The following is a 57671-nucleotide window of genomic DNA, read 5'->3' on the forward strand; positions in this document are numbered from 1 at the left end:
ATTTGAAAGCTATTGCGCAATATTTAAAATCAATACCCGCATCTGATAAACCCATTCCCACTCCGCTCTCAAGCGAAAATACAGCCATGATAACCGGGAAAAAAGTGTATGAATCTCAATGTAGCGCATGTCACGTTTCAAATGGCTCGGGTGTGCGGAATATGATCCCTGCATTGGCGGGCAATCCTCAGGTCAATTCCTCTGACGCATCCAGCTTAATCAATGTGGTTCTGAATGGTACGGAAGGACCATTAACACACACAAACTCTACAGCAGCAGGGATGCCTGAGTTTGCCCAGAAACTTTCTGACAGTAATATCGCGGATGTAATGACCTATATTCGCAACAGCTGGGGGAATGCAGCCGAACCCGTGTCTGCAAGTCAGATTGGCGAAGCACGAAAAGAACTTCAGTCTCAACCATGGCTGGGTGATTCCTTGCACGCTGTAAAGTAACGCATTATTTTAATAGCATTAAAATGGCACTTCATTAAGATTTGAAGTGCCATTCTTTCATCCCACCGTCGCTTAAGCTGATCCGCTGATGAAGGTCAGAGCCTTTATTACTTTTTAGAGCAGGCGATGCAGTCAACGTGACTCACTCCAGCGGCAGCGCTGTCTCCTGCAGGTGACGCCAGAGCACGTTCCCCTGCGGGTCTAACATGAAAACGACCGTCGAGAAACGCAACGTTGTATTTTGTCCGGGGACGTGCTGCTGTTCTTTGTAGCATACCGTTGCCCCCTCCTCGCTCTCAGCCACCATCTGCATATCCAGGATGTCCAGGGTAAGCCCTTTACGCGCACCACGCTGTGTGCGGAAGAAAAGGCTCAAAGCCTCAAAATTCAGTACGACACCCGCCGTGCTCACCATCGTGAATTCTGGACTGAAACGGGCTAGCAAGTTATCGCAGACATCCTCTTGAGCTTCTGCCTCACCCAACCAGCAACGAATGAATTCGTGTGCATCTAAAACTTCCTGAAAATAGCGATTCATGACTTCTCCTGATTAAGGGTAAATAGTACGTTTCGGTTCGCGATGCGCAGGCAACATAAAATCGGCACGACACTGCTACAGGCCGCGATGACAAAGCAAAGTTGATAGGCACGATCATCAGATATGCCGCTGTTAGCCAAGAGGTTAAACAGCAGGCTAATAAGCGTGACACCCAGACAGAAACTGAGCTGACGGTTAATATTCCAAATCGCACTGGCATCGGCCAGTTGCTCATCAGGTATGTACAGGAAGGCCGAACTCTGAGCCGTACTGCTACACAAACTGCCACCAAATCCCATCAGGCAGAATGCGATTACACAGATCATCGCTGAAGCGGAATGGCCGGTTGTGGCCAGTAGCCCGATCCCCAACGCCTGAACGACGCCCCCGAGAATAAACAGCGGACGCGGTCCCAACGAATTGAATCGCTTACCCGTAAAGCTAATCGCGATAAAGGAAGCGATCGACCAGGGCAGCATCAAAGCACCGACAAAGGCGGCGTGCATGCCAAGTTCATTCTGTAGGTACAGCATGGTGATCATACTGACTCCGGTAAAAACACCCGGAACAAACTGGTAAATCAGCATAGCCGTCTTGAACAGAGGATCTTTAATCAGATGCAGATTAATTAGAGGCTGGCTTTTACCCAATGCATTCCATACGTATCCGCTAAAGACAATGATCCCACTGATGAGCATCAACACGCCCTGGTGAACATGCTGGGATTCGCCCAGTGACGTCAGTCCTAATAGGATCAAGGTCAAGGCAGCACAACCACTGACTAATCCCACCAGATCAAAACGGCCTGCTGCTTCAGTGGGTTTATCCGCGTTCAGCCAAAACCCCGCCAATACCAGTGTCACGACAGCCAGCGGTAGGCTTGCCAGAAACACCCAACGCCAGTTAAGGCTTTCAATTAATAGCCCCCCGGCGGCTGGCGACAGCGCCGGAGCCAGCAAAGCCACCAGCATTACGACAGAGGAGAGCTTTGCGCGTTCATGACTGCGATACAGCGCGTAAGTCATGGTTTGCCCGATGGGAATGAGTAATCCTCCGCCTACGCCCTGCAAAAAACGCCAGCCGATGAGCTGTAAAATCGAAAGGGAAGCGGCAACGCCAACGCTACCTAGCATGAAAATGATCAGGGAGAGGATAAAAAGACGTTTTGCACCAATGCGTTTCGCCAACCAGCCACTAAGCGGTATCACCAGAGTCAGACCTAAAATATAGGCATTGCTCACCCACGCCAGTTGACTGACAGGAGCATGAAAATGCCGTCCTATCTCCGGATAGGCAACATTGGCGATAAACATGTTCACCAGATCGATGAAGAATCCCAGCAAATACACAGTGGCAACGCGCACGCGATAACTCATGATTTTCTCAGTCAAAACACTAGTCTTGCGCGCAGTATAAGGGCCGGGATAAGTGCGATAAATCCACGCTCAATGGTTATACTGTCAAAATAATTTTGACAATAATCCTTCATCTGCGGAGTCGATGATGATCAATATGCAGCGCCTGGAAATGTTTGTTGCGGTGGTTGAAGCAGGAAGTTTTACCGGTGCCGCTCAGACGCTAGGGCTCACAAAAGCGGTGGTGAGCTTTAATATAAAACAGCTGGAACAGGAACTTGGCGTCTCTTTGCTGACAAGAAGCACACGTCGCGTTGCCACGACGGACACCGGCGAGACGTTTTATCATGCTGCCAGCACCTTCTGCAGGATGCAGTACGCGTATTAGACGATGTTCGCAGCGATCACCTTGGACTCAGCGGTTTGCTGCGTATCACCACCACGCCCGAATATGGCGCGCGCGTCGTCGTCCCCGCGCTGGCGACGTTCGCGGGTAAACACCCCCAGTTGCGCATACAGCATGTTTCCTCATCGAAAAATGATGATCTGATTGCCGGCCGTTTTGATGTGGCAATTCGCCTCGGTCAGTTGGCGGACTCTAATCACCATGCCCGCCTCATCGATCGGTTCGCCATTCTGCCCGTCGTGGCTCCCGAGTATCTCATCACTCAATCGATTGAGAATCTGGAACAACTCGCCGAAGCGAAATGGATTGGACACAGCCGCTTATCTACTCCCTTGAGCTGGCAGGTGACCACACCCGCGGGAGAATCGGTGCTTTTCAGCGCCCGCCATCCCGCGATGATCATGGCCGACAGTGCAGCATCGTTGCTGGCGTTTACACTAGCGGGAGCAGGCGTCGCGATATTACCCGCCTGGTTGGTGCAGGATGAATTGGCTCGGGGAGAGTTAGTAGAATTGCTGCCAAATCATCATTTTCCCCAACAGGGGATCTACGCACTTTATCCGCATACCCGCCATCTGCCGGAGAAAGTGCGCGCATTTATTGATTTTTTGGAATGCCACGTCAGCCAATCCCACCCCGCTTGGCATGCTTAACAATTTCATCTTATTACGGCGGCGGCAATGGCCTTCAATTCAGTCAGGCCTACCCGCCTAATGCGTTGCCAGTCATCAAATATTAACCGCTTCGCACAGATGTCCGCTGCACCACCAATACGCTAGCCAGCACGATCACCAGCCCGACCAGCGCGGTGCCACTCATCACCTGCGACAGCACTATCCAACCCAACCCTACTGCGGCCAGCGGGCTCAGAAGCCCCAGTGATGCCACCGCCACACTGGGCAGGCGGTTTATACCGCGGAACCACAGACCGTAAGCCACTAACGCACCCGCCAAACTCAGCCAGGCATAAGCTGCCCACTGTAGACCGGTTAACGAAGGTAAGGGGGCATCAATGAAGCAGGCTGCGGGAAGCAATATCACCCCACCAAACAGCAACTGCCAGCCGGTTAACGCCATCACAGGTAAATCGATTTTCCAGCGTCGAGTCAGCCATACGCCTGTTGCCATACAGGTCGCCCCCAACAGAGCGGCGGCAATTCCGACGGGTTCAAATACGGTTTGTGGGGATAGCAGCAACATAGCCATGCCGAGAACACCCGCCAGCGCCGCCCACAGCGTTAAAGCCCTGGGAGCACGGCGATCTATCCCCCACACCAGCATCATCACCAGCAACGGCTGAATCGCACCCAAAACCGCCGCTAATCCACCGGGTAATCGATAGGCAGCCACGAATAACAACGCCTGAAAAACGCCAATATTGAGTGCGCTCAAAATGACCAGGCGTCCAAGGTCACGTAATGCCGGCAAGCGACGAGTAAACAGCAACAGCAAAATGCCTGCTGGCAATACGCGAATCAGTGCTGCGGTAAATGGCCGATCCGGAGGGAGCAGCTGCGTTGTCACGATGTACGTCGACCCCCAGATAGCCGGGGCCAAAGCGGTTAATAAGACGTCGCGCCAGTAAGAAATCCTGAGGGTGTTCTGCATAACTTTGCCTTTATCTTCAATTCAAGATAATATCAGTGTGTTGAGCAATTACCTTGAAGTCAAGATAAATGAACGATCAAAATGAGTATCAACAGGATGCTGTGGATCGCATTCTTGCGCAGTGGCAGCGTGAACGGCCCGATCTGGAGTGCAGTCCAATGGGTCCAATCGGGCGGCTTAAGCGCTGCGCTGTACTACTGGAACAGCGCCTCGAATCGGCTTTTGAACCCTTTGACCTGAGCACGTGGGAGTTTGATATGCTCGCCACTTTGCGCCGTGCAGGTGCGCCTTATTGTCTCAGTCCTACCGACTTGTTTTCGACCTTGATGGTGACATCTGGCACCATGACACATCGTCTAAAACGGCTTGAAACACGCGGCTTTATCACCCGCCAGATCAATCCTGTGGATGCACGCAGCATGCTGGTGCAGTTAAGCGGTGAGGGGTTAGAACTTATTGATCGTGCAGTGGAACAGCATGTGGAGAATGAAAGGCATATTCTTGCCGGTCTCCCGGCAGACACGCTGGCGGTATTGGATAACAGCTTAACCGCACTCCTGCGTGCTCTGGAAAAGTAAGACCGGTTGTTGATGAGAGAGGGGCTAGTTATTCCCCCTCGACATACACATAACCAATCCCTAATACCTGATGTGCCCGGTCTAGCTTGCCAAAGTGGACATTGGTCGCCTGGCTTTTTACCGTATCGCGCGGGTCAAAAGGATTGAAATCAATCTGGCGTACAATGGTATCCAGCCATACCTCTCCAAAGCTGCAACTGCGACCGTACAACCAGATCTGGTTGATATTCAGCGTATTAAGGAAATTATATAAACTCATACCGATAGCTTCCGCTGCGCGTTGCGCCCACTCTGCGATCCACGGCTCACCCGCTTCTGCTGCAGCTAACAATTGCTGACTGGTCAGGATGGGAGCATCAGCATAATGACTGCCAGCAGCTTGTTTAAGGGCACTCAGTGACGCGACAGTTTCAAGGCAACCCTGCCGCCCACAACTGCAGCGCCTGCCGTTGGGATCGATGATGGTATGTCCAATCTGACCGCTACCGTTTAGGCTGCCACGGAAGATCTCGCCATTAATCACAAATGATGAGCCAATACCGTAATCAACATTAATGACGCAGAATTCATTCAGCGCATTGCGGTTGAGCCACTTCTCTGCCAGCGCCAACATGACACAGTCATTATCCACACGCACTTCGACTTTCAGCTTCTCCTCCAGCAGGTACTTAAGCTGTAAGGGGCTTTTCCATGCTGCTTGTGGCATATGCTGAGAAATCCCGGTGACCGGGTCAACCTGCCCGTGCACCGCTAAAGCCAGTTTGATGCGCCGCTTTGGCCACTGCTGACACACATTGCGCCATACGTTTTCAATCGCAGCCAACAGCGCGTTTGGCGTTGCGGCATTTATCGCGAGATGTTGATACTCCCCACGCGGCACAAGTTGTGCGTCAGCCAGCTGCAGTTCAATGCGAGTAGGCTTTACACACAGGCAAAGGATCCACTCACCTTCCTCCGGTAACTGGAAACTGCCGTTGCTGTGGCCGCGTACGCTGAGCATCGTTGTTGAATGCTGGAGTTTCCCCTCATCCACCAGCTCCTGCACGATCTTGCTCGCAGCGGGAATGGTCAGGCCGCTGAGCTGTGCAAGCTGCGATTTACTCAGCTGCTTGTGGCGCCACATCAGGTTCATGAACAGGGCCTTGTTATGCTTGCGCACCTGTAAGTTATTCAATCCCACCCGCTGCATCAAAGCCCACCTTCTCTGTAGGTTAGTGAACAGAGTTTACTGACTTATGTGATGGTCGCGCCAGCCTGTTGCTGGGCATTGCTTTACAGTCCCTGCTCATCATTGAGGAACTCATCTGCGCTGACACCCCTTACCTTATAAGAGAAAATGACAATGACAACATCACCTGCAAACCAAGCCTGGCTGATTCGCCTCGGGATCCCTCCTGCCCTCGCATGGGGATATGTGGCTGTACTGCTGTTTATGATCGGCGATGGTGTGGAATCCAACTATCTCGCCCCTTATCTGCACGCCAATGGTTTCTCACTCAATATTGCCGCAGCAGTGATTGCCTTTTATGGCATAACGGTCACGCTCGGTTCCTGGCTCGCTGGTTCACTCTCCACACTCATCGGCCCGCGTAAGGTGATGCTGGCGGGTGGGGTGATTTGGATCCTGTTCGAGATTCTGTTTCTTGCTGTCGCCCTGCCTTCGCACAGCGTGTTGTTGCTGGCATTAACTTACGGGCTTCGTGGTGTGGCCTACCCGATGTTTGCCTACGCATTTCTGGTATGGATTCAGGCTGCTGCTCCCGCGGATATGCGTGGCTCGGCCACCGGTTGGTTCTGGCTAGCCTTTACCGGCGGCCTACCCACGCTGGGATCGCTGGTGGCTATCTTCTCGATACAATTGATTGGTGAATATGCGACGTTCTGGTTATCGCTAGGGATTGTGGCGATGGGCCTACTGGTGATGTTGATCGCGCTGAAGGAGCGCAGCGGCTTTCACTCTTTGCTGGATAAAGAACATCAGCATCAGGGGACCGCACGTACGCTTATGGGCGGCATCGATATCCTGTGGCGTGAACCCCGCATTGCGGCTGCGGCTGTGGTACGCATCATTAATACTACGCCCTACTTCGGATTCTTTATCTTCCTGCCCGGCTTCTTCACAGAACAGATCGGCTTTAGCCAAACTGAGTATCTCAGTCTCATCACCATTATGGGATTGGTCGGCATGAGCTTTAACCCCATTGTTGGCAAGATCAGTGATCGCATTGGCTGGCGTAAAGTGCTCACCGTGTTTGGTGGACTCGGCTCAGGCGTCTCCATGCTGTTGATGTACTTTGTGCCGCAATGGAGCCACGGCAGCTTTTTCCTCAGTGTGGTTTGTGCCTGTCTGTATGGCATCACCTTGTGCGGTTATGTCCCTGCAGCGGCGCTGTTCTCATCGCTATGCCAGCCCAAAGATAAAGGCAACGCCATGGCGATTTACTGCTTTGCGGCTGGCCTCTCCACCTTCTTTGGTCCCGCGTTATATGGCGCCTTTAATGCCCTATTTGGCACCTTGGGTGTGATCTGGGGATACGCCTTCCTTTATCTCATCAGCGCCATTATCTCCTGGTGTTTCCTGCTCAGCCCTCTTGACCCAGGTGAGCAGCGCAACCCTCAGGCCCAGCGATTACGTCGTTTAGATTCCGTTGTTTCAAAATAAAGAGAGAACAATGAAAGAGTTTGATTACATTGTGGTGGGCGGCGGCAGCGCAGGCTGTATCGCCGCTTCTCGCCTGGTGAAAGAAGGCAATGCACGCGTGTTGCTACTTGAAGCCGGCAAAGACGAATATCATCAGGTGTTAAAAATGCCAGCAGGGTATATGAAGTTTCTCGCCAGCGAGAAATACCTCACCCTGCATCAAACCGAACCGCAATCTCAATTGAGTGGACGCGGCGTTATAGTGCCGCAGGCAAAAGTGTTGGGCGGCGGATCTACGGTGAATGCCATGGTATACATGCGCGGTCATCATCAGGATTACGCGGACTGGAACCAGGCTCTTAATCATCAGGGGGTAGACTGGTCTTGGGAATCACTGCTTCCACACTTTACTGCAATAGAAGATAACGATCACCTGGGTGCCCCGCTTCATGGCGTAGGCGGGCCCATGAAGGTGTCACATCTCGGCCACTTCAGCCCACTCAGCCGAGCCTATGTGAAAACCATGCAGGGACTTGGCATTCCCTATACGCCAGATTTCAACACCGGTAATCCCTTCGGTGTGGGGTTTATGCAGCACACCATTGACGGTCAGACTCGCCAGCGCTGCAGTGTGGTCGACGCTTTTATCAATCCCCTGCGTAATGACGATCGCCTGACGATTATTACGGGTGCGCAAGCCGAAGAAATACTATTTGAAGGTGACTGCGCCACTGGCGTCCGCTATCGCAAAGATGGCCATCCGTTTCAGGCATTGGCCCGCAAAGAAGTCATTCTTGCCGCTGGTGCTTATCAGACCCCCAAGCTTCTGATGCTTTCCGGTATCGGTCCTCAGACGCAACTGCAACAGCATAATATTACGCTGCGCCATCATTTACCTGGGGTGGGCCAAAACCTGCAGGATCACTATGAGGTGCCCGTCGTGGCCAGCACCCATGGCGCCTTTGGCTATTACGGTCAGGACCGGGGCTGGCCGATGATAAAAGCCGGATTGCAGTACATGCTGTTTAAAACCGGTCCAGTGACCACGACGGGCGTCGAGACTTGTGCCTTTTTCGATCCTCTCGATTTTGCCGCCACACCAACGATTCAGATGTTTTGCGTACCAACGGTTTATCTCGACCGCGATGTGATGGGCTCCGATCCCGGACAAGGTGTCACCGTGAACTCGCTGTTACTTCGCCCTAAGGCCACCGGCCAGGTGACATTGCGTGATGCTAATGCCAGCAGTTTGCCGAGGGTCGATACGCAAATCTTTGGCCATCCCGATGACTTGGCTCGCACGCTTGCCGGCTTTCGTTTCGCGCGTCGCGTCATTGCTGCCGCTCCGATGGAGAGTATGGTGCAGCAAGAAATCTTCCCCGGCGCTGACGTCTCTTCTGATCAAGCTATCGCTGATCACTGCAAGCGTATGGTCAAAACCGGTTACCACCCAGTGGGGACTTGTCGTATGGGACACGATGAAGACCCCTTGGCGGTACTCACCAGCGATCTACGCGTGCGCGGGGTTAAACAATTACGTGTGGTTGATGCCTCCATGATGCCCAACATCATCAGCGGAAATACCAACGCTATCGTGATGGCCGTGGCGCACAGAGCAACGGAGCTAATTTTGAATAATTTGGTCGCGGTGAAGAAGGAAGCGGTTTATGAGTAATAAACTCCAACGGCTGCAAAGCGCCCTGCTGGATTGGCAGTTGGATGGCCTGTTGCTGACCCGCCGCGACAACATTGCGTGGCTAACTGAGGGGGCAAGCTATTACGTGGTGGACCGTGCTGAGGTCGGTGTTGCCAGCTTATTTGTCACGGCAGATACCGTGCAGCTGCTGGCTCCGGATAATGAACTGCCGCGTATTCTTGCCGAAGAGCCGATGCCATTTGAGTGCGAGCACAAAAGTTATTCCTGGTATCAGTCACTGGATAGCGTTTTGCCACAGGGACGCTTTGGCAGTGATCAGAGATTGCTGGGCTACCAAGACATTCAGCCTGCAATGGTAGCGTTGCGCCAGGGACTGAATACCAATGAGCAACACCGTTTTCGAGCGTTAGGACGGGAAGCCGCAAAGATTGTTGAAGGCGTGGCGCGTCAATTACGTCCCGGTGTTAGTGAATACCAGATTGAAGCATTGATTTCAGCGGCCTGCCTCTCTGTGGGTATCCGCCCAGTGTGCACGCTGGTGGCGGCAGATGAACGTATAACCGCTTTCAAACACCCTGTGCCGACTCGCAAAGCGCTAGAACGCATGGTGCTCATCACTCTCGGCGCTGAGCGTGAAGGCTTGCACGTGAGCCTGTCACGTTTAGTGCATTTTGGTGAACCGGATGTCGCACTGCGTCAGCGAATTCTCTCAGCAGCCAATATTCACGCCGACATTCTCAGCGCCACTCAGTCTGGTCGAACCTGGTCGGCGGTGTTTGCCGATATCACCCAGTCATATCAGCAGTGGGGTTTTGACGGCATGTGGAAAAGCCATCATCAAGGCGGCCCTGCGGGTTACGGCTGCCGCGACTTTATTGTTACATCAGCCACTGAAGGTAATGTGGAAGTCGACACAGCAATAGCCTGGAATCCCACATTGAATGGCGTTAAGTGCGAGGACACCTTTGTGCTGACTCAAGATGGTCTGGAAAACCTGACTCGCAGCAATGATGACTGGCCGATGATCACTCTGCAACGCGGTGCTCTTACCTTCCAGCTGACTGATTGGTTGGTGTTACCACTAGCGAACCAGGAGACCCGATATGAGTGATCGCTTGCGCAACAAAACCGCTGTGATTACCGGGGCGGGAAGCGGCATTGGCAGTGCTGTAGCCCAGCTATTCGCACAACAAGGTGCCAGCCTGGCGCTACTTGATATAAGGACCGATAACATTGAAGTCCTTGCCGCACACCTCGAGCGCCAGTTTGGTCATCGTTGCATTGCAGCGGTTGCCGATGTTACTCAGCAGGAACAAGTCGAATACGCCGTCGCCCAAGCAACGGAAGCCTTCGGGAAAATAGATATATTGATTAATTGCGCTGGCGTGAACGTGTTTCACGACCCTTTAACCCTGGAGCAGAATGAGTGGCAGCGCTGCATGGACGTTAATCTTCACGGCCCTTACAACCTTATACGCAGTGTGTTGCCCGGCATGCTGACGCGGCAATACGGCAACGTTGTGAATATCGCTTCCGTACACGGTCACAAAATAATACCCGGCACCTTCCCCTACCCTGTCGCCAAACATGGCCTTATTGGTATGACGCGCTCATTGGGGATTGAATATGCGGGCCAGGGTATCCGGGTTAACAGCATCTCTCCAGGCCTGATCATGACCCCTGCCGCAGAGCAGTGGTTAGCAAGCTGTCCCGATCCTGATGCCGAACGCGCACGTCAGGCTGCATTGCTACCCTGTAACCGAATTGGTAATCCAGATGAAGTGGCATACACCGCCCTCTTCCTGGCTTCTGACGAAGCCAGGTTTATTAACGCGACCGACATTGTTATTGACGGTGGTCGCAGCCAGGTTTACCACAACTAAAATGCTGACGAGCTGAATAGGACCTCAATTCACAGCACCGGAACCCCTCCGGCTGCTGTGAGTCAGGCTCAACGCGCATCTTCCAAGTCCCCTCCCCTCTTCATCGTTGGCCATTGATATTCAGCTTAAATCTTCGGAAAATGTCATGAAAATGCACCTAATCAAAATCATCACAACACCATGAGCTGCTTACGTTTTTTTAGAATTTTCAGGCTGAAAATCACCATGATAAGAGGGTTAAATGGCAAAGACTTGTCTTTATCTACGTCTGTCCGACCTGGTGGGCTGGGAATTGCAGAATTCTGGCACGCTGAACTTTATTATTTTTGCTGGTGGCGCTTGCTGGTTGTCCCGGCTTAACAAGATCGCCACAGACCCACACTTGATTTGGGCACAGAGAAGTTATGGCGAGACTTTCCATTCTGATTCCAAATAGTGATGCCTTTTTCCTGATTACCTGACATTTAACATCTGCAAAGTGCACCGTCCCGATATTCTGATTGCTTGCATGTTCTCTGGAGGTTGGAACACTACTCTTGCCTGAAAACCCACAACTACACCCATACCAAAAACCACTTAACACATTGATAAATATATATAAAATGTGAATTTTCAGGCTGAAAACATCCATAGATTTATCCATTTTCAGTATTCCGAGATAGATCATTCACTATTTGCACGTTTGAGGGGAGTTATTGGCTGCCTAAAAGCAATGCTCCAAAGCCTACGGTAAAATATTGTCACTCTCAGAGTTTCTTACAGAGATGATTTTTAGTTAGTAAGAAATTGTATTCAATTTTGATAGCGCTAGATGATTTTAAAAAATGCTCAATGCAAATTTCAATAGTTCATGTCGAATTGATGCAGTTATGCAGTTATGCAGTTATGCAGTTATGCAGTTATGCAGTTATGCAGTTATGCAGTTTCATTTTAAAAACCATCACATTGTTAATGGCGTTAAGGTGCAGCTAAAATGTTGAAGTGTTTAAGTGTTTAAGTGTTTAAGTGTTTAAGTGTTTAAGTGTTTAAGTGTTTAAGTGTTTAAGTGTTTAAGTGTTTAAGTGTTTAAGTGTTTAAGTGTTTAAGTGTTTAAGTGTTTAAGTGTTTAAGTGTTTAAGTGTTTAAGTGTTGAAGTGTTGAAGTGTTGAAGTGTTGAAGTGTTGAAGTGTTGAAGTGTTGAAGTGTCGAAATGTCGAAATGTCGAAATGTCGAAATGTCGAAATGTCGAAATAGAGCAATAGAGCAATAGAGCAATAGAGCAATAGAGCAATAGAGCAATGACTTTAAGTCAAAATAATTTTGGAATATCTAAGAAATATGAATTCCAAAAAAGAACATCATTCAATCACCATAAAATGATGAGGTTAATCGTACGTTGTTAGTGCAAGGAAAGCAGTTTAATTTTTCGTTTGGATAGGTATATCTTAATAGCCTTAAATTCATTACTGAACATTGGTAATGGTCCGTGCTAAAAGAATGCTTAATCAGTGATGAAGTGGGTACTGCCATTATGAAATTAAGTTGCGATAAAGTCAGTTTGTAATTCATGCATTCAGCCTCAAATTCTATGCTCGATAAAACAGAACCTTTATCTGAAATACCATCAAATTAACCAAGTACACACAACTGCTTGGCCCGGTAACTTTAGGACGATCCTTCAACATGGGTGTTGGATGATATCGGGAAAAATAATGTTGTAAACCTCGCCAAAGATTTATCCTCCTAACTTTATGATTTAATGACAATTAATCCTTTTTTTCAGGATGAAAACGACCATTTAATCATAAAGGTAGAATTTCCACATTTGCAATGGAAGGAATAATTGGTAGGGTAGGGGGGTGCTGATAATTCAACCATTTCAATAAAATGTACACCTGAAATCAATACACTATTGATTTAATTAGTATTTTTTAAAATTCAACATATCGAGTCGTCCATATTTTATGAAAAAATTCCAGTTTTATGTCTTTTTACCAAAAAACTGGCTTGTGGAGATATTTTTAGTAAAATAACGAAAATTATTACTATTGAGGTGCTTATGAAGCGAGATTACGGTGACGTGTTTGACATCGCCAACCGAGCGAATGGAATGCTGCACGGTCTGAGCAGCCACATCGAGCAACAACGGCAGGAATTTAATCAGCAAGGCTACTACCACACTTTCACACGCAACGCGGTGGCCAACCTGCCTTTACTCAGTAAGCACGCAGTAGCGGCTGCCATCAGCGAGATGGAAGAGGGTGGCTATATATTTGGTCGCCGCCAAACCGGCAGCACGTCGCAATACGCCATGAGCATCCAAAACGTCGTTGATATTTATAAGCACCGTAAAGTGCCAAAGTATCGCGACAAACATAAAGACCCCTTTGTTATCTTCGTCGTAAATCTGAAGGGTGGGGTGTCTAAAACGGTAACCACCGTGACGCTGGCCCATGGCCTACGTGCTCACCCCGGCTTATTGCATAATGATCTGCGCATTCTGGTTATCGACTTAGATCCCCAAGCTTCGAGCACCATGTTCCTAAGCCATACCAACAGCGTAGGTTCAGTACTGGAAACCGCCGCTCAGGCTATGCTGAATGACGTCAGCACTGAGCAACTGCGCGAGCAATTCGTTAAACCCACCGTTATGCCTGGTGTCGATGTGATGCCTGCATCCATCGATGATGGTTTTGTTGCCAGCGATTGGGATACTTTAGTCGCGGAGAATTTGCCCGGCGTTGCGCCCTCTGAAGTGCTACGTCGCAACGTTATCGATCGTCTGGCCGATGATTACGATTTTATCTTCATCGATACAGGACCTCATCTGGATGCGTTTATGCTGAACGCAATCGCCGCTAGCGACCTTCTGCTTACGCCAACACCACCCGCGCAAGTCGATTTTCACTCCACGATGAAATACCTGACACGCCTGCCTGAAATGCTGGAGCGTATTGAGAATGAAGGTATTGAGCCGCGACTGAAAGCGAACATCGGTTTTATGTCGAAGATGACGACTAAGCATGACCACGTCACCTCGCATAGCTTCGCGCGTGAAGTTTTCACCAAGTCGATGCTGGATGCCGTCCTGCCTCGTTTAGATGGATTTGAGCGCTGTGGTGAGTCGTTTGATACCGTCATTAGCGCAAACCCCAGCTCATACCCCGGCAGCGCAGATGCGCTCCGAAAGGCAAAACAGGAAGCAGAGAACTTCTCGCGCGCTGTTTTCGACCGAATTGAATATATCAGGAGTACAAAGTGACCGATCAAAAATCACTCAAACGCATTGGCCGCACCATGGGGCAATCCCAGATGTCGAGCTTCATTAACAGTGGCAATCAGTCACGCGTTTTCACTTTGAAATCCGGCAGTACTGCTACGTTCGTGCGACAGTTGATCCCGAGTGGCGAAGTGGAAACCAAAACTTTTGTTGATGCAAAAGTGAATGGTCGCGATCAATCCGCACTGACCGAAGAATCCGTCAAAGACATCACACGCACCATCGAACTTCAGCAGTTCTTTCCCGCGATAGGCCGTATGGTCGATGGCCGTATTGAGATTATGGACGGCTCTCGCCGCCGAGCCGCATGTCTGTTTGCAGGCACTGGTCTGGAAGTTTTGGTGACCGAAGATGAAATTGATATCAGTGATGCGCGTCAGCTCGCTGCTGATATTCAAACGGCAAAAGAGCACAACTTGCGTGAATTGGGCCAACGCTTCCTGATGATGGAAGCGCAGGGCATGAATAAAACAGAGATTGCCAAAGCTGAAGGGATCTCCAACGCCAAAGTGACACGTGCTTTCCAGGCTGCGTGGGTTCCAGCTGAATTCATTGAGCTGATCCCTGTGGTGTCTGATCTCAGTATCCCAGATTACAAGCTGCTGCTGGATGTCGCTGAAGAAGCGAAAGCTGAGGGAGTCGCGGTTAAAGATGTGGTCCATCAGGTCAAAGAGCGGATGAGCGAAGACCAAGCCTTGAATAAACTCGCCTCTGACGATCAGAAAACCAAAATCCTGTCATTTTTCACCACTGCCAAAAAGCTGCTGGTGAAACCGGTAAAAAACAAAAGCGTCACGACAGAGAAGTTCGGCAGTTTTAGCGATCGCGCTGCTTATGCTAAGCGAAAAACCAACGCAGAAAAGCGCCATGTGCAGTATGAGTTCCACCGCTTGCCAGCAGGCACGCTTGAAGAGATCGATCTTGCGATCAAGGCCATCCTAAGCAAATCCTGATTCAGACCCTCGTTAAATTCTGCTGATGAAATGGGCGTGTAAATCACGTCCATATTTTTACAAAACTCTCTTTTCTGAATTCTCAGCAGTGTCTTATCTACCTCATGCACGCTTAAAACGCAGCAGAAGCATTTTAAGAGACTTTAAACTCACAGCTTCCCCTATCACGGATAAACCGAAACTATCGCAACACAGCCCTTACAGGGCATGTTTATCGGCGATCTAAATGACTATTCAGTGTGCAAGAGAGAAGGGCATTAAGATCCGTCTGGACTTATACATCGCGTTACTCTTGAGGGATCGGTTCGTAAAAGACAGCAGGATCGAGTGATTCTGGCCCTAACGATGAGATATAGCCAGTGATCGTGGCTTGCCTGTTGATTTTTATCCCCTTTATCCACAGGGACGATCCAATTATTCGATCATAATGAGATCCCATTGAGATCATAGAAGATCCCGGATCGCTGGAAGCCATGATATGACTGGGCTGAAAGGCCCTTAGTAACCGCTATAAAGAGTAAACTAACCGCTATGGAGAGAGAAATAACCGATGAAATGAGTAAAACAACCGATGAAAAGAGTGCTCAATAACCGCTGTAGAGAGCAGAAGGTGATGCTGCCTGTGTGTAAGTGCTTCGGCTGTGCATAACATTTATGCAGAGTTTCAAAATAGCTTTGAAAGTTCGATGACGTTTTCATCAAATCTTATCCCCATGATTCACAGGCCAGATCAATAAACAGATCATTATGAGATCAAATAAGTTCCTAATAGATCCCGGCAGCTTGTGAAGCCTTGTGTGACAAGCCTTGAGAGGGGATTGATAACCGCTATGAAGAGTAAACTAACCGCTATAGAGAGTAAATTAACCTTTATGGAGAGTAGTCTAACCGATGAAGTGAGTGCTAGTATCCGCTATAGAGAGTAAACGCGATAGATCATTGTGTATAACCCGGATCCTCGAAAATGTCGGAAAATGAGCTAAAAAACAACAAGGTAGTTGAAGCCTTTTCGGAAACAGATAAGCGAACTGGCGAACTGGTTGTACTTACCCCCAACAGAGATAACACCGTTCAGCCTGTCGCTTTAATGCGACTAGGTCTGTTTGTGCCTACGTTGAAATCAACCAATAATCGCAAGAATGAGACCACGGCGGTGACGGATGTCACTAACGAGCTCAAGCTGCTGTCTCTCGTGAAATCTGAAGGTTATGAGAAGATCAGGATCATTGGCCAGCGGCTGGATATGGATAATGATTTCAAGACATGGGTTGGGATCATTCACGCGTTTGCTAAGTACAACGTCACCAACGATAAAGTCGTTCTCCCTTTTGTTGAGTTCGTTAAGCTCTGCGGCATCCCTTCATCACGATCCTCAGCCAAGTTGAGAGAACGCCTTGAAGCGTCGCTGATCCGCATCGCATCCAATACCATTCAATTTGGGACAGCGGATAAAGACGAACTCTATGTCACGCACCTGGTGCAATCGGCTAAGTACAGCGTCAAAAAGGACACCGTTGAGCTTCAGGCCGATCCAAAACTCTTCGAACTCTACCAATTTGACCGCAAGGTCCTGCTGCAGCTGCGAGCCATTAACGCTCTGGCGCGTAAAGAGTCTGCTCAGGCGCTCTATACCTTCATCGAAAGCCTGCCTCCTAACCCGGCGCCAATCTCAATGGCGCGACTCAGGCAGCGTTTGAATCTCACATCTCGGCCCATCACGCAGAATGCGACAGTTCGTCGTGCCATGGAGCAGTTGAAGGCTATTGGCTACCTGGATTACACCGAACTGAAGCGGGGCAACTCAGTGGTATTCCATATCCACTATCGCCGTCCAAAGCTTAAACCTGCCGAGTTGCCGCTCAAGCTGCCCGATATCCTTGAGGATGAGCTGGAGCTTGATGACGCCATCGAGACCAATGAGGTTGAGGCTGTCAGCGAACCCCAAGGTGAGATGGTGATGCTATCAAAAGCAGAACTGAAAATCCTCGAAGAAATCCGCAAAGGCAAAGTTAAGTAGCGCTTCGTTACCTTATCTGATGTCCAATTCGATAACCACTATAGAGAGTAGTGCTCTCTATAGTGGTTGTTTGTTTCTGCGCTCCTCTAGTGTTAACACCTGCCTTCCTCGCACCTGACCCCATTTGTGACCCAGTAACCACTATAGAGAGTAACTATCTACTCTCTATAGTGGTTACCTGCAAATAGCCTTTCGGTTTGATCTCGTGAATGCTTTAGCGGACACATTGCGCTGTGTGGCGCCTGTGAGAGAGGGGAGGATAGGTAATGAGAACCCAATGATCTGATCTTTTGCTGCAAGCCTCAGGCAATAACCACTATAGAGAGTAGATGTTTACTCTCTATAGTGGTTATTTGTAGGAAGTGACGTTATCACTTCTATCTGATTGAGTTCTATGAGGAAAAACTGTGGGTGTGTTGTTCAAATTAACGCCACCTGCAAGGGGTAAAATGCACAAAATTGTGTGTCTAAAGATATAATCCATATATAAATCATATGTTTATTTTTATTTCTTTTGTGGTGAGTTTTAGTTTGCTTCAGCTATCCACTATAACGAGTAACCACTCACTATAGTGGATAGCAAAACGGAGAGTGGTAGAGGGCTGAATGGCCATCATAGGAGCCAGCCTGCTTGGGAAGTGGGTGAAAAGGCTAGAATCACATAACCACTATAGTGAGGAAGATCACTCTCTATAGCGGTTATGTGGTTTGTGTGATTATTGTTTAATTTATTGATAATAAATGATTATTATCCTGATTCAGTAATTAGTAATAACCGCTATAGAGAGTAAGCCATTGCTTGCATCCCCAAGGGTAGGTCGCCCATAGGATCCGATTAAGATCCTTTGATCAGGGATCACTAAGGTTTTGGATCAAACATCCACTGTAATGAGTACAAACAACCACTATAGAGAGTAAATGCTCTCTATAGTGGTTGTTATTAATGGACCCCCCCTAGTGGTTACTAACCTTCCAGGCCTTGCCATAATTGGTGTTAGTGGTTGCTAACCTCAATGATATGTCCTTCCAACCATTATCAGCAGATGCGAGGAATAAAGCCTGTGTAGGGACGTATTGCGGCTGTTTACTCTCTATAGTGGTTGTTTGTAGATGACGCTGAGATCATCGATCCGTTACAGGGATCGATGATCCCACTGACTCTGCTAAGGTGACAGTTCAAGGTTCTGAGCTCAAAGAGTTGAGCTGGTGAGGCGGCGGATAAAGTAGGGCAGCCGCATAGTTAGCTACGATGACCTTATGATCGCGCCGCGTAGTGTAAAACCCGCTAAACGGGTCAAGCCTTTCAAGATGGAAGACTTTTCAGTTGCCATGCCCAGTTCGCGCGCCGGCGCTAAATCCGTGTGCTTTTGCCCACCACGAAATAGTAAAAGCGATTGCTAACAGCAGGATGAGTACCGGCGGAAAAGCATGGGCTCCCCAGTGATCCAGCAGGATCCCGCCCGTGATACCTCCGGCTGCAATCGCGCCATTCCACGCAACCACATTCATTGAAAGAGCAATATCTGCTCCTTCGCCTGCGGTATCGGCAAGGGCTGTCTGCAGTAACGTTGCCGCTCCTCCAAACGTCAGCCCCCAGACAGCGACACCGACATAAACCACGGCAGCAATCTGTGAAAACCACATAAAGGTGAGAGAGACGAGAGCGAAAATAGCGAGGCTTATTAATACGCAGAGTCGCAAATAGCGATCGATTATCTTGCCGGTAATGGCAATCGCAACAAGAGCAGCGAGTCCGAATACCAGTAAGAGGATATCTACCTTTGAACCTAACCCAGCTAAAGTGAGGAAGGGAGAAATGTAGGTGTAGAGAATGTTATGTGCCAGCATCCAGGCAATGACGACGCTCAATACTGGCCGCACGCCTGGTGTGGTGAGGACATTTGAAATTGGCATACTTTCATGGCGGGAGTGGCCCGGATAATCTGGCACTTTAGCGAGTACCCATACGATTAATATCACCGTCAGCGCAGAGATGGCCAGAAAAGCGCTGCGCCAGCCAATAATTCCGCCGAGCCACGTGCCAAGCGGCAGGCCGAGGGAAAGTGCTATCGGCGTGCCCACCATAGCAATTGCCATGGCTTTACCCTGCTGGTGAACAGCAACCATTCGGCGAGCATAGCCAGCAAGCAAACTCCACGACAGCCCAGCCGCCACGCCAGCGAAGAAACGTGCTGCAAGAGTTAGCCAGTAGTGTGAGGACCATGCGGTAACTGAGTTAAAAACAAGGAAGCCGACTATTGCGAGTAACAAAACAGTTCTACGACGCCAACTCCGGGTTGCTACCGTTAAAGGTATCGCGGCCAGCAACGATCCCAGTGCATATGCTGTGACGGTCTGTCCAGCAAGCGAGTTGGAAATACCAAGACCCTTTGCCATTTGCGGTAACAGTCCTGCAGGCAGCGTTTCTGTAATGATGCAGATGAAACCCGTCATTGCAAGCGCGAGTAGCGCTGGAATAGGCAGCCTGTCATCGGCTTCGGCAGAACGCCGACCAAGAGCATCATTTTTCGTATCGAGCGCGATGTCTTTCTCCATAAATCCTTCTGTACTTATATATCGAATGGTATGTATTTAGATGTAAGGTCGCATTGGGTCATCACTTAGCACTTCAAAATAAAAGAGATTAACCTGCTCGCTCTAATATTGTATCGATCAGTACATTATTGGGGGGAGTTTCCTTTGTCAACCTAATATGTATCGTTTAGTATATTATTGCTGCACAGGTGAATCGCGGAGAACACGAATGGCTAGCATGGGACGACCAAGAACCTTTGACCGGGATAAAGCAATTGAAGATGCCATGTATCTTTTCTGGCAGCATGGCTATGAATCTACGTCCCTGACCCAATTGAAGGCGGGGATAGGGAATGGCATCTCTGCGCCGAGTTTTTACGCGGCATTTGGTTCCAAAGAAGATTTGTATCGTGAATGCATACAATGTTATCTGGCTTCGTATGGCCAGGTGACCAGACGACTCTGGGACAGCGCTCTTTCGCCGCGTGAGGCTATGGAAACGACTCTGCAAGATTCAGCCCGAATGCAATGCGAGGCGGGTCACCCTTCAGGCTGTATGGTATCGCTGGGCGCAATGAGTGCGACTTCAGTGGAAAATACAGCCATTACTGAGCCGCTGACGCGATCTCGCGAAAGAACCCGAGCGGGTATATCAACGACGATTAAGCGCGGGATTGAGGCTGGCGAGCTTAAAAAGGATGTTGACGTGAAGGCGTTGACGGCATCTTTCAGCACTTTTCTCTTTGGTATCTCTATTCAGGCGCGTGACGGAGCGCGTATTGAAGAGCTGCTCAGTGCCATCACCCAAATCATGCAGCTGTGGGATTGTTGTAGACAGGATTAATTAGCTGGCAGTGACCTGCACCCCAATGGTCCCTTCGTGCCCGGGGCGGGCCGTCAGCCCGACTGTGTTGTAGTTGATTAATCTGCAATTTTCGTCGCAACATCATTTAATGCGTCAATCACCGCTTTTACTGAAGGTTTTGCAGATGTCCCCTTGGGTAATGCAATTGACACCTTTCTGGTTAGGTCTGGGCTGATGTTTACGGTTGTCAGGCCATTCAGCACGCCGTCCATCTGCAGCATCAACGTGGGGAGTAACGTGACAAGGTCGGTTTGTTTCACCAGATGCAATGAGGCTGCCGAATTCTTGTAATTCGCTATCACTTTTGGGACAACACCTGCGGCATGAAAGGCCCGAATTAAAAAAGAGTGATAATGCATAGCGGACAGGTTTAACGCCCACTTCTCGTTGGGCATTTCTTTTAAACGGATGACTTTACGCCCTGCCAGCCTGTGCGTTGCTGCCATTACCGCGACAAACTTATCTGTGCACAGTGGGAAGAAGTCGAGCTTCTCGGTGAAGGGGCCAGTATCCACCATATCGTCAATGATGGCGATATCGACCTGATTTGCCGCCGCCGCTTTAATCGCCTCTGCCGGTTCAAGCTCGACCACTGACAATGTCAGCTGTGGATAGCTGTCCGAAAGCTGCTGGAACACGCCAGGCAATATACCGACGCCAGCCGAGCCAAAGGTTGCCAGGCGGATTTCGCCCACCACTTCCGCTTTACCCTTTGCGAGCTCTGACTCCATGTCATTCACCATGCGGAACAGCTCATGGGATTGCTCTACCAGACGCTTACCCGCAGGCGTTAACTCAATTCGTTTGCCCACACGTTCGAACAATGCGGTTTCCGCTTCTTGTTCTAACTGTGCCAGCTGCTGAGAAACGGCGGGGCGGGTCAGGTGAACAGCTTCTGCGACGGCGGTAATAGTGCCCAGAACAGAGAGTTCAGAGAGCAGATGGAGGCGACCCAGATTCAGCATGACAATTCCTGTGTTTTCCTCGAGGTCGCCTCTGCCTGCGTTAAAATCAGCTCAGCAGGGTGCGGACCACGGTATTGATGAGTTGCGTCATCGCCAGATGAGACTCAAATGGGATGCCGTCAACGTTAGCATCAGTGATACCTTCAACCGAGTTGATAAGCCCAACGTTGACGCCCCGGCGCAGCAGGCGACCTTCCATATCCGGAGTATGCAACAGACGGGCATTTTTCTCACGCGCCGCCATCGCCGCCACAATGGCGTAGCAGCCCCAGTTAGAACAGGCGGCCGTCACCAAAACGTCAGCTGGCGTGACGGCACCAATGCCACCTCCGCATTCACACGAACCTTCATTCCCAAACTTCACCACCTGCTGCACGGCGTCATTGACCAGGCCCATGCCAATCTCGTTCCCGCCGTCCCCGACGGCAACGGTGGGAATACCCCTGCGCAGCGCTTCATCAAACACGAAGTCTATGCGGGCGCGCTCCATGCCGTAGTTGATACCCCGCATGCTGTAGTAGATACCGTTTTTGTTGCGCCCAACGCGCTCGGTCGAGAACAACAATGAAGGTTGACGTGAGTCCAGCAGCTCATTCGCGGCCTTAGGGGCTTCTTCATCCGTTACCGGGAAGGATTCCACGCAGACGGTGGCCAAGCTTTTGTCTTTGTTTGCCTGCACAACCTGCCAGTAAGGTAATACGGTCAGGCCCGCTTCAGTCAGGATGGCTTCCATCGGACCGCGCAGCGTTTCTTCAATGAGCACAGTGCAGGTGGCGTTTCTGGCCAGCACCAGCGCGCGCACGACAGCAGCCAGACCGGCAGGGCCATCGTTCTCACCAATGGTGGGAGAGAGCCAGGCACGTGATACTGAGCCCGTAGTCACAATCACGTTATCGCCGGGTTTTACCGCCAGTAACGCATCAGCTGCGGCTCCCACCAGCGGTTTGCCAATTTGCTCGCGCGCGCTGGCAAACAACTGTTCAACACCGCGCCCGCCGAGATCCAGTGAGATGAGCTGGTCAAGGCGGTTATCAAATGCAGTCATGGAATTCATACGGGTTCTCCCAGAATTAATTCGGCCATGGCGTGTTTATCGCTGATAAGCAGAGCAACCTTATCCAGCGATGCATTGACGGCTTTCATGATGGCGGTTATTCCGCCCACACGGTCAATGGCGTTCGATGCTGGTTTGAGCCGTAATGAGACGCGGGCTCCGGGCTGACCATGGGTGTTAACGGTTAAAATGCCGTAGTCGCGCAGCAGCACCATACCCAGTGCCGCCGTGGCCTCGCACGGAACAATGTGGTTATCGGTGTGGGCAATGCAGGCGCGCTTGAGGATGATTTCGAGGACCTGATCTTCATGAACCATCGGCCCCAGGTCGCTGGTTTTGACGCAGTCCCCCAACAACGCTCTCAGGCCAGACGCCAGTTCCTGACCCGCTTCGGCTTCCTGGCGCAAATGATCAGGGTTGTAATGTTCCAGCGAGCGCACGACACCTGCTGTGATCGGCGCGCGTGCCTCCATGCCGTATTCCGCGCCTTTTGCCGCGGCTGCCGCTATGTATTGTTTTTTACCCGCCAGAATACCGGCACGCGGGCCTGGCAGGCCTGCCTTATCACAGTTAGTGACGGTGAGATCTGCGCCAAAGGCAAGGCTCTTTATCCCGCCATGTAGTACGGTACGCAGACGCGCACCGTAAGCTTCATCCAGAAACACGATGATGTCGTTCCTGCGGCAGTGGGTCACAATGGTCTGAGTTATCTCATCATCCATGCGTTCCAGGCTGCTGGTGACCGTGGTGATAACCACCAGGGCAGGGCGGTTTAGCTCAATAGCCGCTCGCCACAGCGCGTCGCCCTGGATTTCGATGGTTTTTACCCCGGCAAGCTTTGCGCCACGGTTCACCGAAGCATGTGAACGACCGCCAGGCGGAACGACCGAGACCACTGGTTTGTCTGCAGCCAGTGCGGCAATAACAGAAACAATGGCCGCGCTGGTGCGGTTAAATGTGGCAACGCTGTCGCTTTCACCGCCACCCAGATGCTCCAGCGCCAGCTCGGTAAGGCGTTCGGCGACCAGTCCGGGGCCCACCCACTCTTCACATGCCGTGTTGAGATCTTCGGGCTTCACCAGAAAATCACGCTGGTTACCGGTGAAGATCCCAATCGATTCCGCTCCCAATTCTCTCACGCGCTTGGCCGCAACGGCCTGGCCATGGCGAAGCCGACGGCCTTCATCGGTGCTGCTGCGAATGATGCTGCCACGCGCAAAGCTGACCACCGGGTCGATTTCAAAGCCAAAGCTGTCTCTGAGAACCGCGCGGTTCCCCTCTTTTTCGGTGAGTTTCATGACTGTTTTCCTGCTTAATAGTGATTACAGTGAAATGCTGATAATGCTGCCGAGCATACGCGTGAAGGCCATGTGCGTTTCCAGATCGATGCCATCTACGGCTTCTTCCTGAAGTGAGGTCGCGCCATCTCTGGCACCCGCAGCCACACAAGCTGCAATAAGCGCCTTTTCGCACTCGGGTATATGTGTAAGATCCAGGCGTTTAAGTAACCATGCCAGTGCTGCTGTCACCGCGTATGCCCCCCAGTTTGAAACGGAAGCCGCCACCACCACGTCAGTTGAGGTCACCGTAATCACCCCCGACGGGAACTCACCATGAGATTTCGCACCATAGGGATGCGCTAACGCGACCTGATCCCTGACGGCACCAAAACCGACTTCATTCCCGCCATCGCCAATACCAATCGTCAGTACCTGTTTTTGGCGGGCCATATCGGCCAGCAGATACAGGTGCCCGACCTGATCTGGGGTGCGAAAATCGCCTCTGACACCATGAAAGATCCCCTCAGCGTTGGGGCCATCCCGCTCAACAAAAATGATGGCCGCAGGATTGAGGTCAGAAAAAATGCTTTCACACATTTTCATCCCTTCCGCTTTGCCTTTGGCGAAGGCAACACCGCTGATCAAACCCCTGCCGGTGAGCTGGCTCTGGATGACGTTGCGACAGGCTTCAACCGGCGACAAATGGTCGTGTTCTGTGGCAATCAATACGTGGCAGTCAAATCCTTCGGCAAGGGCTCTGGCGAGCGCCAGTGCGCCCGGCGGTCCATCGGTCTCACCATACGGCAGGTTGGGGGCAATCCCTGCACCGGTGGCAATGACCACCACTTTGCCCGGAGACAACACGCCGGCTAATTTCTTCGCTGCCAGCATCGCCAGCGGCTCACCGTGGTGCTCACGGCATATCCGGTAAAGCTGACTGACGTAGCCGGAAGGTAAGCCTTTTCCCCTGAGGGGGCGCATCTCCAGCGACATAAGTTGATCGATGCGCTCTCCCACGAGCAATTCATGATTGGTTGGCGTCATCATTTGTTGATATCGATCTTGTAAGTTTCTTTGGTCAGGAAGATGCAGATCAGGGTGATCGCGGCGGCGGCGATAACGAACCATGACACGGCCGATGTATTCCCCGTCGAGGTAATCAACCAGGCCGCAATGATAGGGGTTGGCGCACTGGAAACGATGCCTGATAACTGATAGGCCGTTGACGCGCCGCTAAACCGGTACTTGGTGGGGTACTGTTCGGCGTAGATCACACCGTGCAGAGATCCGGTTGATGCGTGGCCCAATCCCAGCCCAAGACTCAGCGCAATCGTGATATAGACCGGGTCGGCCGTGTTCAGCAGCTCAAAGAACGGGAAGGCGTAAACGGCGAAGAACAATGCGCCGAAGCCATACACCACCTTGCGGCCCACTTTGTCAGACAGCCAGCCAAAGACGGGCTGCATAAAGAGATCGACCGCTGCAGCAATCAGTAGGGCATTGGAGGCAACGCTGCGTGGAATATGCAAATGTTCCGTGATGTAGCTGAGGGAATAGACGGTGATCAGAAAATAGCCCACGTTTGCCACGGTCTGGAAGAAAGCCATAACGATGGTTTTCTTCTTCTCGTATTTCACGACGTTCATCAGAGGCGCTTTTTCTACTTCGCCTTTGCGCGCGATCGCTTCAAACGCTTCCGGTTCACTGACCTGCAGGCGGATATACAAACCCACGGCCAGCAGGGCGAGGCTAAAGATAAACGGGATACGCCAGGCCCAGCCATAGAACTGCTCATCCGGTAGAGAAGAGACCAGCGCAAATGCACCCGCGGAAACCAGCAGACCGGCGGGTACGCCCATCTGCATGGTGCTACCCCAGAGCCCACGGCGGCCTTTCGGCGCATGCTCAACGGACATCAGCGCTGCGCCACCCCATTCGCCGCCCAGTGCGAAGCCCTGAATGATGCGTAAGACAATAAGCAGAATTGGCCCGAGATAGCCGCCCTGATCGTAGGACGGCAAAAAGCCAATCGCGGCGGTACACAGGCCCATCACCATCAGGGTAAAAACCAGTAATTTCTTACGACCCATACGATCGCCAAAATGACCGATGACCATCCCGCCGATCGGGCGTACGACGAACGCGACCGAGAAGGAGATCATCGACATCAGCGTCGCCATCGCAGGTGACAGATTGGTAAAGAATACGTGCGGAAAAACCAGCGCGGCTGCCGTGCCATAGATGAAGTAGTCGTACCATTCAATGGTCGTCCCGATGAAGGATCCCCAGGCTGCTTTTACTGAAGTCCGGGAAATGGCGTCGGAACCTGTGTTGGTGTGCAATGCGTCGGCTTGAATATTCTGGCTCATGTCTTACCCCCGATGGGACGGGCACATGCAGGATGTGCCCTTTAATAGTTTTAGTTAGACGTTAATGGTTACGCTCTTCCGTGCGGTGTAACTTTCCAAGGCGCTCTCAATGGAGTACTCCGCGCCAATGCCGCTGCGTTTTGCGCCGCCGTAAGACATGCCTGGGATCTGGCCGCCTGCACGGTTAACCTGCAGCCAGCCCGCATCGATCTGTTCGGTGACGCGGAACGCTGCGGTGACATCTTGGGTGAACACGTAGGCGGCCAGACCGTAGACGGTGTCGTTCGCCATGCGAATCACTTCTTCTTCGGTTTCAAAAGGAATGGCCACCAGCACCGGGCCAAAGATTTCCTCTTTGCAGACGCGCCAGCTGTTATCAATTCCGGCCAGCACAACCGGAGACGGCATAAAACCTGCGGCCTGTTCCACCGGCGGCGGAACTTCACCCAGTAACACTTCCGCACCCTGATCAAACGCTTCTTTAATAAACGCGCGTACTTCGTTGTAACGCTCCGCGTTGATGATGGCGCCAATGTCGGTCTGCTCATCCAGCGCATCGCCGATTTTCATTTCGCGCAGTTTTGCGACCACGCGTGGCATCACCTCATTCCAGACGCTTTTGTGCACGTACAAGCGTGAACCGGCGGTGCAGGACTGCCCCTGGCGGGCAAAGCGCATCGCTGCAATCACGCCGTTCACCGTGTTATCAAGGTGCGCCGGTGCTGCCGCGTCAGCGAAGACGATGCAGGGACTCTTGCCACCCAGTTCCAGCGTAGCCCGGCCAATGCGGTCTGCTACTGCATGTGCAACAAGCTGGCCAACTTCTAACGAACCGGTGAAAGAAACTTTTGCCACGTCATCATGTGTGGACAGCGGTGCACCTGCATCCAGTCCGGTGCCGGTAACAATGTTAAATACGCCAGCCGGGAATATATCTGCTGCGAGTTCTGCGACTTTCAGCACCGCCAGCGGGGCATCCTCTGCGGGTTTGAGCACCAGCGTGTTGCCCGTACCCAGTGCCATACCGATTTTGACCGCAGCAAGCACCAGCGGTGAGTTCCACGGAATGATGGCACCGACCACGCCCAGCGGTTCGCGGGTGGTGTAACTGAACAGACCCGGTCCCAGCGGCAGGGTTTCCCCTTTCTGCTCGGCAATTACACCACCGTAGTAGCGCAGCACTTCCGCCGCGCTCTGTGTTTCCGGACGGCTCTGTGTACGCAATGCGTTGCCGGTTTCTGCTGCCAGCACCCGGGCGATCTCTTCACAGTTCGCCGTAATACGGTTGCCCAGTTCGATTAGCATGGCACCACGTGCACGCGCTGCCAGACGACGCCAGGAAGGGAAGGCGGCTTTTGCGGAAGCGATTGCGCGGTCAACGTCTACGGACTGACTGGCGCCGATCTTGACGATCTCGCTGCGGAAGCACGGGTTGATGACAGAAAGCGTCTGGCCTTCAACCGGTGTCTGCCATTTACCGTCAAAGAACAGGCCGGTATGGCCGGCTGCCGGTAGGTTAAGTTTGTGGTTTACGTTGCTCATTTTCTTTCCCTCAGTTCTGTGCCAGGCGCAGGTTGACCAGTTCTTCGTACAACTCATTAACGCTGGTGGAATCCTTGCCACCCAGACCTTTCTGGCGTGCGGCGTTATAGGTCTGCATGACCAACTGACCCAGCGGCATGGAGTAATTTGAGAACTCTTTCAGGCAGAGGGAGATGTCTTTGTGCATCAGGTCGATAGCAAAGTTGGCTGGGCGTTCTGCGGTGAACAATGTTTTTGGCAGGTAATCGAGCATTTTGCTGCCCGCCAGACCGGCAGAGAAGACTTCGCACAGCACGTTTAAATCCGCACCGGCTTTCACACTGGCGGACAACACTTCACCCAACGCCACGGTGTTGATAGCCGTTAACAGGTTATGGCTCAGCTTGGTCAGCTGGCCCGCACCGGTGTCACCGCAGTGAACAATGCGTGAGGACAGCACGGACAGAACCGGACGAGCGCGCTCAATCACCTCTTCGCTGCCCCCTATCATCAGCACCAGGTTACCCGATGCGGCACCTGCCACTCCGCCGCTGACCGGTGAGTCGAGGAAGTAGACGTTTTTTACGGGCGCACTGCGCGGCGATATCTTTGGTGGTCGCCGGGTCAACGGTGCTGAAATCAATCACGATGGCGCCCGGAGAGACTTTGGTCAGCACACCGGTTTCGCCAACCACGGCGTCGGTGAAGGTTGCAGGTGACGGCAGACTCAGCATGATAATTTCTGCGCCTTCAGCTGCCTCAGCTGGGCTACCGGCAGCTGCCGCACCCTGCTGCTTCAGTCCATCCATTGCCGGGGCATAAGGGTCATAAACGTTCAACTCATGGCCCGCTTCCAGCAGGCGAGACGCCATGCGAGAACCCATACGACCTACACCAATAAATGCAATTTTCATCGTTACCTCACGGAGTACAGATTGCGGTGCTTTTAGTCCAAAGTGCCGCGTTTTTAGCCAGTCAAAACTGGGGATGTTTTGACTATTGCGTGGGGTAACTGGAAAAAAAGTTGTATATTTTTACCACTAACGAAAGAAAAACTTACTGTTCAGTGGTGGACATGAGGTTGCATTGATTTAGTGCGCGTGTAATCACGGTGTAACGGGAAGGAAACAAGCTGCGTTGCTTTTTTGCACCATTTGAGTGCGAAAGGACGGTGTTTCAATTTTTTGATCGTCAGCACATTCGGACCTCAGTGGATTAGAAGTCCAGCACAAATTTTTGGCTTGCAAGTCACCTTGCACGGATAAGTTATCGGATAAGGGGCAGGGAAGACTTTTGGTCTCATGTATAGCGAACATGGAATTAGCGATAATTGCAGTGAAGGCAATGTAGAGTTCTGCTGATTTATGATTTGGCAACGAAGGATATTCAATTCGAGAATTGCACATCCTGCAGTTGAAGCGGACTGATATCCGTCACTTTCGACTCGATGAATTGGGCCTCATTATCTCCTCTCTAAACCCGCAAGCGTTACATGATAGTTAACCGCTTGCGGATTCAAATTCCCTAGTAACTTATGCGCCAAATCCGCCATCAATTGTGTGCATCGCGCCAGTGACAAAAGAAGCTTCCGGCCCGGCGAGCCATGCAACCATTCCGGCCACCTCTTCAGGTCTTCCGTGTCGTTTAATCGCCATAAAGCTATGCATGAGCTCTTTCATGGGGCCTTCCGCCGGATTCATATCGGTATCTACGGGGCCCGGTTGGACGACATTCACCGTGATCCCTTGCGGTCCGAAATCTCGGGCAAGACCACGGGCTAATCCTTGCAGGGCTGATTTACTGACGGCATAGGCAGCACCCCCAGCCATCGGCATTCGGTCACCGTTGACGGAGCCGATGATTATGATGCGGGCCCCCTCCGGCATCAGGCGGGCTGCCTCAACGGCTGCATGATAGGGTGCGTTGATATTGATGCTGAACAGACGGTCGATGGCATCGCTCTCCAGCTCGCGCGCATCACCGAATAATGCGACGCCCGCGTTGACCACCAGCACATCCAGTGGGCCGGCATTACGCACCAGATCAATCACGGCTTCGCGATCGGCGCTGTCGGCCATAACGGACTTGGTCCCAGTTTCATTCGCCAGCTGCTCGGCAGACTCACGCGAACCTGCATAGCTGAAAACGACGGAAGCGTCCTCGGCGGCAAAGCGCCTCACTATTGCTGCCCCGATACCCCGACTACCGCCCAAAACCAGAACCGATTTGTTTGAAAATACCGCCATCAGGAAGTCCTCAATTGTATTGTAGTGGCCATTACAATATTATCAGGCCTAAGAAGTTGTCAAAGGATAGTGTAGTGATGACTACAAAAATAAGTCGTACTCCGGGTCGGCCACGTCAGTTTGACCCCGACAAGGCGGTTGAGATCGCACAAGATTTGTTTCACTCAAAAGGTTTCGATGCGGTGAGCGTAGGCGATCTGACAAAAGCATTTGGCATTAATCCGCCGAGCTTTTATGCAGCTTTCGGCAGTAAGTTTGGGTTGTACAAGCTTGTACTGGAACGTTATGCATCCAATGGTGCCATTGCGGTTCAGGCATTGTTGCGTAATGACCGCCCAGTCGATGAATGTCTTTCCAACGTTCTTGCAGAGGTTGCCAGACGCTATGCTGCCGACCATGATGCGACCGGTTGCCTGGTGCTGGAGGGTGTCCATTGTGATGATGATAATGCGCGCGCGCTAGCCTCTAGTCTCCACGCTGTGGCTGAAAAGATGATCCATTCCTACATTGCTGAGCACTATCCTGAAGAAGCGGATCGGCTGACCGACTTTATGGGAACCATGATGTCTGGCCTTTCGGCCCGTTCACGACAGGGCCTCACCCCGGAGCGGCTTGAAGAATCGGCGCGTTTGGCTGGTGAGCTGTTGGCACTGCAAATCGACGCAGTGGAAGTTCATTCAATGAGTTAGCCTATTTTCGACAATAGCTAATTCCCTACACACAGTGAAAGGCTGGGATGCAATGCGCGCTTTGGTGACCATTCTCCCTTCCATACTGGTTTTAAATCAGTTTCTGATTTTTTCGATGCGCAAACATTACAGGCATATCCTGATGAAAAGGGAGAGAGGCTACTTGCCACACTTAAAGTAGTCAAAATAAAGGTGCTTGCTCAAATTTCTTTCGGTAATCCCGTGGGCTCAACTGGTTGTGCTGGCTGAATACGCGTGAAAAATACAGTGGATCTTCATAGCCAACCGCACGTGCAACTTGTGTGACATTCAGTTGGGTATACCGAAGCAAATCACAGGCGCGTGAGACACGCAGCTGTTCCCGCCAGCCATAAATGGTAGTGCCCATCTCTTTTCTGAATATATGCGTCAAACGTGAGGTCGAGAGGAACGTCATGCTCGCGAGCTCTTCAATACGGGTATCTTCGGGCAGGTGTTCAATGATGTAATCACAGACGGTCTGAATACGGGGATCTCTGTTGTGACGGTTGCTGGCCGGCTGGAGCTGGAAGGCTTTGAGAATGATGCGTTCAAGGGCATTCATTGCCATGGCCTCCGGCAGGGAGGCCCCTACTGCATTACTCGATATAACCTCTTTGAAGAGCTGAATCATTTGCTGGCTGTGCGCATGATCAGGAAGTCTCATGCGGCCAATATCGCCCTGTTTATGGTCCCAGCGCAGCCAGTCGCTCCAGTACGGGCGGGGAATGAAATAGATCCAGAGGTGATCCCAGGCGATGCTCTCCTTTGCCCTGCCATAATGATGGATCACCCCCGGAGGGAAAAGTAGCATCTCATCCTCCTGACAATGAAATTCTCCGTTGGCATGATGAATGATTCCTTTGCCTTTCAGTGTCAGGTTCATCATGTAGCCTTTCATTCCATTGGGCCGATGGATAAAAAAGTCGAGCTTGCTGCCGGGGCTTATGGGGGTGAACCCGGAGACCATGAATGCGTTGAAGGTAAAGCTTCTCATCAGCGGAGAAAAGCTCAACATATCTGCTTCGTTCAGTTCTTCCATGGCACCCATCCCTGTTTCAAAAGTGGAGTTACTATAGGGTACTCCCTTCATTGCTGAAGGGAGCATTAGCGACTTTTGTCGAGGAGATCACTTAGGGCTTAGCAAACTGTTGTCGGTGGCAGCAAATTCTGACTCTTCCCCTTGCTGATAACGTCCGGCAGAGAGGTCTTGAGCCACTTGATGGTAGAAATTATCCAGTTTGTAAAACCAGAGCAGTGCCAGATTCAGCGCCGCCAGGATCAGCGGGAAAAAGATAAACAGAAATTCGATAGTCGTTATGACGGTTTCTGACTGAGGTGTGCTTCCACCACTTACAAATCCGGCCGCACCCAGGATCCAGCCTACGCTTGCCGTACCCAGACCCATGCCCAGTGTCTGCCCCAGCGTGCCTGCACTGAAGAGAATACCCTCAATACGCAACCCGGTCCGCCATTCACCGTAGTCGATAGTGTCCGCCAAAAGAGCAAACATGGTGGCGCCAATGCCACAGAACCCCACACTGCGCACTGCCGTGGCCATTATGACAAACAGCGCATCCTGCTTGTTAAACAATGGGAGCAGGTAAGCAATACAACAGACGCTCAAACCGAGCATGGCAAGCCGCCGTTTACCCAGCTTTTTAAGCAGGGTAGGGATGATCATCAACGTAAGCAGTCCCGGTATATACTGCGCCATGCTGATGTAGGCGATCAGAGTGACGTCAGAAAGCACATATTTTGAGTAATACACGCCAACTGCCGACAGCGCAGTGAGGCTGGTGAATGTGATCATCAAATAGAAGAAAATGATGAGCCAGTAGCGGTTGGCCATAACAGAACGCGCAACCTGCCTGGCGTTAATTCTCTGGCTGTTGTCGCTGCTTACCGGCTCTACGCGCTCCCGGGTTCCCAGCGCGGTGAGAAGCAGGAATACGGCAGTAAACACGCCAAAAATAGCGAAGACAATGATCCACGACGTGCTGCTGTTGCCGAAAAATGCCACCAGCGGCAGGGTTAACACGCCAACGGTCAGTGAGCCACAGGTTGAAAAGCCTTTGCGGAAGACGCTCAGCATCCCGCGCTGATAATTATCACGCGTGATTAATGCCAGAAGCGAACCGTAGGCAATGTTATTCGCGGTAAACATGATATTGGTCAGCAGATAGGTAATGCAGACGTACACGACTTTCAGTGTGTAGCTGACATCCGGGACGGTCGACATTAAAAATGCCGAGAGGCCAAATGGAACGGCGGTCCACAGAACCCAAGGCCGTGCTTTACCTAAGCGAGAGCGTGTTTTATCAATGCGTATGCCCACATAAATACAGATGATGCCATCCAGCACGCGGGCAAAGAACATCAGCGATCCAACCAGCAAAGCAGAGATGCCTACGACGTCGGTGTAATAAAACGCCAGAAAAGTCACCATCAACGTATAGGTTAAGTTGGTACCGTAATCGCCCACGCCAAAGGCCAGACGTTCCCGGGTGCCAACGCGTTGTAGATCCTGACTCGGTGAATTCTGGATCATCATTCTTTCTCCACTTCAAATATGGCAACGCCCCAGTCCGCCAGATCTAGCTTTTGTCCCTGCTGGTAACGCTGCCTGCTCAGTAATTCCTCGCCAGCCGTAAACGGGAGAGTCACGGTCTGAGGCTGGCTGGAATAGTTCAGGAAGAAAAGAACGGTTTTGCCGGAACGGTTCACCGCACGTTTCACCGTTACCGGAAAACCCTGCGTTACGGTTGAAACGTTCAGGTCCGTTTCGTGTATCAGCTGGAGCAGTACCGCTTCTACGGCCTCAGAACTGATACTGCAGCCCACGTACGTTGTGGTACCGGCTCCGTAGCGGTTGTGAACAATGGCTGCATATTTTCTCCAGTAGGGGTGGCGGTAGTTGGCCCAGACCTCAGCGCCAGCATCGGCTTCCAGCAGCTCCATCCAGTCACACACCTCGTCATGCCCGGTTGGAATGTTCAACTGGTCGGATTGCAGCGTCACGTCGTGGGGTTCAACGAACAGCTGATAGCTTGCGCCGACCGCTTCCCTGATGACAGCTGGTTGTCGGGCATGTCTGGCTTTTAGATGCTCATTAGCAAAGCCTGACCTGAAAGCATAAAGGATATGTCCACCCTGTTCGGTATATTGATTCAACCGCTGCAGGGATGAGTCAGAAACAGCATAAAGCAAGGGGGCGACCAGCAGTTGGTAGCGAGACAAACGGGGATCATCAACGGTCAGGATGTCCACCTCAATGTTGAGGCGGTAAAGGGCATCATAATAGGCACGAACCGTGTCGTTATATTGATGTTCCTTGTGGCGGCCAAATTGGTGACCCTTGTAAGGATGCCAGTCTACGGCAGTCAGTGAGTCCTGACTGACGAGCAGTGCGACACGATTGCGTTTTTTCAGTCCCGTCAGTTGGGGAGAAAGTCGCGCAAACGTCTGGCCGATGTCCTTTGCCTCATCATAAACAGGGTTAGGTTCCAGATCGTGGCTGAGCAGTCCCTTCCAGTACGTTTCATATGAGTTGTGAATAGAGTGCCAGTGCCAGTAGCTCACCATCGCGGCGCCGGAGGCAATGTGGCTGAATGCCTGAAGGCGGAGCTGACCTGGATAGGGGGTCCAGTTCTTAAACGCCTGCGCCTGTGTTTCCAGAACCAGGTAGTTTGAGTCTTTCGTCGTGCGCGCAATATCCCCGCAAAAGGCAATTTCCACACCGGTTAACTCATGTTGGCCCGGGTGATAAATATCTACGCCCGTAACGTCCAGCGCCTCAGATGCTGTGAAGTGGTTAACTTCGCCGCGAACGCCAAAGGACCAGGTTCGCCATTCAAAATCGAAGTTGTGGGTAATAAACTGACCCGGCAGGCGATATTCACTGACCAGCTTTGCCTGCCAGGCAAGAAAATCGTTGACCAGCCCGCGCTGATAGCGCTGGAAAGCGGCGCCCAGGCTGGCATTAATGGTACTTTCCAGCGGCGGAAAATCTTCCCAGGCATCTATCCGGTTGCTCCAGTAGTCAAGCCCGTATTCAGCGTTCAGCTTCTCAAGAACGCCATCAAACTGTTTTTTCAGATGCTCGACAAACCCACGCTGAACGGCTTCCCCGCAGGTCTCGTAATACTTGGTCTCGTTATCGACCTGATACCCAATTACGGCCGGGTGGCCGGCGGTAGCCGTCAATAGCTCACGAATGACGCGTTCTGCGTAGCGCAGGTAAATCGGGCTGGTGATATCCATTTTCTGGCGGTGGCCGTATTTGTTCACTCCTTGTGGAGTGGTGGCCATGACGGAAGGATGCTTTTTCGCGAGCCATGCAGGAATAGCATAGGTTGGCGTGCCGATGATGACGGCGATCTGGTTAGCATGCATACGGTCCAGAACAGTCAGTACGCTGGAAAAGTTAAAGTCTCCATCCTGGCGTTCATAACTGCTCCACGTGCTTTCGGCAATGCGAACCACATTGATGCCAGCCGCCTTCATCAGGCGAATATCCTCATCCAGCCTTTCTTCAGGCATGTATTCCCGGTAGTAAGCGACACCGTACAATAACTTTTCCATCTTGGCCTGCCTCTGTTTATCAGTTTTCAGCGGATAAATTAGAGGAAGCCGAGCGGGCATAGATAAAGCAGGTCGCTGGCAACATAGAGAAACTCGCTGCCCAGCTAATCTTATGAAGGTCATCACAAAAGGAGCCACGATGAAAACGCGTTACTCCGTGAGAATTATTTAATCACGCTGGGAGAAAATGCATTAATTGTAAGAGTGGGCTTACCCGCTGTGCACGCTCAGCGGAATTCAGGGAAGCTAACCTGAAACAGGATCTCTTTAGCAATGATATGCAGGTGTAGGACTTGCTCATTTCTGAGCCGTGGCATCATTTTCAGCCAGGTGTTCCAGCCCCTTTTTGGTGATTTTTACGCTGTAGTAACGGTTTGGGTTGAGGGGTTCAGATTCGAACTCAATCAGCCCCGCGCGCTCTAATGGGATTAAGCTCAGGGCGGTTCTGTCTTCTCTTTGTTTCGTTGCAGGGTTATATCTGATCTGGCAACCATGGCTTCTGTCACCCCTTAACAGAAATTTCCTTCCATCGTTCATCGCACGAAGTATTGCCTGAGATGTGGCTGAGTAAGGCATCAGTAACCCTCTGTAGCTGAAGAGATTTAATTATAGATCTTATTCAGCTTCACGAATCCCTACTTCTAATTTACTTCCAGCAGGGGCCTGCAAACATTCAAGATACGGGTAGCTAAGCATCGGCGCTACGTAGCGTTAAATGCCAACCTGGAATGAGCGCCGAGACAATTTTGTCCTATCAACCACTCTCCATTGGGATGACCTATCAGCGTGATAGTTCGCACGATCACAATATCAGCATTTATTGTTAATCTACTAATAGTAACCATAGTTATTATAAATCCATCGAAAGCAAACACGCTTTCAACTACATAAACCAAGGATTAAGACCATGAAAACTATCAAAGCTATGTCAATCGCCGCCGTTGCTGTTCTTTCACTGATGTCAGCTGCAAGCTTTGCGCAGACTGTAACAGCCTCCTCTCTGACACTGGACGGCGCTGAGGCAAAAATCGCTGTTCAGGCTCAGCAACAGGGCGAACAGTATAAAATCATCGAAGCCAGTAATGGCAACGTAGTGCACATGACCGCAGAACTGTATAAATAATGGATGGTCGCAAAAGGAAGTGCCGGAAAAAGTCGCCTACGGGCGGCTTTTTTCGCATCTGAGCCCGCGGAAATGAGGGGGACAGTGTGGATATTAAAGCGGGCCAGCAAATGGCCCAGTGTCTATATTCGGTTATGCATAACGTCAGAATGGCATGGAGAAGTCAGTGACTTTTCCGTTTCGCGGATCGATTGAAATCATACACATGGCAAAGTTGTTGCCTAAACGATCCTTGCGGTCTGATATTTTTAGGTTATAGGTCTCGGAGAACGAGGTATAGCTATAAGCGTTAGTCTCGTTTAGCTTAAAGTCTAGCAGCTGTTCAAAGTAGGACTTTGTCTGACCCACACTGGTTTTGCACTGTTCGTTTGTGATGGTGCCTTTCTGTGTTGCCGATGCCGTAGATTGCCCGCTACCTGAGCTTTTCGGTGTCAGTGCCGCATTCACTGCTTTAATATTCTCATTAACACTTTGCTGAAAATCAGCACAGGCCGTAGACATTAGAATGAGGCCGCCTATTAACAACTTCTTCATTGTATTCCTTACAATATTTAATGTTAATTCTCGGCCGAATATTGTATTTTTTACAATTAATTTACGCAAAGGAATATTTACAAATAAGAATTATGCTAATTGCGCTGAGTGTTTATTAAGGCCAAAAATTAATTAAATTCTGTTGCGTGATTCTCTTAATTCAATTTTACCCGGTTTTACAGTTAAAGGGTTTTAGGTGCAACTGGTCTGGGAATTTGCATATTTAACTCTATTCTCTCTGGTCCTGCCAGGGCATGCAGCGGACCCGGTTTTCCCCTAATGTTACTTGGATTTTCCATATCACCGATTTAAATTTAATCATCACAATTTAAATGTTTTAGCTGGCTCATCTTCAGCTTGTTTCCACAATGCTATGGGTGTGTCAAGGCAGCAGGGTTTTGTCAATATCAGCACTCATGGCTGAAATTCATCAAGACATGGTGTACGCTCTTGTACTCATGCACTAGCTTATGGGTTCAGTGTTATGCATTTCTCCAGTATTGAAGATGTCAGGAGCCGTATCGATCAGATTGATAGCGAGTTGGTCAAAATCATTGCTCAACGTGCCGAGTGTGTTAAAGCCGCTGCTGCGTTCAAAACCAGTCACGCAGCCGTTCGTGCTCCGGATCGTGTTCAACAAGTTGTAAACAAGGCGCGTACCAGGGCTGCAGATTTAGGGCTTCCTGAAGAGGTTATTGAGAAAGTTTACAGGGCAATGATTGAGGCATTTATCGATTATGAGCTTAAACAACATGACCAGCTGCGGCAGGGGAAGAACTGACAAAATGCGGCAACATTCCGTGAAATATTTCTCGATTGCCGCGGTGGGTATCGAAGCAGTCAGCGCCGACAGTGATATTGCTTTTGGGCGCCATACTCATGATCAGTTCGGCATCGGTTATATGGATACAGGCGGACAAAAGTCATTAAGTGGACGCGGAATTGTTGAGTCATTTCCAGTAGATATCATCACTGTCAATCCGGGCGAGGTCCATGACGGCAGACCACTTGACGGCCCACGTTCATGGCGAATGCTGTATTTTGATACTGAGCTTATCAGCCGCTGTTTCGCGGACATCAGTGAAGGGAAGTTTTGCTGTGGGGAATTTAGCTTTCCAGTATTAACAGACGACAGGCTAGCAGCGCATTTTAACCGATTCTATTCTTCCGTTATCAGAGGTAACAAGGACGGAGCTGGTCTTGCCGCCGATGAGTCGATGCTGATTATGATCTCCGCCCTCGCCCAAATTCCAGCGCTTCCAGTGAAGGTACCGTTAGCTGGCGTGCTGTCAGCCAGGGAGAGAATTGACGATGAACCGGCGGGTTCAGTCACACTCTCTGAGCTGGCGACAATAGCCGGGGTTAGCCAGTACCAGTTCCTGCGGGCTTTTGCGCAACATAGTGGGATGACACCGCATGCGTACCTTCTGCAACGGAGGTTATCGCTGGTTCGTCAGCTCATTGCGGGTGGAATGGCGTTGGCTAACGCAGCCCTCAATGCCGGATTTGCGGATCAAAGTCACATGACTCGCCTGTTTGTCCGCAGCTATGGCTATACACCGGGCCACTATGCATGCCAGGTTTCCAAAACTTTCACCTGAATACGCTGCAATTTTATTCAAGACAGTTAAAAGCCCTGCACAAGATACTGGAACGGCAATATCCAGTTTCTGATGAGGTTAACATTTTGATTCCTGACAGTGATTTTCTGGTCACATCTTTACTGATTATTATATCGCCCGGCGCAGGGACGATAATTACACTTTCCGCCGGTCTAAGACAGGGCACCCGTAGCGCGATAGTGAGCGCCGCAGGTTGTACGCTTGGAATATTGCCGCATATGCTGGCTGCCATAACTGGCCTTGCCACATTACTGCACACCTATCCCTTCATCTTCTCTCTGATTAAATATTTGGGTGTGGCATATCTGCTGTATATGGCGTGGCAAACCATACATGATAAAGAACTTTTGTTAGCCTGCAGCCACGGATCCACAATGTCTTATAGCGGTCTGGTCAGGCAGGCAGTGGTGGCAAATCTACTCAATCCGAAGCTTTCACTGTTTTTTCTTGCCTTCCTTCCACAATTTGTTTCAACACAGGATGCGCATGCCACCCGAATTATGTTGATGCTTTCTGCAGTATTTGCCGCCATGACATTTTTGGTCTTTTCGTTGTATGGCATGTTTGCATCAAGCGTCAGTGAGAAGTTACTGGGAAGTCGAAGCGTAATGACGGGTGTTCGCTGGGCGATGGCTCTGGCTTTTATTGCCGTAGGGGTAAAACTCGCGATTGCTGTTCAATAAAAACATTTACTGGCCTGAATATGCAAAACCGGAAAGGGGTTTACTCGCGCTATCCATGCTTCATCGGCATCCAGTGAGCGCCCCCTGAATCAGAAGGAGGCTGATACTTTCAGCCTCCTTAAAGTTCATCTAGTGCAGACAGTTATTATCAGGCTGCACTGTTTAATTCAGTCGTCGGCAGTAGGGTTTTACTCCCTTTCAGGGTAAAGAGGGACACGATGGTAAAACTCAGCGTAATACAGCCCAGAATGAGATAGGCCTGGTGGAAGCCAACAGTGTCATACATTCGCCCGACCCATGCAGATAGCACCACACCGGAAAGCTGTTTTGATAAGTTAAACCCAATCAGGAAAAGCGTTGCCGAGAGTTTAGGGTTAAAGGCTGACGAAATATATTTGAAGGTACCCACCAGCAAGAACGGGAGCTCAAACATATGCAGCATCTTTAAGATAACCACTTCGACCGATGAAGAGGCAAAAGAAGAACCCAGAATACGCACTGACATAATAATACCGGCAGTTAACAGGGCGTTTTTCGCGCCAATGCGGTTAACGATGGCGGGGGCAAAGAACATAATCATCGCGTTGAGTAATTCCCCTCCAGTGGTGACAAAGCCAAACACCTCGGTTCCGCGCTGCGGACTGGAGAAAAAGCCTTTAAAGAAGTTGGCAAACTGCTGATCGAACACGTCATATACGCTGGCCACACCCACCACGTAAACAATAAACCCCCAGAAACGTGGCATGCGTAATAGTTCTGCAGCGGTGCGCATTGAGAAAGCCTGACGGTTGGCTCCCAGTGCGTCGATGACCAGCTCGCTGTTACTCCCTTCCGGGCGTGACATCAAAAGCAACACTCCCAGCACTAGTGCAAACCCGGAGGCGATCCAGAAGGTAATATTAGGGTCGATGCCAAACAATATACCGGTGATGGATGCGCACAACGCCCAGCCAATACAGCCGGAAACGCGTACCTTTCCGTATTCAAAACGATTCGCGCGGCTGACGCGTTCAATATAGGCTTCTACCGCTCCGGAACCGCTCGAGAAGACGACGCCAAGATAAATACCGCCCGCCAGCGCACCGGCAAAGATGTTCAACTGCAATAACGGTGACAGCACAAAAATAAAGAAGGGCGCAAACAAGATCAGCAAGACCGTGATGGTCCACAGCAGGTGTTTGCGTAACCCAAGTTTATCTGAAATCAGTCCAAACACCGGCTGAAATATAATCGCGAACAGCGAGATGGAAGAGAAGACGATCCCAGTTTCTGTTTTGGTCAAATGGTTAACTTCTGCCAACCAGACAGGGAAAAAGGGAAAGTAGGCCGACATAATGAAGTAGTAGAAGAAAAAGAACAGCATAAAGTAAATGAAGTTATGCCGTTCTCTTGGTGCGAGTTCAGAGAGTTTCATTTTATATTTTCCATCCTGTGACACGCATCATCACCAAAGGCACCTTGCTGATGGCTCCGCTCTTTCAACCCAGCTACAGAATAATCTCTGTTCCCGGGTTTTCCATTCGCCTGCCATCCTGATGCGACTCGAATGATATTGTGCATCGGTTTTATTTTTGGGGACTTAACGTCCCCGATTATTATTGGAAGTGGAGCGTTAACTGATATTGCCATTGTGTTTCAAGCAGGAGCCATTGCGGAAGTACGCTGGGTGTCCAGGAGTCATCACCCCCGACGCCCATATGCAGGCTATCAAGAGTTATCCAGACACCCTTCTCCGGCTGCATCCAGTGCCAGTGGTCGGTCTCCATTAGTTGCTTGGTGCTGTAAGGCTGGACGGAGAAGTGGAAATCACCGGCCACATGCCAGCGCCCCCAGTCCAGCGCTTGGCTGTCACAACGCAGGCCGTTCTCCGTGGGAAAAATGTACGGCGTAGTCATGTCTTCCAAGGGCAGTTCCCACCGGGAGAAACAGGCGCTGGTGCGTCGATCCGGGTAGTTTTCATGCGGACCGAATCCCAGCCATGAAACCGGCGTGTTCTGATCACAAACCTGGAAATTCAACCCGACGCGCGGCAGCGGGGGTAGCGTTCCCGCACGTTCACCGTCTACTGCCAGATGCAGTTTGCCTTCAGCATCAAAAGTCATCCGCCAGTGGCTGACGATCACCACTTCATCGTTGCTCAGGTAGTGCCAGCGACTGTCAATCACCACCTCATGGGCTAGGCGCTGTGCGTCACACTGCACGCAGCTGGCGGTGAGAGAGTAGAGCCCTGCGCTCTTCCAGCGTTCAACCCAGGCGTTAGGGTCGATACGTTCCACTTCACTAACGCCAATGTCGTTGTCCAGCGGAGCACGCACGAATTGGTCGCGTAGCGGGGTCAACAGTTGTTCAGTTCCCTCAACCTTCCAGTGCGACAACAGGCCGCTCTGGCGGTCGATGACCCACTGCTGAGCGCCGTGGCGTATTGTCCAGGCGCTGTCACTCTGCTCAAGTTCAGGCGCAACGCCTGCGGGCAAAGGAGTGCGAAGAAGGAGCGGGGCGGCGAGGGCAAATTGTTGCCAGGCAACGCGATGGCTGGCATCTGACCAGGCGGTGGGTTGCGGCTGGCAAATCTCCAGCTGCAACCAGACATCTTCTGCTCCGGTGGGCAGTTTCAGCGCTTCGCTCAACGTCAACTCGCACTGACCTTCAGGAGCGATATTCAGCATCACACTGCCACGGACAACGGTCTCCCCTGCCGACTGCACCTGCCAGTGCAGTTCCTCATTATCAGTTGTGCGGAACAAATATTCGCTTGTGATGCTAACGCGTAATGGGTTTTGCGATAGCAGGGCAAACTGGAAGAATTGTTGCGCGTGTTTGGCCTCAATTAAGGACGGGTGTGGACGGCGATCAGGAAACACCAGACCGTTCATACAAAACTGGCGATCGTTGGGTTTATCACCAAAATCACCGCCGTAGGCCCAACCCGTGCTGCCATCCTCGAAGGTTTTCGTAATGGCCTGATCGGCCCAGTCCCAGATAAATCCGCCCTGCAGGCGAGGATAATCACGGAATGCCCGCCAGTAATCAGCAAAATTACCCAGACTGTTGCCCATGGCGTGGGCGTATTCGCAGAGGATTAACGGGCGCTGCTCGCCGGGCATGCTGATCCACTTTTTGATACCCCATTTCGGTACAGCCGGAATGGGCAGATCGCTGTCTACGCGGGCGTACATTGGGCAGAGAATATCGGTGGTTGTGCTGTTCGCGCCGCCACCTTCATATTGCACCGGGCGAGACGGATCGTTACGTTTAAGCCAGTGATACATGGCCTCGTGGTTGTCGCCACCGCCGGATTCATTACCCAATGACCAAATGATAATCGAGGGGTGATTACGATTGTTTTGCACCATGCGTGTGACGCGCGCGCTCCAGGCCGGTAACCAGGACGGATCGTCCGAGAGGCGGTTCATAGGCACCATGCCATGGGTCTCGATGTTAGCTTCATCGATCACGTACAGGCCATAGCGGTTACAGAGTTCATACCATCGTGGTGAATTAGGGTAATGGGAGCAGCGAACGGCATTAAAGTTATTCTGCTTCATTAGCAGAATGTCCTGCACCATGCCCTCTTCGGTAACAACCTGGCCATGCTGGTGGTGATGCTCGTGACGGTTCACGCCACGGATCAGCAGTGGCTTGCCATTCAGCTTTAACAGGCCGTTGTCGATTTCAACCCGGCGAAAGCCAATATCCCAGGCTTCAGCTTCTAGCAACTCATCGCCGCGCCAGAGAGAGACGACCGCCCGATAGCAACTCGGTGTTTCCGCACTCCACAAGGCCGGGCGTTCAACCGGCAAACACATCACAGTGCGTTCAGCATAGCTGCCACGTTCATCAATTATTGGCGATCCGGGCTGTTGTTGATGGCTGGCAACCTGTTGGGCGCCAGACCACAGTTCAACGCTGACCTTCAGCTTTTCAAGCAGCAGTGGCGGGGCTGAAACGGTGACGCTGACCTCCAGCGTGGCGTCGCGGTATAGCGCATCCAGCTGCGGAGTGAGCTGAACATCGCTCAGGTGCAGCACCGGTTTACTCAGCAACCAGACGGAACGGAAGATCCCACTCATCCGCCACATGTCTTGATCTTCCAGCCAGGTACCTGCACTCCAGCGCATCACCATCACACAGAGGCGGTTATCGCCCGGAAGTAATAATGGGCTGAGATCGAAGGCAGCCGGTAGGCGGCTGTCCTGTGAGTACCCCACCCATTCGCCGTTGCACCACAGATGAAACGCTGAGTTCACCCCATCAAAAATAATCTGCGTCTGGCCTCTGTCCAGCCAGTTTTCATCCACGCTGAATGTCAGCGAGTAGCAGCCGGTAGGGTTATCTTCGGGTACGCGCGGCGGTGTGGTTTCTATAGGGTAACGCACGTTGGTATAGATGGGCGCATCATACCCCTCCATTTGCCAGTTCGAAGGGACGGGGGTGCTTCGGCTGTCCGCCAAATCGCTTTCCAGCCAGCCGGCATCCACCTCAAATGGGCTGCGGGCATATGAAAACTGCCACAGACCGTCAAGCTGACGGCGCTGAGCAGAGGGCTGATTTTCTTTTGCCGCGTCAAGGTCACGCCAGCTGGCAAATGTTGGGTGAGCCGTTAAACGGTTAAGGTGCGTAATGCTCTGGTTTTGCCAGTCCTCTCGGGCAAGCACATCATGAAACAAGAGGCCCCGGGAGGTGTGGGAATCGCGACAATGCATAGATATACCCATTGAATGAATGAAATGTCGTTCGCTAGACATCGATGGGTGATTTATCAGATATTTTCCCTGGGGCGGCAATGTTGGCGAAACTGAAACTCATTAGCGATCACGAAACACCACGAAAATGATGACATTTTGTCGTTTTTTAAACATAAAATGTTAGCGAATGACATCGTGTTTTGAGACTTAAGGGGACGTTAATGCAGAGCCGAATGGCAACGTTGGAAGATGTGGCACGCGAGGCCGGAGTATCACAGCAGACGGTTTCGCGTGTATTGAATAAACCCGAAGTGTATCCGAGCGCACCCGCGATAAAGTTATTCTCGCGATGCAGGCGTTGCACTATGTTCCTAACCGTTCGGCACAGTTGCTGGCGGGTAAGTCTGCGCCATTGATTGGCTTGATTACCGCGTCGTTGACCTTGCATGCACCCTCGCAAATCGCCGCGGCGATAAAAATCACGCGGGGGCACACCAACTCGAGGTCGCGATTGCGATGCCGGAGGTTGCTGATTACGTTTCACTTCAGGCGCGGTTAAATGAGTTTCGAGCACAGAATATTCGTGGTGCAATTATCAATCTTCCTCTGGAAGCCAATATTGCGGAAAAGCTGGCGAGTGAGAATTCGGATATTTGCTGTTTGTTTTTAGACATTTCACCGGAGACGGATGTCAGCTGTGTGCGCTTTGATCATCTTGATGGTTGTGGTGCCTGTATTCGTCATCTCTGGGATATGGGGCACCGGGAGTTCGGGTTGCTGGCCGGGCCTGAGAGTTCTGTTTCAGCACGCATGCGCCTGAACAGCTGGCGCGAGACTTTGCACAGGCATGGGGTAAGTAACGCAGTGACGGTTTTTGGCGACTGGAGTGCGGCCAGCGGCTGGCACAATGCCTTTAAGCTGTTGCATCAGTATCCGAAGATCAGTGCAATCGTTGTGGCGAACGATCAGATGGCGCTCGGAGTGTTGAGCGCGCTAGCGCAGCTCAATCGCAGCGGGAGTTGGGCGGTCTCTGTCACCGGTTATGATGACACGGCAGACAGTCTCTATTTTCAGCCGCCGCTTACGACCGTGGCGCAGGACTTTAACAAACTCGGTAAACGGGCTGTAGAGTTGCTCATAAAACAGATGACGGATCCGCAAATAAGAATCCGTGAGCTGCTGCCGACACGATTGGTTATTCGCCAGTCGACCTGGCCCATAACAGGTCAAACCGGGAATGAGCAGGCGCAGTTAATCACCGAATTGAAAACGCTGGTGGAAAAGCTGTAGGACCTGCGCTGAGATGTTGATCAGTGCAGCTGTTTCAGCAATGAGTTAGTCAAGTAATCAGGCGAGCACGGCTATCGCTATTTTAAGCCGCCTGACTCAATTAGGGAGAATGGATGAATAGCAAAAATATCGGTGCGATGATCGGAGGGGCTCTTTTGATGTTGTCAGCCCTGGCAACGGTGTTCGCAGCCCAGCCTGAGTCCATGCCTTCGGAACATCCAAACTTACAGCGTATTTCTGTTCAGACAGAAGGCTCGGGAACGGATGTCATATTGATCCCGGGGCTGGCATCGTCTCGCGAAGTCTGGTCAGATCTAGCATCACGTTTACAGTCGAGCCATCGCGTTCATCTTATAGAGCTTGCGGGCTTTGCGCGTACACCGGCTATTTCCAACCCAGACGGCAAAATCATCGCACCGACAGCTGACGCCATCGCTGAATACATCCACACCCAGCACATGAAAGCACCGGTGATCATTGGCCATTCTCTTGGTGGTGAGGTGGCATTGATGCTGGGGGCCCGCCACCCTGACGAGGTTGGGCGCTTGATGATCGTCGATGCTTTGCCATTCTATACTTTGATGATTGACCCTGCGGCAACCAGCAAAACGGCCTCTCAGCGGGCCAGTGCTTCACGGGACTGGCTACTGGCGCAGTCGCCGGAGCAATTCGCAGCGTTCCAGAAAACATCCATCACCCGTTTAGCGAAAACCGAGGCTGTCAGGCCAGCCCTGGTGGCCGCGGGGATCAGTTCTGACCGCAAAACCATTGCGGATGCAGTATATGAACTGATGATTACCGATCTGCGACCCGAGCTTGGCCAAATTAAAGCGCCGATTGAGGTCGTGTACGCATATGACAGTTTATTTGGGGTGCCAGCATCCGGGGTGGAGGCCATGTACCGTCAAGCCTATGCCTCTGCGCCAGATATCCATTTCACACGCATTGATGACAGTTTTCACTTTGTCATGCTTGATCAGCCCGAACGGTTCAACAGCGCGGTAGAGTCATTCTTAAAAAGCGCGAAAAACTATTAAGTCTTATTTAACTGAATTACCCCTGAAGTCAGAGCCTGGATAGACAGCGAGTTTTATTTATCCGGTGCTCTGAGAAATTCAATTAATCCTGCCATGGCCGGGCTCAGTGATTGCAGGGCCTTATAGCAGATGCAGATTCTCCGGCGGGCCCATTTGTCGTGTAGCGGCAATATCAGGTAGGGCATTTTTTTACTGAAGCGTTCAGCGACAGACACCGGAATAATACCCAACCCAATGCCGCTACTGACCATTTCGCAAATTCCTTCAAAACTGCTCATTCTTACCCGATAAGTCAGTGGATGGCCGAGATCCCTGGCATGCCCACTGATGTGATCCTGCAGTGCATTACCGGGATAAAGACCAATAAAAGGTTCACTGACTGCGTCCGACAGAAAAACTTTTTTCCTGTGCCCAAGCGGATGAGTGAGGGGAACAATAAGGGCAAGCCTGTCATCTGCTATGGGCTCCGTCGTAAGTTCGCCGGGGTCAATCGCATCTGAGACGAGCCCTGCTTCAGCGATATCATTTCTTATGCTGTAAATGATATCCTCACTGGTTCGCTCTTCCAGCTCAATGACAACATCTGGGTGTTCTACCAGCCACTTTGCAAGCCTGCCGGGAAGAAACTCCGCCATCGCCGAGGTATTGGCGTATAGCCGGACCTTTCCTCTCACACCTTTGACGTAAGCGCCGAACTCAGCTTTCAACTCCTCCTGCCGGGCAAGTATTTCCCGGGCGTGACGCACGAGGATTTCTCCAGCTTCAGTAAGGCTGACACCTCTCGGATGACGAAAGAACAACCTTACCCCGGTATCTTCCTCCATTCTTTTCAGCCTCTCACTGGCAGAACCGACAGCCAGGTTCGCATGCCGGGCACCATGGGTAATGCTTCCCGCATCAGCAATACAGACGACAAGCTTATAATCAGAAAGATCCAGCCTCATAAAGATATTCCTCTAAGCCTTCGGATTATCCGAAGCATGACGCGCACAAACCAGATTGTCCATTCACCTCTGAGATGTTTGAATCGCGGAAAATCCTTTGTCAGGACAAATTGGTGAGCGATCAACTGTATCTCTATCTTTTACTTATATTTATCCTTGCCGGTTTTGTGAAGGGTGTCACCGGAATGGGGCTTCCAACAGTGGCAATGGGGCTACTTGGCATGTTTATGCCTCTTCCATTCGCGGCGGCACTGCTGGTTATTCCCTCCTTCGTGACGAACGTATGGCAGCTTTTTACTGGCCCTTCTGTGAAGCTGATCATCAGCCGCCTCTGGCTGATGATGCTGCTAATTGTTGTTGGTACGGTGGCAGCTTCTTCACTTCTCATCAGTATAAATCCAGCCTGGTCTGCGTTCGGCTTGGGTGTGGCTTTAATTGTTTATGCTGCCTTTGCGTTGGTTTCGCCGTCGCTTACGGTCTCTCAGGCCAGCGAAAAATGGCTTTCACCCGTAATTGGCGGCATTACCGGCGTGATAATCGGTGCGACGGGCGTATTTGTTATGCCAGCAGTTCCCTTTCTTCAGTCGCTTCGCTTCACTAAAGATGAGCTCGTCCAGGCCCTTGGGCTGTCATTCACCGTTTCTACCGTTGCTCTCGCCGCAGGGCTTTATCTTCATGACGCACTGCGGATAGAGCAGTTTTCACTGTCGTTTATGTCAATTTTCCCTGCTCTCGCCGGGATGTGGCTGGGGCAAAAGGTGCGCGCGCGCATCAGTGCCAGACACTTCAGGCAGTGTTTTCTCCTGTTCCTTATTGTGCTGGGAATAGAACTAATTTCCCGACCTTTTATCTGATCTAAACGACATGAAGTGCCGAGAAGGTTAGTCGTCTGCTCCCTGCTGTACACTCCTCATTGCCTGTTACCGCGGGTTGTGTGTGTTAGATAGCCGTAAAAGGTAAAGGCATCCTGTTATAAAATACGCCGGGCTGAATGACGCTTTATGATGCCCGGCTATTAACTGAATCTGGGGTTCCAAAGCAGACGCGATTTACTCGATGTCGAAACCAATCAGCTCTTTCTTAATGGATGTACCTGGCATCATGAGTTGCAAACCGCGAATCAGTTCATCACCTGCTTCATGCAACATTTCCAGTGGCATTGCGGGTAAGCTTTCCAGAATAAACCACATCTGGGTAGCCTCAGCACTCAAACGGGTTCTCACTCCCTGACGCCAGTTCCAGCGTCGGCAGGTGACGCCTGCTTCATCGCGCCAGACGACTTCACCAGGTTCAGGGCATTCCTCCGCAGCTATCCCATCTTTGATCGTATCGAATGTTTCGGTGCCCTCAGCAATCGTGAGCCTGGGTTGCCCGACATAAGCCCCAAAGTTCTCCCCGCCTACGGGTATCGCATAGTGAATGCTTATTGCGTTATAAAGATCCACGACAGGATCAATCCCAGCCATAAATCCGTCACGAATAACGCGTTTGCGAAGGGCTTCTGCTGAGCAGGGAGTTCGCTTCGGTTTTGCCCCAAACTTCTTAAACGCTTCTGACCATGCATCAAGATGCGCATCGGCCCATGGCATCTCTCCGGCAACGACAGACTTACAGGCACGCTCAAGAAATTCTTCTGCAACCTCCGGATGTGTCAGCGGCGCTGCTTCAGCCACAATACTTATGGCTCTGAATCCAGGACCAATCTGGGCGATTGAATCGTCAATTGACGGGATAACTGAAAACATCTCATAATCTCATTAGTGACCAATTTATTTCATGATAGTGACCAATGACCAATAAAGTCAATATATCGACCGATGCGGGTTCAGATGTTGAGTGCGTAAATGAAGCTGTCTCTGCCAGCATCAAAAATCATCGAAAAAACCTGAAAATCTCACTCGATGAGCTTTCCAGACGAGCCGGTGTGAGTAAGGGGATGCTTGTTGAAGTAGAGAAAGGAAAGGCTAATCCAAGCATTGCTATTCTTTGTAAAATCGCTGCTGCACTGGGTGTATCTGTAGCCGATATCGTTAATGTAACCCATGCGCCAGACTCCTGGTTGATTGAGAGTCAGAACATTCCCGTGTTGTGGAAGGGTGAGAAGGGAGGATCTGCAAGGCTTCTGGCAGGAACCAGCGGCCCCGATATGATTGAACTCTGGCGATGGGAAATGCAGCCGGGGGAAGTTTTTGAGTCAGCCGGTCATCCGACAGGGACATTTGAACTGCTTCATGTTGAGCGAGGCACGTTAGGCCTTGCAACAGACACCACCGAATTACAGGTCACCGCAGGCAGCTCAGCAGTGGCCAAAACGGATATGCCTCACCATTACAAAAATGTGGGGGAGACTTTGCTGGTGTTCACTATGACCGTGGCAGAAATTCGCCAGTAGAGAACAAAACTTTGGGGCAGGAATTATTAATCTAAATGGCATAGATTTTCCGCTTGCCGCTTATTTTTATTACGGAAGTACGCCATAAAAACAAAAGGTCAGATTAGTTAAGATGTCCGCTTTTGGCACGAAGAAGCCCAAAATGATTCTATTGGGCTGCTATGGGCGATAATCTGTTGAACTATATGACGCTTTTTAAGGATCATGCAAAAAATGTTCGACCATTCTACCCACCCCGAAGTCGCCGAATGGTTTGCCAGCTTTGGTATCCCCGAGGTGTCATATAGCGTGTGTTCCGTCGACCTAACCAACGAACTGCCTGAGCACTGGTTTCACAAGCGCAACAAGTTGCGGCCTGAAAGCCTGAAACTGGATTTGCGCATCCCATCTAACGGAAACTGGTTAGTTGACCTGTCGCGTCATGACAAGCTATTCAACATTCAGTGGCGCCCGAATGATGACTTGCGCATCGAGTCGGCGCAATTGCGCTACCGAAAATTGATCAAATGGCCCCGACTATACAGCCTGATGGATTTTCCCCAACTGGCTGGGCAACTTGAGCACTGCCTGGATATGCGCTTTCTGCGGCATGCCAATTTCGGAGCACGTTTGCTCGAACCCGAGGCGCTATCGTCCAATTCCAAAATCCGTCAATGGTTAGCACCTTGCGCCGACACTTTTGGATGGAACAGAAAAATGAACCCGGAATAACGAATATGGCGAAGCACCCTCGTTTATCTCGATAATTTCGAGGAAACTAAGAATGAAGAGTCCTTATTTTTAGACGGTTACGAGTCAGACTTGGAGTAACCAGACTCTTAATACTGATCATGTCCGCTTCTGGCTAAGGAGACTTCCAACACAGTAGCTGTCAACGAAGAGCAGAAATCAGCATCGAGCCCTTCAAGTCTCTTTTGGTTTTCGATGGACCAGGCCTTCAGCCCTAATGCGCTAAATGACTAAACTGCCGAACCGACAGAGGCCGCATTGCGAGCCACAGAGCTTAATGTTCGATAGCATAAACAAGGGGTGGCCTTGCTCTGCCAGGTGCGGGGAAATTTACTTCATGTAGGAACGTATTGCCGCCACTATCTCATCAAAACCTTCTTTCCTTTCCTGCTCAGACGCTTTTTTCTCCATTAAGTGCTCCCTGATATGTCCTTCCAGTAACTCTCTCATCAGCCCATTAACCGCTCCGCTTACCGCTGCGACCTGCTGAAGGATCTTCAGATATTCCTGGCCTGCCTACAGCACTGTTTCAAGAGACGCTGCCTGACCCTTGATTCTTCACACGCGGATAAGCAGGCTCTTCTGGTTATTTAACGTATGTCCCATTACCGATCTCTTGTTGATCAGGTTGTATACTGGGGTATAGTATATTTATTCAATTTCACGGCCCCTTTTGGCCGTCTGCAACTTATCACGACCGGATCACGACATGAACGATTTTTCCGCTTTGCTGAGTCAGGGCACTTCCAGTGCTTTGTTGTTTATCCCCAGCGCAATACTGCTGGGCGCACTCCATGGCCTTGAACCCGGCCATTCAAAAACAATGATGGCGGCCTTTATTGTTGCCATCAGGGGGACCGTGAAACAGGCTGTGATGCTGGGCTTGGCGGCAACGCTTTCACATACTGCCGTGGTCTGGCTAATCGCAATGGGGGGCATGTATATCAGCCGCCAGTTTACCGCTGAGGCGGCTGAACCTTGGCTTCAGCTCATCTCTGGCATCATTATTCTGCTTACTGCAGCCTGGATGTTCTGGCGAACCTGGTCTGAGGCGCGTGAGTGGCAAAAAGACCAGAGGGAAGGTCATCATCATGAGCACGATGAGAGCCATGTCATTGATACCGGACACGGCAAGGTCAGAATCGCCATCGACGAGGCTGAAGGCCCCGCCCGATGGGTCATTACCACTCTGACGGGCCATCAATGGAGTGAAAACGACGTGGTTGTGACGACCCGACGTGAGAATGGTTCCAGCCAGACATTCAGCTTTAGCCAACAGAATGGTTCGCTGATTTCAGAAGACATCATACCTGAGCCGCATGAGTTCAGTGCCCGCCTGGAACTGGGGCACCGAAATCATGTTCACGGTTATGACGTTGCATTTCATGAGCACGATCACGCAGAACTTGAAGGGCTTGAAGTTGGATCTGCTGAATATCAGGATGCTCACGAACGTGCTCACGCGGACGACATTCGCCGCCGGTTCGACGGCCGTGAAGTCAGTAATATGCAGATCCTTCTTTTTGGGCTGACTGGCGGGCTGATCCCTTGCCCGGCGGCGATCACTGTTCTGCTGCTGTGCATTCAGGTTAAACAATTTACCCTCGGCGCAGCGCTGGTTGTCTGCTTCAGTATTGGACTGGCACTAACACTTGTCACCGTCGGTGCTGGCGCTGCGCTGAGCGTTCGTCACGCCAGCAAGAGCTGGAAGGGGTTTGGTGATATTGCGCGTCGGGCACCTTATTTTTCCAGTGCACTTATTGCAGTGGTCGGCATTTACATGGCCTTCCATGGATTTAACGGTTTGAACGTATAGAGAGGTATGAAATGGCAGTTAAATCCCCCTGCATTGACCAGTGCGGTTTCACCGGTAAAAATGGATGGTGTGAAGGCTGCGGACGGACGCGTAAAGAGGCGCAGGACTGGCGCAAATGTCACCGTTCCACCAAAAGGCGATTGAGCGCGCTTTAGCGGGCCGTATGAACATCCTGCGTTTGAAGGCGTAGCAGAGGTTCTAACATTCCCAGTGCCGCTTACACGCTTAAGAGATGGTGCAATCTCTGATAGTGATTAAGCCTGTTGAAGTGTAAATTCAGTATTTAACTTCATCAGTCTAGGGACCGGTTATGTCGGAGAATTCATCAGAAATTGAAGTGCTGTTTATCGCTGGGTTTGGGCCCGTTGCGCAGGATATTGAAGCCAGTGCCGAATTTTATATGCATACGCTCGGATTGCCGCTTAAGCCTATGGAAGGAAACAGCGATTACCTGATGTCTGAAGAGGGTGGGCTGAAGGGCGTTAAGCATTTTGCCGTCTGGCCACTCTCTCAGGCCGCACATTCATGTTTTGGCGTGGAGCAGTGGCCTAGTGATTATCCGCGACCCCAAGGATGGATCGAATATGAAGTACAGGATCTCGACTCTGCCACCCGACTCTTAAGCAGTAAAGGATATCGTCTTCTTGTTGCTAACCGCACTGAACCATGGGGCCAGACGGTGACTCGCCTGCTCAGCCCGGAAGGTTTACTCACCGGACTGACCATAACGCCCTGGCTTCGGGATTAAACATCTGCCGCTTTGGACTACCGCGTCAGATGCCTTCCTCAATCAGCATCAGGATCATAAACCCAGCAAAAAACATGGCGGTGCCCAGTGGAGTGTCCCGATCCCCCTGATGTGCTTCAACCAGTAACTCTTCTGTGACCAGGTAAAGCAGCGCCACCAGCCCAAATGACAGGAAGTAGGTCAGCCAGAATTCTCCCAGGTGAGCGACAGGCGTACCGACCATCGCCCCAACTGGCAGGAGCAGGGCAATTCCGGTGACAGCAAGTAACACCTTCGTCGTGGTGCCCAACATGGTTTTTAAATTACCCACCACGGACAAACCCAGGAAGAGGATCTCCAGAGTTAATGCCAGTGTCAGCATCATGCCGGTTTTGGCCCCTGCCGCGAAGCTGATCCCTAGCACTAATCCATCGATGAATATATCAATGCCGATGGCGACCAGCATCCCTGATTTACTCGCCGCTTTCTCGCCATAATGCTGAATCAGCATCATCAGTGCGACTCCGGTCACGCCGCCAGCCAGAACGGCCATCATTGAGTGTTGTTTGAGGCCGGGAAGCACTTCAGTGGCTGCCGCTGAGAATATGACGCCAGCGGTAAAGTGGTGTATCAGACTCATGGTCTTTTCACCAGGCTGGCGATAAAGCGCTGCGCCTGCCCCCGCGATTGCTGCGGTGACAGGGAAGAGGGTATATAGCAGCGTTAAGAACATGGAGTGGTCCCTATAAACGGTGTCATACCGACGATTGTTGAAGGTATGGAACAGTAAAAGAAAAAGCGCGGGGTAACCGCGCCTTTCAGGTATTCAGAAAGCACTTGCAGCAGTGTGCTTAGTTCAGCAGACCCAGGTGCTCTACCAGGATTGAGCTACCGATGCCAATCAGCACCACGCCGCCGAGAATCTCTGCCCACTTGCCAATCTTCGCACCGAGAAAACGCCCCAGCAGCATGCCGCTGGCGGCCATCACCGTGGTGGCCGCGCCGATTGCCAGTGCCGTCACCACGATATTCACCTGCAGGAATGCCAGGCCCACGCCTACGGCCATCGCATCGAGGCTGGTGGCAATAGCGGTCGTTACCAGCAGCCAGAAGCCGTGACTGCGCTGTGCCTCTTGAGGTTTATCAGCTTCTTTGCGGATGCCTTCAACGATCATGCGAGCGCCCAGCACGAACAGCAGCGTAAACGCGACCCAGTGATCCCAATTCATGATGAACTGGCTGGCTGCAAGACCGATACCCCAGCCAATAACGGGCGTAATGGCTTCGATAACGCCGAAGATCAGGCCGGTGCGCAGCACCTCTTTGAAAGGGGGGCGGTGCAGGGAGGCACCTTTACCGATTGCGGCGGCAAAGGCATCCATCGACATGCCAAAGGCCAGAATGATCACAGCGTAGAAGCTCATAACTGATTCCCGGGGGTGCCTTCAAATAGGGGAAAGCGTGAAGTTTTTAAGAGGCCGCTATCCTGCCACAAATTTAATAATAAAAAAACCTTAAAATTCAATATGTTATAGCTATGGCTAAGTTTGATAGCCAGTGCTATAGATGAGGGTAAATTAATCAAATTGAGTCTGACATCTCGCTATCTGCGCGGCAAAGAGTGGTCGCTATTTTCCATCACTACTTTATGCGTAAGGCAAGAGCCGGAACTGCAGACCGTTGAGATTTTTCTTTTTCTCGCAGTCCCTGATAATAAAGTCTGGCCCGGTATGATGGGTTAACCGTTTTTGCAGCCCATTCAACAAAGGTTTGCCTGACGAACTTGGCACATTGCCATCTCAAGTGACCCCAGGATTTCTGGCCACTTCTTTCTGTCACCGATGTAATACCTGCGTAGTTTTGAATTTCTTTAGTGCAGTTAAACCGGTCGCGGTTATCTCCAAGTGCATCAAGCATTCATGGGCCCTACAAGGCCCCATGCCCGGAAGTGATTTGAACAGCCCCGCATCTGGCAACGTGTCAAACAGCATTTCAATTCGTTAGTCATAGGTTTGATGATTTCACTCACAACTTTAATTAGTGTCGCCAGTGCTCTTGCCATCAAAGCATTAGCCTCTATAACACTCGGGTCTGTCGCCAATGGGATCGCGTTATCAATACTCACAACAGGCTGCTTGGCAAACCTTCCCTGCACTCGCACACAACAGCGCTGTCCTGAGCGATGATCCTTCATCTGTTATCAGCATTATCATGCGTGGTGGCAAGATGGCCGTGACGAAAGATGATGTCACCGGTCTCACAATGCCAGATTTTGGGTGGAGACTTGATGATAAGCAGTTGGCCGATCTGACAACGTTTATCCGTAACAGCTGGGGAAATCAGGCAAGAGAAGTCACTGCTGACGAGGTCAAAAAGCTACGCGGTATGGAATCCACCATGAAGCGAAAAGAACCGAGTAAATCCAATCAGCCAGAAACTGGGCAGACTAAGCCTTAAATGAGCTTATGAAAAAAGGCGGAACACGTTTCCGCCTTTTTTATTGTTCAAATTGCCGTAGATCTAAGTACGTCACACCTCGCTGAGATGCACTGAAATTCACATCATTTCCCTTGTTCATACAAAAGCTCACAAAACTCACAACATCTTGTGAATGTTCACAAGCCATTTAAGTCAATATAATCAGTGTATTGCGTGTTATTTCCTTAGGTGTTTTTTGTGACATGCATCATTCACTTGTGAACATGTGTGCGCGAGAATGTTTCCCTAGAAAGTGAACAGGTACATGATGTCATGCAAACCACGGTTCAATTTAAGGTGACAGCATGATCCCAAGTGAAAGACAGGATTTTATTTACCGTTACGTTTATGAAAACGGTACTGCTTCAATAAACGACCTTGTAGAAATGATGAGCGTCTCGCACATGACCATCCGCAGAGACATTCAATTGCTGGAACATGAAGGCAAAGTGGTGATCGTCAGCGGTGGCATCAAGCTCAACGACATTCTGCGCCATGAAATGCGTTACAGCGACAAGGCGCTTATCCACCATCGCTCTAAGCAGATGATTGGAAAGGTTGGCGCGGATATGGTTCATGATGGACAGGTTGTTTACGTTGATGCCGGCACTACAACTTTTGAGCTGGCAAAAGTACTCGGTGAGAAATTTAATATCACCGTCATTACTAACGATTTCTCAATCAGTCAGTATCTGATGAATAAGGCACAGATAAATTTATTTCATACTGGCGGACAGGTAGATAAGCGTAATTTCTCTTCTGTGGGGATAAGTGCTGCGAACTTTATAAAGACGTTAAACATCGATATCGCCTTTATCAGTTCGAGTTCGTGGGATGCGGAGCGCGGCGTTTCGACACCATATGAAGAAAAAGCAATGGTTAAACAGGCTGTTATAGATGTTTCTTCAACAAGGGTACTCGTAACTGACAGCAGTAAATATGGCAAGTATGGGCTGTATTCAATCTGTCCTTTAAACAAAATGGATGTGATCATTACTGATTCATTTCTGCCTGTGTCTGCACAGGAAATAATAAAAAAACAAGATGTAGAGTTAAAAATCGTAAGTATCTGAACATTTAAAAGCGAGCAGCACTGCCTGTATTCCACGATACAGGCAGCAGGTTTTTCGTGCTGAAAAAGCGTCAACAAACAGGAAAACTATAATGCGTAAGTACCCTAACATTCGATGGTTCATGATTATCATGTGCTTCATTGCCATGGCCATCAACTACATTGACCGCGTAAACCTCTCGGTAGCCGCACCACACATCAAACACGACCTGGGGCTGGATGATGTCAGTATGGGCCTGATCATGGGCGCCTTCTTCTGGACCTACGCACTGATGCAGATCCTGCGGGACGTCTGCTGGATCGTTTTGGTGAGCGTATCGGCCTGACAATTGCCGTAGCTTGGTGGTCCGTCTTTACCGTTCTTACCGCATTTGGTCGTGGCCTGGGCTCTATGATGGGTCTACGTATGCTGCTCGGCTTGGGTGAGGCGGGTGGACACCCGGGCTGCGCAAAAGTTGTCTATTCGTGGTTCCCGAAAAAAGACCGTGCAACTGCTAGCGGAATCTTTAATGCCGGGCCACGTGCAGGTTCAGCGCTGGCGCTACCCTTGGTCGCTTGGGTTATCAGCACTTGGGACTGGGAAACCTCTTTTATCGTCACCGGTGTTCTCGGTATCGTATGGGCTATCGCGTGGTACATCATTTACCGTACGCCAGAGTTAAAAGAAGGCCTGAACCCAGCTGAGCGCGATAATCTGATCGCCGATCGTGGCCCAGCTAAGCCGAAAAGCGAAGGTAAGAAGGAGTGGCTGTTCCTGTTTCGCTACCGCACGATGTGGGGAATGATGCTGTCTTTCTTCTGCCTAAACATTGCGCTGAGCTTCTTCCTGACGTGGTTCCCGTCTTATCTGATGGCAAGCCAGGGCTTCTCGCTCAAACAGCTCGGAACACTGGGTATGATCCCACCACTGGTTGGTATTCCGGCAAGTATGCTGGGTGGTTACCTGTCTGACTGGCTCTACCGTAAAGGCTTTAGCCTGACCTTTGCCCGTAAATCGTGCTTAGTTGTAGGTCTGTTGCTGTCATCCGTCATCAGCTTTGCAACCTATACAAATAGCATCCCG

Annotated in this window: 48 protein-coding genes and 5 pseudogenes (1 of these 53 running past the window's edge); 27 read left to right on the top strand and 26 right to left on the bottom strand. The window is 51.0% G+C overall.

All coding sequences use genetic code 11. The annotated features are described in order from the left end of the window. Positions 1–455, top strand: a 455-nt coding sequence (locus HA51_RS03770; RefSeq protein WP_139810631.1) for a c-type cytochrome, incomplete at its 5' end; no start/stop codon positions are given. A 142-nt stretch (positions 456–597) separates the two neighbouring features. Here HA51_RS03770 and HA51_RS03775 read toward each other — a convergent pair. After that, a complete protein-coding gene (locus tag HA51_RS03775; protein WP_084932109.1) occupies positions 598–993 on the bottom strand; it encodes a DUF4440 domain-containing protein in 396 nt (131 codons plus the stop codon). After that, positions 990–2369 (bottom strand): MFS transporter, encoded by a 1380-nt coding sequence (locus HA51_RS03780; RefSeq protein ID WP_084932111.1) that lies wholly within the window; start codon positions 2367–2369, stop codon positions 990–992. The genes HA51_RS03775 and HA51_RS03780 overlap by 4 nt, the downstream gene beginning before the upstream one ends. Before the next feature lie 127 nt (positions 2370–2496). On the opposite strand from HA51_RS03780, the pseudogene HA51_RS03785 reads away from it, so the two are divergent. Then, positions 2497–3407 (top strand): annotated as a pseudogene (locus tag HA51_RS03785) (LysR family transcriptional regulator). An 82-nt stretch (positions 3408–3489) separates the two neighbouring features. Here HA51_RS03785 and HA51_RS03790 read toward each other — a convergent pair. After that, positions 3490–4362, bottom strand: a complete 873-nt coding sequence (locus HA51_RS03790) for an EamA family transporter (RefSeq protein WP_084932113.1) — start codon at positions 4360–4362, stop codon at positions 3490–3492. Between the two features lie 68 nt (positions 4363–4430). Here HA51_RS03790 and HA51_RS03795 point away from each other — a divergent pair, with 68 nt between their 5' ends. After that, positions 4431–4940 (top strand): MarR family winged helix-turn-helix transcriptional regulator, encoded by a 510-nt coding sequence (locus HA51_RS03795; RefSeq protein WP_084932115.1) that lies wholly within the window; start codon positions 4431–4433, stop codon positions 4938–4940. A 28-nt stretch (positions 4941–4968) separates the two neighbouring features. Here the strand turns inward: HA51_RS03795 and HA51_RS03800 are convergent, their stop codons facing one another. After that, complete coding sequence (locus HA51_RS03800; RefSeq protein WP_084932117.1) at positions 4969–6129, bottom strand: ROK family protein; 1161 nt, start codon at positions 6127–6129, stop codon at positions 4969–4971. Positions 6130–6282: 153 nt separating this feature from the next. On the opposite strand from HA51_RS03800, the gene HA51_RS03805 reads away from it, so the two are divergent. The 7 genes from HA51_RS03805 (at position 6283) to HA51_RS03840 (ending at position 17350) form a co-directional block, all read left to right on the top strand. Beyond that, positions 6283–7602 (top strand): MFS transporter, encoded by a 1320-nt coding sequence (locus tag HA51_RS03805; RefSeq protein ID WP_158087352.1) that lies wholly within the window; start codon positions 6283–6285, stop codon positions 7600–7602. 10 nt (positions 7603–7612) lie between these two features. Continuing rightward, positions 7613–9256: a GMC family oxidoreductase gene (locus tag HA51_RS03810; RefSeq protein WP_084932122.1), complete on the top strand. Its 1644-nt coding sequence runs from the start codon at positions 7613–7615 to the stop codon at positions 9254–9256. After that, complete coding sequence (locus HA51_RS03815) at positions 9249–10349, top strand: M24 family metallopeptidase (RefSeq protein WP_084932124.1); 1101 nt, start codon at positions 9249–9251, stop codon at positions 10347–10349. The genes HA51_RS03810 and HA51_RS03815 overlap by 8 nt, the downstream gene beginning before the upstream one ends. After that, on the top strand, positions 10342–11121 hold the full coding sequence (locus HA51_RS03820) for an SDR family oxidoreductase (protein WP_084932126.1): 780 nt from the start codon (positions 10342–10344) through the stop codon (positions 11119–11121). Before HA51_RS03815 ends, HA51_RS03820 begins: the two co-directional genes overlap by 8 nt. Before the next feature lie 2038 nt (positions 11122–13159). Continuing rightward, the gene (locus HA51_RS03830) at positions 13160–14362 is read left to right on the top strand and encodes an AAA family ATPase (RefSeq protein WP_084932130.1); all 1203 of its coding nucleotides are present in this window, start codon (positions 13160–13162) and stop codon (positions 14360–14362) included. 35 nt (positions 14363–14397) lie between these two features. Further along, complete coding sequence (locus tag HA51_RS03835; RefSeq protein WP_084932684.1) at positions 14398–15333, top strand: ParB/RepB/Spo0J family partition protein; 936 nt, start codon at positions 14398–14400, stop codon at positions 15331–15333. Positions 15334–16297: 964 nt separating this feature from the next. Continuing rightward, positions 16298–17350: a RepB family plasmid replication initiator protein gene (locus HA51_RS03840; protein WP_084932133.1), complete on the top strand. Its 1053-nt coding sequence runs from the start codon at positions 16298–16300 to the stop codon at positions 17348–17350. A 1320-nt stretch (positions 17351–18670) separates the two neighbouring features. Here HA51_RS03840 and HA51_RS03845 read toward each other — a convergent pair. Continuing rightward, complete coding sequence (locus HA51_RS03845) at positions 18671–19906, bottom strand: MFS transporter (protein WP_084932136.1); 1236 nt, start codon at positions 19904–19906, stop codon at positions 18671–18673. A 208-nt stretch (positions 19907–20114) separates the two neighbouring features. On the opposite strand from HA51_RS03845, the gene HA51_RS03850 reads away from it, so the two are divergent. Beyond that, positions 20115–20729 carry a TetR/AcrR family transcriptional regulator gene (locus HA51_RS03850; RefSeq protein ID WP_084932139.1) on the top strand — a complete coding sequence of 205 codons (615 nt, stop codon included), beginning with the start codon at positions 20115–20117 and terminating at the stop codon, positions 20727–20729. 77 nt (positions 20730–20806) lie between these two features. Here the strand turns inward: HA51_RS03850 and HA51_RS03855 are convergent, their stop codons facing one another. The 9 genes from HA51_RS03855 to bdcA all read right to left on the bottom strand — a co-directional run bounded on the left by HA51_RS03855 (position 20807) and on the right by bdcA (position 30185). Next, positions 20807–21715 carry a LysR family transcriptional regulator gene (locus HA51_RS03855; RefSeq protein ID WP_084932142.1) on the bottom strand — a complete coding sequence of 303 codons (909 nt, stop codon included), beginning with the start codon at positions 21713–21715 and terminating at the stop codon, positions 20807–20809. Positions 21716–21761: 46 nt separating this feature from the next. Beyond that, positions 21762–22769 carry a glutamate cyclase domain-containing protein gene (locus HA51_RS03860; RefSeq protein ID WP_084932144.1) on the bottom strand — a complete coding sequence of 336 codons (1008 nt, stop codon included), beginning with the start codon at positions 22767–22769 and terminating at the stop codon, positions 21762–21764. Further along, positions 22766–24067, bottom strand: a complete 1302-nt coding sequence (locus HA51_RS03865; RefSeq protein ID WP_084932146.1) for an aminotransferase class I/II-fold pyridoxal phosphate-dependent enzyme — start codon at positions 24065–24067, stop codon at positions 22766–22768. Before HA51_RS03865 ends, HA51_RS03860 begins: the two co-directional genes overlap by 4 nt. 24 nt (positions 24068–24091) lie before the next feature. After that, positions 24092–25096, bottom strand: a complete 1005-nt coding sequence (locus tag HA51_RS03870; RefSeq protein ID WP_158087353.1) for a glutamate cyclase domain-containing protein — start codon at positions 25094–25096, stop codon at positions 24092–24094. Further along, complete coding sequence (locus HA51_RS03875) at positions 25093–26418, bottom strand: MFS transporter (RefSeq protein ID WP_084932152.1); 1326 nt, start codon at positions 26416–26418, stop codon at positions 25093–25095. The genes HA51_RS03870 and HA51_RS03875 overlap by 4 nt, the downstream gene beginning before the upstream one ends. A gap of 54 nt (positions 26419–26472) precedes the next feature. Next, the gene (locus HA51_RS03880; protein WP_084932154.1) at positions 26473–27960 is read right to left on the bottom strand and encodes an aldehyde dehydrogenase family protein; all 1488 of its coding nucleotides are present in this window, start codon (positions 27958–27960) and stop codon (positions 26473–26475) included. A gap of 10 nt (positions 27961–27970) precedes the next feature. After that, on the bottom strand, positions 27971–28456 hold the full coding sequence (locus HA51_RS27285) for an NAD(P)-dependent oxidoreductase (RefSeq protein ID WP_425435683.1): 486 nt from the start codon (positions 28454–28456) through the stop codon (positions 27971–27973). A gap of 4 nt (positions 28457–28460) precedes the next feature. Next, positions 28461–28853, bottom strand: a complete 393-nt coding sequence (locus tag HA51_RS27290) for an NAD(P)-binding domain-containing protein (protein ID WP_211282901.1) — start codon at positions 28851–28853, stop codon at positions 28461–28463. Between the two features lie 618 nt (positions 28854–29471). Next, positions 29472–30185, bottom strand: a complete 714-nt coding sequence (gene bdcA, locus HA51_RS03890) for an SDR family oxidoreductase (RefSeq protein ID WP_084932156.1) — start codon at positions 30183–30185, stop codon at positions 29472–29474. 77 nt (positions 30186–30262) lie between these two features. Between bdcA and HA51_RS03895 the strand changes: the two genes are divergently transcribed. After that, positions 30263–30874 carry a TetR/AcrR family transcriptional regulator gene (locus HA51_RS03895; protein WP_084932158.1) on the top strand — a complete coding sequence of 204 codons (612 nt, stop codon included), beginning with the start codon at positions 30263–30265 and terminating at the stop codon, positions 30872–30874. Positions 30875–31055: 181 nt separating this feature from the next. Here the strand turns inward: HA51_RS03895 and araC are convergent, their stop codons facing one another. The 3 genes from araC to HA51_RS03910 all read right to left on the bottom strand — a co-directional run bounded on the left by araC (position 31056) and on the right by HA51_RS03910 (position 35476). After that, on the bottom strand, positions 31056–31934 hold the full coding sequence (gene araC / locus HA51_RS03900) for an arabinose operon transcriptional regulator AraC (RefSeq protein ID WP_084932687.1): 879 nt from the start codon (positions 31932–31934) through the stop codon (positions 31056–31058). An 87-nt stretch (positions 31935–32021) separates the two neighbouring features. After that, complete coding sequence (locus tag HA51_RS03905) at positions 32022–33446, bottom strand: MFS transporter (RefSeq protein ID WP_084932160.1); 1425 nt, start codon at positions 33444–33446, stop codon at positions 32022–32024. Then, positions 33443–35476: a beta-galactosidase gene (locus HA51_RS03910; protein WP_084932163.1), complete on the bottom strand. Its 2034-nt coding sequence runs from the start codon at positions 35474–35476 to the stop codon at positions 33443–33445. The genes HA51_RS03905 and HA51_RS03910 overlap by 4 nt, the downstream gene beginning before the upstream one ends. A 907-nt stretch (positions 35477–36383) precedes the next feature. Between HA51_RS03910 and HA51_RS03920 the strand changes: the two genes are divergently transcribed. Next, positions 36384–36599: a YdgH/BhsA/McbA-like domain containing protein gene (locus tag HA51_RS03920; protein ID WP_084932167.1), complete on the top strand. Its 216-nt coding sequence runs from the start codon at positions 36384–36386 to the stop codon at positions 36597–36599. 144 nt (positions 36600–36743) lie between these two features. Here HA51_RS03920 and HA51_RS03925 read toward each other — a convergent pair whose 3' ends face one another. Beyond that, positions 36744–37133 carry a hypothetical protein gene (locus HA51_RS03925; RefSeq protein ID WP_084932169.1) on the bottom strand — a complete coding sequence of 130 codons (390 nt, stop codon included), beginning with the start codon at positions 37131–37133 and terminating at the stop codon, positions 36744–36746. A gap of 484 nt (positions 37134–37617) precedes the next feature. Between HA51_RS03925 and HA51_RS03930 the strand changes: the two genes are divergently transcribed. From HA51_RS03930 to HA51_RS03940, 3 genes are read left to right on the top strand one after another with little or no spacing between them, the layout of a single operon-like run. Beyond that, on the top strand, positions 37618–37914 hold the full coding sequence (locus HA51_RS03930; protein ID WP_084932171.1) for a chorismate mutase: 297 nt from the start codon (positions 37618–37620) through the stop codon (positions 37912–37914). A gap of 4 nt (positions 37915–37918) precedes the next feature. Next, a complete protein-coding gene (locus HA51_RS03935; RefSeq protein ID WP_084932173.1) occupies positions 37919–38734 on the top strand; it encodes a helix-turn-helix transcriptional regulator in 816 nt (271 codons plus the stop codon). Then, positions 38707–39438 (top strand): LysE family translocator, encoded by a 732-nt coding sequence (locus HA51_RS03940; RefSeq protein ID WP_084932176.1) that lies wholly within the window; start codon positions 38707–38709, stop codon positions 39436–39438. Before HA51_RS03935 ends, HA51_RS03940 begins: the two co-directional genes overlap by 28 nt. A 148-nt stretch (positions 39439–39586) precedes the next feature. Here the strand turns inward: HA51_RS03940 and HA51_RS03945 are convergent, their stop codons facing one another. Both HA51_RS03945 and HA51_RS03950 read right to left on the bottom strand, forming a co-directional pair. Continuing rightward, entirely contained in the window at positions 39587–40852 is a 1266-nt protein-coding gene (locus HA51_RS03945; protein WP_084932178.1) for an MFS transporter, read from the bottom strand. Between the two features lie 181 nt (positions 40853–41033). Next, the gene (locus tag HA51_RS03950) at positions 41034–44141 is read right to left on the bottom strand and encodes a beta-galactosidase (protein ID WP_084932181.1); all 3108 of its coding nucleotides are present in this window, start codon (positions 44139–44141) and stop codon (positions 41034–41036) included. Between the two features lie 203 nt (positions 44142–44344). On the opposite strand from HA51_RS03950, the pseudogene HA51_RS03955 reads away from it, so the two are divergent. Together HA51_RS03955 and HA51_RS03960 are read left to right on the top strand one after the other, a co-directional pair. Then, positions 44345–45413: pseudogene (locus tag HA51_RS03955) on the top strand (LacI family DNA-binding transcriptional regulator). Positions 45414–45526: 113 nt separating this feature from the next. Next, positions 45527–46450 carry an alpha/beta fold hydrolase gene (locus HA51_RS03960; RefSeq protein ID WP_084932184.1) on the top strand — a complete coding sequence of 308 codons (924 nt, stop codon included), beginning with the start codon at positions 45527–45529 and terminating at the stop codon, positions 46448–46450. Between the two features lie 53 nt (positions 46451–46503). Here HA51_RS03960 and HA51_RS03965 read toward each other — a convergent pair whose 3' ends face one another. Then, positions 46504–47394, bottom strand: a complete 891-nt coding sequence (locus HA51_RS03965; protein ID WP_084932186.1) for a LysR family transcriptional regulator — start codon at positions 47392–47394, stop codon at positions 46504–46506. Between the two features lie 113 nt (positions 47395–47507). Here HA51_RS03965 and HA51_RS03970 point away from each other — a divergent pair, with 113 nt between their 5' ends. Continuing rightward, positions 47508–48248, top strand: coding sequence for a sulfite exporter TauE/SafE family protein (locus tag HA51_RS03970; protein WP_425435684.1), 741 nt, complete (start codon positions 47508–47510; stop codon positions 48246–48248). A 195-nt stretch (positions 48249–48443) separates the two neighbouring features. Here HA51_RS03970 and HA51_RS03975 read toward each other — a convergent pair whose 3' ends face one another. Next, on the bottom strand, positions 48444–49139 hold the full coding sequence (locus tag HA51_RS03975) for a B3/B4 domain-containing protein (protein ID WP_084932191.1): 696 nt from the start codon (positions 49137–49139) through the stop codon (positions 48444–48446). 44 nt (positions 49140–49183) lie between these two features. Here HA51_RS03975 and HA51_RS03980 point away from each other — a divergent pair, with 44 nt between their 5' ends. Further along, entirely contained in the window at positions 49184–49786 is a 603-nt protein-coding gene (locus HA51_RS03980) for a helix-turn-helix domain-containing protein (RefSeq protein ID WP_084932194.1), read from the top strand. Positions 49787–49999: 213 nt separating this feature from the next. Beyond that, positions 50000–50497, top strand: coding sequence for a hypothetical protein (locus tag HA51_RS03985; protein WP_084932689.1), 498 nt, complete (start codon positions 50000–50002; stop codon positions 50495–50497). Between the two features lie 348 nt (positions 50498–50845). Here HA51_RS03985 and HA51_RS03990 read toward each other — a convergent pair. After that, positions 50846–51070: pseudogene (locus tag HA51_RS03990) on the bottom strand (metal/formaldehyde-sensitive transcriptional repressor). Between the two features lie 154 nt (positions 51071–51224). Here HA51_RS03990 and HA51_RS03995 point away from each other — a divergent pair. From HA51_RS03995 to HA51_RS04005, 3 genes are all read left to right on the top strand, one after another. Next, a complete protein-coding gene (locus tag HA51_RS03995; RefSeq protein WP_084932197.1) occupies positions 51225–52331 on the top strand; it encodes a nickel/cobalt efflux protein RcnA in 1107 nt (368 codons plus the stop codon). Positions 52332–52342: 11 nt separating this feature from the next. Further along, positions 52343–52486, top strand: coding sequence for a DUF1289 domain-containing protein (locus tag HA51_RS04000; RefSeq protein ID WP_084932199.1), 144 nt, complete (start codon positions 52343–52345; stop codon positions 52484–52486). 155 nt (positions 52487–52641) lie between these two features. Next, positions 52642–53079: a VOC family protein gene (locus HA51_RS04005; RefSeq protein WP_084932201.1), complete on the top strand. Its 438-nt coding sequence runs from the start codon at positions 52642–52644 to the stop codon at positions 53077–53079. A gap of 25 nt (positions 53080–53104) precedes the next feature. Here HA51_RS04005 and HA51_RS04010 read toward each other — a convergent pair whose 3' ends face one another. The 3 genes and pseudogenes from HA51_RS04010 to HA51_RS04020 all read right to left on the bottom strand — a co-directional run. Continuing rightward, positions 53105–53791: a ZIP family metal transporter gene (locus HA51_RS04010; RefSeq protein WP_084932204.1), complete on the bottom strand. Its 687-nt coding sequence runs from the start codon at positions 53789–53791 to the stop codon at positions 53105–53107. Between the two features lie 118 nt (positions 53792–53909). Then, entirely contained in the window at positions 53910–54482 is a 573-nt protein-coding gene (gene mntP / locus HA51_RS04015) for a manganese efflux pump MntP (RefSeq protein ID WP_084932207.1), read from the bottom strand. Between the two features lie 226 nt (positions 54483–54708). Then, a pseudogene (locus HA51_RS04020) lies at positions 54709–55195 on the bottom strand (IS110 family transposase); the annotation flags it as partial. Here HA51_RS04020 and HA51_RS04025 point away from each other — a divergent pair. The 3 genes and pseudogenes from HA51_RS04025 to HA51_RS04035 form a co-directional block, all read left to right on the top strand. Then, positions 55159–55515: a c-type cytochrome gene (locus tag HA51_RS04025; protein ID WP_245840171.1), complete on the top strand. Its 357-nt coding sequence runs from the start codon at positions 55159–55161 to the stop codon at positions 55513–55515. The pseudogene HA51_RS04020 and the gene HA51_RS04025 overlap by 37 nt on opposite strands. 326 nt (positions 55516–55841) lie before the next feature. Then, positions 55842–56609, top strand: coding sequence for a DeoR/GlpR family DNA-binding transcription regulator (locus tag HA51_RS04030; protein ID WP_084932209.1), 768 nt, complete (start codon positions 55842–55844; stop codon positions 56607–56609). Positions 56610–56700: 91 nt separating this feature from the next. After that, positions 56701–57671 (top strand): annotated as a pseudogene (locus HA51_RS04035) (MFS transporter) (it continues 360 nt past the right edge of the window).

This window comes from Pantoea rwandensis (assembly GCF_002095475.1).
Lineage (GTDB): Bacteria > Pseudomonadota > Gammaproteobacteria > Enterobacterales > Enterobacteriaceae > Pantoea > Pantoea rwandensis.

What these genes read in the sequence shown, in the direction of transcription:
- HA51_RS03775 (WP_084932109.1), bottom strand. Translation starts at nt 993, where the DNA reads ATGAATCGCTATTTTCAGGAAGTTTTAGATGCACACGAATTCATTCGT.
- HA51_RS03780 (WP_084932111.1), bottom strand. Translation starts at nt 2,369, where the DNA reads ATGAGTTATCGCGTGCGCGTTGCCACTGTGTATTTGCTGGGATTCTTC.
- HA51_RS03790 (WP_084932113.1), bottom strand. Translation starts at nt 4,362, where the DNA reads ATGCAGAACACCCTCAGGATTTCTTACTGGCGCGACGTCTTATTAACC.
- HA51_RS03795 (WP_084932115.1), top strand. Translation starts at nt 4,431, where the DNA reads ATGAACGATCAAAATGAGTATCAACAGGATGCTGTGGATCGCATTCTT.
- HA51_RS03800 (WP_084932117.1), bottom strand. Translation starts at nt 6,129, where the DNA reads ATGCAGCGGGTGGGATTGAATAACTTACAGGTGCGCAAGCATAACAAG.
- HA51_RS03805 (WP_158087352.1), top strand. Translation starts at nt 6,283, where the DNA reads ATGACAACATCACCTGCAAACCAAGCCTGGCTGATTCGCCTCGGGATC.
- HA51_RS03810 (WP_084932122.1), top strand. Translation starts at nt 7,613, where the DNA reads ATGAAAGAGTTTGATTACATTGTGGTGGGCGGCGGCAGCGCAGGCTGT.
- HA51_RS03815 (WP_084932124.1), top strand. Translation starts at nt 9,249, where the DNA reads ATGAGTAATAAACTCCAACGGCTGCAAAGCGCCCTGCTGGATTGGCAG.
- HA51_RS03820 (WP_084932126.1), top strand. Translation starts at nt 10,342, where the DNA reads ATGAGTGATCGCTTGCGCAACAAAACCGCTGTGATTACCGGGGCGGGA.
- HA51_RS03830 (WP_084932130.1), top strand. Translation starts at nt 13,160, where the DNA reads ATGAAGCGAGATTACGGTGACGTGTTTGACATCGCCAACCGAGCGAAT.
- HA51_RS03835 (WP_084932684.1), top strand. Translation starts at nt 14,398, where the DNA reads ATGGGGCAATCCCAGATGTCGAGCTTCATTAACAGTGGCAATCAGTCA.
- HA51_RS03840 (WP_084932133.1), top strand. Translation starts at nt 16,298, where the DNA reads ATGTCGGAAAATGAGCTAAAAAACAACAAGGTAGTTGAAGCCTTTTCG.
- HA51_RS03845 (WP_084932136.1), bottom strand. Translation starts at nt 19,906, where the DNA reads ATGGAGAAAGACATCGCGCTCGATACGAAAAATGATGCTCTTGGTCGG.
- HA51_RS03850 (WP_084932139.1), top strand. Translation starts at nt 20,115, where the DNA reads ATGGCTAGCATGGGACGACCAAGAACCTTTGACCGGGATAAAGCAATT.
- HA51_RS03855 (WP_084932142.1), bottom strand. Translation starts at nt 21,715, where the DNA reads ATGCTGAATCTGGGTCGCCTCCATCTGCTCTCTGAACTCTCTGTTCTG.
- HA51_RS03860 (WP_084932144.1), bottom strand. Translation starts at nt 22,769, where the DNA reads ATGAATTCCATGACTGCATTTGATAACCGCCTTGACCAGCTCATCTCA.
- HA51_RS03865 (WP_084932146.1), bottom strand. Translation starts at nt 24,067, where the DNA reads ATGAAACTCACCGAAAAAGAGGGGAACCGCGCGGTTCTCAGAGACAGC.
- HA51_RS03870 (WP_158087353.1), bottom strand. Translation starts at nt 25,096, where the DNA reads ATGATGACGCCAACCAATCATGAATTGCTCGTGGGAGAGCGCATCGAT.
- HA51_RS03875 (WP_084932152.1), bottom strand. Translation starts at nt 26,418, where the DNA reads ATGAGCCAGAATATTCAAGCCGACGCATTGCACACCAACACAGGTTCC.
- HA51_RS03880 (WP_084932154.1), bottom strand. Translation starts at nt 27,960, where the DNA reads ATGAGCAACGTAAACCACAAACTTAACCTACCGGCAGCCGGCCATACC.
- HA51_RS27290 (WP_211282901.1), bottom strand. Translation starts at nt 28,853, where the DNA reads ATGAAAATTGCATTTATTGGTGTAGGTCGTATGGGTTCTCGCATGGCG.
- bdcA (WP_084932156.1), bottom strand. Translation starts at nt 30,185, where the DNA reads ATGGCGGTATTTTCAAACAAATCGGTTCTGGTTTTGGGCGGTAGTCGG.
- HA51_RS03895 (WP_084932158.1), top strand. Translation starts at nt 30,263, where the DNA reads ATGACTACAAAAATAAGTCGTACTCCGGGTCGGCCACGTCAGTTTGAC.
- araC (WP_084932687.1), bottom strand. Translation starts at nt 31,934, where the DNA reads ATGGAAGAACTGAACGAAGCAGATATGTTGAGCTTTTCTCCGCTGATG.
- HA51_RS03905 (WP_084932160.1), bottom strand. Translation starts at nt 33,446, where the DNA reads ATGATGATCCAGAATTCACCGAGTCAGGATCTACAACGCGTTGGCACC.
- HA51_RS03910 (WP_084932163.1), bottom strand. Translation starts at nt 35,476, where the DNA reads ATGGAAAAGTTATTGTACGGTGTCGCTTACTACCGGGAATACATGCCT.
- HA51_RS03920 (WP_084932167.1), top strand. Translation starts at nt 36,384, where the DNA reads ATGAAAACTATCAAAGCTATGTCAATCGCCGCCGTTGCTGTTCTTTCA.
- HA51_RS03925 (WP_084932169.1), bottom strand. Translation starts at nt 37,133, where the DNA reads ATGAAGAAGTTGTTAATAGGCGGCCTCATTCTAATGTCTACGGCCTGT.
- HA51_RS03930 (WP_084932171.1), top strand. Translation starts at nt 37,618, where the DNA reads ATGCATTTCTCCAGTATTGAAGATGTCAGGAGCCGTATCGATCAGATT.
- HA51_RS03935 (WP_084932173.1), top strand. Translation starts at nt 37,919, where the DNA reads ATGCGGCAACATTCCGTGAAATATTTCTCGATTGCCGCGGTGGGTATC.
- HA51_RS03940 (WP_084932176.1), top strand. Translation starts at nt 38,707, where the DNA reads ATGCCAGGTTTCCAAAACTTTCACCTGAATACGCTGCAATTTTATTCA.
- HA51_RS03945 (WP_084932178.1), bottom strand. Translation starts at nt 40,852, where the DNA reads ATGAAACTCTCTGAACTCGCACCAAGAGAACGGCATAACTTCATTTAC.
- HA51_RS03950 (WP_084932181.1), bottom strand. Translation starts at nt 44,141, where the DNA reads ATGCATTGTCGCGATTCCCACACCTCCCGGGGCCTCTTGTTTCATGAT.
- HA51_RS03960 (WP_084932184.1), top strand. Translation starts at nt 45,527, where the DNA reads ATGAATAGCAAAAATATCGGTGCGATGATCGGAGGGGCTCTTTTGATG.
- HA51_RS03965 (WP_084932186.1), bottom strand. Translation starts at nt 47,394, where the DNA reads ATGAGGCTGGATCTTTCTGATTATAAGCTTGTCGTCTGTATTGCTGAT.
- HA51_RS03975 (WP_084932191.1), bottom strand. Translation starts at nt 49,139, where the DNA reads ATGTTTTCAGTTATCCCGTCAATTGACGATTCAATCGCCCAGATTGGT.
- HA51_RS03980 (WP_084932194.1), top strand. Translation starts at nt 49,184, where the DNA reads ATGACCAATAAAGTCAATATATCGACCGATGCGGGTTCAGATGTTGAG.
- HA51_RS03985 (WP_084932689.1), top strand. Translation starts at nt 50,000, where the DNA reads ATGTTCGACCATTCTACCCACCCCGAAGTCGCCGAATGGTTTGCCAGC.
- HA51_RS03995 (WP_084932197.1), top strand. Translation starts at nt 51,225, where the DNA reads ATGAACGATTTTTCCGCTTTGCTGAGTCAGGGCACTTCCAGTGCTTTG.
- HA51_RS04000 (WP_084932199.1), top strand. Translation starts at nt 52,343, where the DNA reads ATGGCAGTTAAATCCCCCTGCATTGACCAGTGCGGTTTCACCGGTAAA.
- HA51_RS04005 (WP_084932201.1), top strand. Translation starts at nt 52,642, where the DNA reads ATGTCGGAGAATTCATCAGAAATTGAAGTGCTGTTTATCGCTGGGTTT.
- HA51_RS04010 (WP_084932204.1), bottom strand. Translation starts at nt 53,791, where the DNA reads ATGTTCTTAACGCTGCTATATACCCTCTTCCCTGTCACCGCAGCAATC.
- mntP (WP_084932207.1), bottom strand. Translation starts at nt 54,482, where the DNA reads ATGAGCTTCTACGCTGTGATCATTCTGGCCTTTGGCATGTCGATGGAT.
- HA51_RS04025 (WP_245840171.1), top strand. Translation starts at nt 55,159, where the DNA reads ATGGGATCGCGTTATCAATACTCACAACAGGCTGCTTGGCAAACCTTC.
- HA51_RS04030 (WP_084932209.1), top strand. Translation starts at nt 55,842, where the DNA reads ATGATCCCAAGTGAAAGACAGGATTTTATTTACCGTTACGTTTATGAA.